Here is a 57671-nt window from a genome sequence, read left to right on the forward strand (position 1 = left end):
CCCCCCCCCCCCCCCCCCCCCCCCCCCCCCCCCCCCCCCCCCCCCCCCCCCCCCCCCCCGGCCGGAGCGTCAGTGCCGGTGGTAGTTGTCGGGCTGGTTCGGGTCGCCCGGGTGCTCCAGCCCCGGCACCAGCCGAAGCCGGTGCGCGCGAGCGTGGTCGAGCCACCGGACAAAGGCGACCCGGCGCGCGGAGTCGTTGATCCGATCAGTCGGATCAAGAGCTGGATCGACCGACTCCCGGCGCCCCCGAAGCACCACCGTCCACGAGCCGACGGTGACCGTCTCCCCCGGCGTGGCCGAGCGCAGCGCCTCCGCCAACGCCGACGGCAACGAGTCCGGGGTCGCCTCGAAGTCGCCATCCGCAGCGGACAGCTGCCACACGACTCCGGCCGACCGCGCAGCGGTCGCCGCACGATAGGCAGCGACCTGCTCCGCTGGCGCGGTGACCTCCGCGGTCAGCTCCGCATACAGGGCTCGGACCGCGGCGCAGCCCTCGAACGCCGCTGCGGTGATGGATCCGAACTCGACGGCGGCCAGCTGGTCCAACCGCACCAGTGGCGCACCCGTCACGTCGAGACCACGGGCCTCGGCCTCCGCGACGCAGAGCTGTTCGGTCAGGATCACCTGCGCCACCCAGCGGGTCAGCTGCCGGTCCTCCGCGCTCCCGGGCACCGGCAGTGCGGAGGACCGCAGCCCGCCGCGCAGGGCGGCGAGCCGGCGGTCGAGTTCCGTACGGTCCAGTGGCCGTCCGTCGAGCCAGCCCAGCACCGACTCGTCGAGCTGCGCGGTGGTCATGGCTCCAGCACCAGTTCAACCGTCGGGGCGTACTGGCAACGGCCGAACCACATCACCTTCACCAGCGCCCAGAAGCGGCCCGGATCGGCGTCCCGCGGGGGAACGACGTCGAAGGTGAACGTGTCGGACTCGCCGGCGGCCAACGCGACGCCGCGGATCGGCTCGGCGATGGCGTCCCAGGTGCCCCAGGGCGAGACGAGCTGGAGCTCAGCCCGGATCTCCCCCCGGGTGCGGTTGTGCATCGACACGCCGATAGTCGCCCGCCCACCGGGAGCGACGGTGACCGAGGTGGTGGTGACGTCCACCGTGAGCCCGGTGTCACGTCCCGTCTCGGCCGTCGTGCCCTGCATCGCGTCCGCGTCCTCCGGAATGTCTCCGGGCACCGGCAGCAGCGCGGGCAGCTCGCCGACCGCGACCGTGGCGACATCCTCGATCGTCTGCCCAAGGTGCTCGGTCCGGGCGGTGATGAAGTACAGCCCGGACTCCACCCCGGCCGGAGGCGTCACCGTGACGTCGAAGCGGAGCTGCCCATCCGGGTCGAGCCGGTACGGCCGGCTACCCAGGGAGGCCGTCCACCCCTGCGGTACGAGGACGCTGACGGTCCCCTCGACGGCCGCGTCCCGCAGGTGCGAGGCGAGCACCACGGAGACCTCGACCGGCTCGCTGACGGTCCGCAGCAGCCCCGGTGAAACGCCCACGGAGACCGGTAGGTAGCCCATCGGCGCCGGACCCCGGTTGTGCAACCAGTACCGGGAGTGCACCGGCTGGGCGATCTCGACCTCGGGTCCGAGCGGCTCCTCGCTGCGCGGGGCCGCGGCCGGCACACCGACGACCGTGGTGACCTGCGAACCCGCCAACTCGATCGAGTCCGCGAGCGGCGCACCACGACGTTCCAACAGGTCGGCCTGGTGCGTGTCGGACAGGGCCAGCGCACCGGTCAGGGTCGCGGAGCGGCCAAGTCCGGTCGACTCCAGCAGCCGCAGGCTGACCGCGTCCGCCGGGTCCGAAGCCGCGGCAGCGCCGTGCGCGATCGGGTTACCGGTGGGCTTGAGCGTGCCGATCAGCACCTCCCGGGCCGGCTCCACCCCCAGGTACGAGTGCGTCGCCGGCTTCGTTCCCGGGTGGTTCTCCACAACCCGGCCGTACAGCGGGTGGTTGAACTCCTGGCCCTGTGCGGGCAGTGTGAGCGCCCGCCAGTCGCCGTCGCCACTGGTCACCGCGTAGTTGAACTCGTGGGTCCAGTGCTGCAGCTGGAACGAGGCGCCGTCGGGAAGGGTCCGCTTCGGCGGGTCGATCCAGACCCCGGACGGCCAGCCGGTGCAGGAACGCATCAGCGACAGGTGCAGCGCTCCGGTCGGGTCGACGGCGAAGCCGGGCAGCCCGTAGGTGAGCATCGCGACGGTGTGGTTGACCAGCAGCTCCGAGGCCGGCACCGAACCCGGGCAGGGCGCCTGGATCTGGGCGTCCGCGACATCCTCGGTGAGCGCGGCGACGTCGGTGACCACGAGCGCCGGCAGCGCCCGCAGGTCCCGCAGGTCGGCGTTGGGCTGCCACACCTCGTGCAGCGGCTTCTCCGCAGGAATCCAGACCCGGCCGTGCTGCGCCAGCGCCTCGACGTACTCCGGGCCCGCCCGCTCCAACAGCTCCCGGGTGGCGTCGTTGTCCTGCGCCCCACCGATGAGAATGCGGAAGTCGGGCAGGTTCGAGTCGACGTCGAGCCAGCCGTACCGCGCCCAGTCAGCACTGGCGGTCGTCACCGTGACACCGACTGCGGCCAGCGCGACGACCAGGTCGCGGGCGTCGGCCGCCTCGTCGAGCGTGGGCGTGACCACCTCGGCGACGCCGAGGGCACGGTCCCCCAGCGGGGCACCGGCGGCGTCGGAGAGCGAGACCCGCGCGGTGGAGCCGAGCCCGAACCAGGTGTTGGCCGGGTTGTCCAGCGTCCAGGGTGCCGTTGCGGCGTCCACGTCCGGTAGCGCGAACCCGCGGCCGACCACCGCGGCGGCAACCTCGGAGACGGGCAGGGCACCGGGCAGGTCGACCGGGAACCGCACCCGAACCAGCCGGTCGGCGCCGGCGAAGTCGACGATGCGGGTACGGCAGTCCACCCGCCGCACACCGTGCCAGAGCGTGATCGTCTGCTCGTAGCCGATCTCCTCCACGACGCCGGTGACCACCAGGCGGGTGCCGATCGGGCTGGTCTCGACGCGGACCGTCGCCCCCGCCGCCGCGCTACCCACGACCGGGCCCTTCGGGAGCAGGTGCCACGGGCCCTCGCCGAAGTCGGGGTGGGTCGGGTACTCCTCATAGATCCGCAGCTCGTTACCGAGGTGGTCGGCGCGGATCAGTTCGCGGTCCGAGATCTTGTCGTAGATGCTGTCGAGCCCGCCACCGCGCTCGGCGTCGGCGGTGACCCGGTAGTAGGCGTTCTCGATCGCGGCACCCTCGGCGGGCGTCCAGGCCGGTTCGGCGCTGGAGACGCCCGGCAGCAACCGCCAGGTCCGCCAGCCCAGGGCGGGGACGTCGGCGGCGTGGAAGCGCAGCGTTCCCCGGTCAACGACGGCCGGCACCTCGACGCCGGTGTCATCGATCACCCGGCCACCGTCGTGGCCCTCGGGAAGCCGGACCGACACCAGGTCGGAGCGGACGAAGGAGAGGGTGTTCGTGACGACGATCGGTGTTCCGTCACCGGTGGTGTCGACCGTCCCGACGAGCGCCTCCAACGACCGGTCCCGGACGGCGGCCGCCAGGTCGTACGCCTCCCGCCAGCCGGAGAGCAGGTCGATGTAGACCTGGTCGGACTCCGATCCGGTGATGGCGTCGTGGTGGGCACCGTAGGCGAGCTGCCGCCAGACCTTGTCCAGCGCGGCGTCGGGGTACCGACCGAGCCCTTCCAGCGCGGCCAGCGTCGCCAGCTTCTCCGCGTCCACGGCGGCGACCTCGCCGGCCCGCTGGGCCTGCTTGGTGTCGATGTAGGAGACATCCTTGCCCGTGTAGACCGGGTTCATGTCCCGCGTCTGGGGGCTGGGGCGACGTCCGGCTTCCGCCAGCTCCGCGCGGACGGCCGCGAGGAAGTCCCGGGGGTTACCGCAGACGAACCGGGGCCAGACGTACTTCTCGGCCCACGAGCGGTGAATCTCGGTGACCCACTTGTTCGGCGGGGTGTAGTCGGTACCCACCGGCAGCAGCAGGTTCTTCGTCGCGCCGACCGGCTTGAGGCGCTGGTACAGCTCGTAGACGGCCTTCTCGGCGCTTGCCAGGTCCGGCGAGGAGTCCATCCACCAGCCGGCCGAGTAGTGGTGCGGCATGAAGTGGGTGAGAACACCGAGCCCCGACGGCGAGATCCACTCGAACTCGCTCGGGAACTGCATCACCGTCGCGTCGTTCTTGGCCTCGCGGAAGTTCTTCTGGATCGGCCCCCACTGGTGGAACGGGCCGCGGGCCCAGGCCGAACCGGTCAGCCCGGCGTCGGCGAGGTAGCCCGGGAACTGCGGGTCGTGCCCGAACACGTCCAGCTGCCAGGCCGTCTGCGGGTCCCCACCGAGGATGTCCCGCTGGTAGCCGACACCGTAGATGATGTTCCGGATGGTGGTCTCGGCGCCGGTGAGGTTGGTGTTGGGCTCGTTGTAGGTGCCACCGATCAGCTCGACCTGGCCGCGCTCGATCAGCAGGCGCAGGTCGGCCCGACGCTCGGGATGCAGATCGAAGTACGGCTTCAGGTAGTCGATCTCGGCGAGGACGAAGGTGTACACCGGGTCGCGCAGGGCGAGGTCCATGTGCGCGTCCACCAGCGCGAAGCCGTTGCGCTCCCAGAGCGGCCGGGTGGTGGCGTCGCCGGAGAGCAGCTCCCACGGCGAGGTGTACGCGGCCTGGGTGTTCCACCACACCGGGTCGTAGTGGAAGTGTGAGACGAGGAACATCGTCCAGCCCGGCTCGGCGACCACGACCGTTGCCTCCGCGGTCGCGTCGCCGGCCGTGACAGTTACCGGCACCTGCGTGCCGGGGGTTCGGTCGTCGATGTCCAGGGGGACCTCGACGACGCCCGTGCCGGTCGCGTTACCGGAGACACCGGGCCCGGTGACGGTAACCGGACCGGGCGGGCCGTCAAGTGTCACGCGGAGCACCTGACGCGGGTTGTCCTCGGTACCGACGAACAGGTCGGTGGACTCGACGGCGGTAATCATGACCGACACGGGGTCATCCTTTCTTGTTGGTACGCCCACCAGCGCAAACAGGCTCACGTTGGGGGCAGGAGGGGAAGGCTACTCGCCCCAGGCCTCGAACTCGTAGATACGGGTGGCGGGGTCGCCGCCCTGGGTCGGGGTGTCGACCACCAACCGCACGTACCGTGCGCTGACATCCACCGGATGTGTCGTCAGCTCGGCGGTGTTGTCGGTGACGGTGACGGCCGTGGTCCACGGGTCCGAGGCCGTGGACCGTACGTCGATGGTGAAGTCGCGGGTGTTCCACGAGGCCGACTCACCGCCCGCGGCGGCGTGTGCGACGACGAACCGGTCGAGGGAACGGACCGAGCCCAGGTCAACTTCGAGCCACTGGTCAGCGGTCGTCGTGCACCACTTGTCGCTGTTCCCGCCGGAGACACTGCCGTTGACGGCTTTGGCCGGTCCTTCGGCAGCGGTGCACTGCCCGGACGCTGTCGCCGGCCGGTCGAGAGCCAGGTTCGTCGTGATCGGCCTCGTTCCGGACCAGGTGACGGTCGTGGTCGCCGCGGTGGAGCGGCCGTACTCGGTCGACACCGCCTCGACCTCGATGACCGCACTGTTCTCGGCGCCAACCCGGTCGAGCTGCGGCACGAAGTACACGTCGTTCGGCGTCGCGCCCAGGTGGGTCCGGCTGCCGTCCGGGTTACGGCGGAACACATCGTAGTGGTGCACCGATCCGCTGTCCGACGGGGTCCAGCCCAGCCGCAACGACTTGCGGGTCGCCGAGACGTCGGTGCTGCCCAGCACGGTCAGATCGGTCGGCGTGGCAGCGGTGTCCACGGCCCCGTCGTACACGGCGAGCTGGCCGACCTTGATGTCGTAGGACGGCACAACGGCCGGGGCCGACGCCTGCAGCCCGATCTGGGCGATGGTCTTACCGGCGTAGGCGGACAGGTCGAGAACGCGACGCTCCCAACCGGCACCGGCGGTCGACCCGAGGTCGAGAGTGGTGAAGGTGTTCGGGGCGTCGGTGAAGGCCACCGCCACGCTCAGGTGGGTCGCACCGGCGGCCGGGGTCTTGACGACCGTCGACAGCTTGGTGTCCGCGGCGACCGGCAGGTCGGTCTGGTAGAGGCGCACGGTGTTCGTCGCGTCCAGCCGGCCGTTGAGCCGCAGCGTCGAGCCGCCCTCGTAGGCATCGGTGAAGTCGAGCGACGGCGTCAGCTTCGTGCCGGTCGAGGAGACCAGCCACTGGTAGGTCGGCGGCACGTCCTGCATCGACAGGTTGTTCCAGCCTCCGGTGCGCACCCGCTCACCCAGGACGTGGTAAGCATCACCGTTTCCGGTGTTGAAGCTGGTCACGAAGGGCTTCTGGGTCACTGGCGTGGACTCGGCAACGTAGTTGGCGAGCCCCTTCCAGGGCGAGGAGGTCGTGGTGTTCGACGGGTCGCCGTTCGCGCCGACCCAGTAGCGGGAGTCGCGCGCCCGGAAATCGGCCGGGCCACTCGACGACGTCCAGGTCCACTCCGGGCGGTAGATGCCCAGGGAGGTGACGTGCGACTCACCGGCGGGGAACAGGGCGTTCCAGTTGACGTTGGTCTGGTAGCCGTTGGCTTCGGTGTCGATGCCGGTGTACAGGTCGTACCCGCTGCGCCCGAGGGACTCGGCGCGGTCCCGGGACGAGGCCAGGCCGCCGGTGGACCACCAGAAGTTAAGGAACATCGAGTCCGACACCGGCGTCGGGCCGCCCAGGAACGAGTCGTTGGCGGTGGTGAGCGCGTTCTGCCAGGAGATGGCGCCGGATTCGGTCATCGCGTCGTACCACATGAACTCCACGCCCTTGTTCCGGCCGTAGGTCATCACATTGCGAAGTTCCGTGGCGAGGGCGGCGTCGCCACCCGTCGTCTCCTGGTTGATGAACCAGCCCTCGAAGCCGTAGTACTCGGCGACCTCCGCGAGCTTGTCGACGACCGGATACGTCGAGCCCGACTTACGCACGAAGTCGTGCACCCATTCGAGCTTGCCGCCGTAGGCGACCGGCGGGAAGAAGACCGTGCCGTACACCTTGACGCCGTTGCGGTGTGCGGCGTCGATCACCGTCGGGTTCGGCGCCAGGATCAGGCCCTCGACGGACGATCCGCCCCAGAAGACCAGGGTGTCGATGTACTGCCAGTGACCGAACGCGTAGTAGTCCTCGTCGAGCGAGCCCTGGGACGGGTTGTCCGACGTCGTGGCGAACGACACCAGTGACGCCACCCGGCCCTCGCCGGCCCGCGCATTCGGGTTGGCCTTCAGTGCGGGGTCGGAGACCCGATTCTGGAGCGGAACAGTCGCTCGGTTGAAGCGGGCGTCGGGGTCGGTCTCCGGGTCCCAGTCGAGGATCTCGTTCGGGAACCAGTACGAGGCGTACGGCTGACTGCCGTCCTGCGGGGCGGTGTTGGCTGCCGCGGTGGGGGCCGCGTTGAGGGTGCTGCCAGCCACGACTGTGGCACCAACCAGCAGGGACAGGAACAGGCGTCGCATCCAGGATCACCTCCATGGGGGTGGGGGGTGGGGGTGGGGGGTGGGGCGAGGGTTACCCCTTGATCGCCCCCTCCTCGACGCCGCGGAAGAAGAACCGCTGCAGCGTCGCGAAGACAATGACGATCGGAATGAACGCGATCATCGTGCCGGCCGCGATGACCCGCGGGTTCGCGGTGAACGCCCCGCTGAGGTATTGCAGGCCGACGGTGAGGGTGTAGTTCTGCGGGTCGGTCAACACGATCAGCGGCCACAGGAAGTCATCCCAGGCGCCAATGAAGGCGAAGATCGTGATGACGCTGAGCATGCCCCGCACGTTCGGGAGCCCGACATGGATCAGCCGTTGCCAGGCCGACGCGCCGTCGATCACCGCCGCCTCGTCCATCTCGTCGGGGATCGCCATGAACGCCGCGCGCATCAACAGCACGTTCAACATGGCGACAGCGGTGGGCAGCGCCACACCGACCAACGTGTCGGCCAGACCGAGGCTGCGAACCGTCACGTACTGCGAGATGATCGTCACCTCGCCGGGCAGCACCAGGGTGCCGAGCACCAGCGCGAGAAACAGCGTCCGGCCCCGGAAGTGCAGCTTGGCGAGGGCGAACCCGGCCAGGGTGGCGCCCACGGCGTTACCGACGACCGCCATCGCCGCCACGATCAGCGAGTTCTTCGCGTACGACAGGACGGGGATCGTCTCGGCCACCCGCAGGTAGTTGTCGAACGTCGGATTGGAGGGAATGAACTGCGGGGTCGCGGTGTAGATGTTCTCGCCGGCGCCCTTCAAGGAGGTGGACAGCTGCCACACGAACGGCCCGACGGTCACCACCAGCGCCAGCAGCAGCAACGCATACCGGAGCACCTTCTCGCGCCGCCGCATGGTGCCGAAACCCGAGCCCCGCCGCCGTCGCTTCGGCGACGAGGCCGGCGTCTTCGCCGGAGCACCGGCGGGAGGGGTGGTGAGCTGGGTCATGGCTAGGCCGCCTTCCGGTTCAGGCGCAGGAGGAGAAGCATGGGGCCGATAGTGATCACGAACAAGACCAGGCTCAGCGCCGAGGCGTAGCCCAGGTGCCCGGTGAAGCCCCGGCTGTACATCTGGATGAGCATGACCAGGGACATGGTCCGGCCGCCGGGCCCACCGGTGCCGTTGGTGAGGACGAACAGCTCGGTGAAGACCCGCAGTGCGGAGACGGTGACCAGGACGCTGACCAGCAACATCGTGGTGCGCACGCCCGGCACGGTCACCGACCAGAACCGGCGGATCGGGCCGGCGCCGTCAACCGCGGCCGCCTCGTGTAGCTGACGGGAGACGTTCCCCAACGCCGACAAGTAGATGATCATGTAGTAACCCAGCCCCTTCCACACGGTGAGGCTGATCGCACTGAACAACAGCAGCCAGCGCCCGCTGAGGAAGGGCAGCGGTTCGGTGAGGAAGCCGAGCTGTTGGGCCAGCCCGTTGACCAGGCCGCGGTCCTCCAGCAACCAGGTCCAGATCAGCGCCACGACCACCGCAGAGGCGATCACCGGGGTGTAGAAGGCCGTGCGGAAGAACGTGATGCCCGGCAGCTTCTTCTCCAGCAGCACCGCGAGCAGCAGCGGCAGGAAAAGCAACAGGGGTAAGCAGACCAGCATATAGACGATGCTGTTCACCAGCGCGTAGACGAGTTGATCGTCATTGAGCATGCGCTCGAAGTTGGCCACTCCAGTGAAGCTTCCACCGCCGAGTGGCTTGGCGTTGGTGAACGCGAGGACCACGGTGTTGATCGCTGGCCAGAGGTTGAACACCAGCAGCCAGACGAGGGCAGGCCCGAGCAACAACCAGGGGGTGAACCAACGCTGAGTTTTCATTACGTCCCGCTCTGCTTTTCCGATTGGGTGGCGCGGCGATGCGGTAAGTCGCGCAACGAGAGGTGATGGCAGTGGCGGCGCCGTGGCGCGGGCGGCGCCGGTGCTCGGCCGGCCGGGTTCCGGTCCGGCCGAGCACCGCTGGTCAACGTGGGACCGGCCCGGCTCGGCCGATCAGTTGTTGAGCAGTTCGTTGCACTTTTCGACTGCCTTGTCCAGCGCCTGCTGGGAGGTGATGTCGCCGCTGATCGCGAGGGAGAACTGCTGGTTGATGAAGTCGGCCATCGCCTCGTCGACGATGACGGGCTTCAACAGCTCCGCCTCAGCCAGCGAGGTGAAGGCGATCTTCTTCGCGTCCCCGGCGTTGGTGCCGTCGCTCTCGCTGAACTGCGGATCCTCAGCGGAGGCGACAGTGCTCGGGAAGATGCCGGGCACGACCTCAGCGAAGGCCGCCTGGTTCTCCGCGTTGGTCACCCAACGGGCGAGGGCGATGGCCGCGGGCAGGTTGTCGCTGCCCTTGGCCACCGACAGCCCCTGAGTGTACAGCGGCGGGGTGCCGATCGCCGGTGACGCGATGATCTTCTCGGCCAGCGACGGGTTGTCGACCTTGATGGTGTTGATCGAGTTACCGCCACCGGTGGTCCAGGCGACCTGCTGCTTCTTGAACAGCTCCATGTTGCCGAGGTAGGCGTCGGTCAGCACGTTGCTGGGCAGGAGCCCTTCGGCGAACGCGTCCCGGTAGGTGTCGAGGACCGCCACGGCCTCGGGGGTGTTGAAGACGAACTCCTTGCCGTCCGAGGAAAGGATGTCGACTCCGGCCTTGGTCAGATCCTCGACGCTGGGCATCCGGCTCAGCAGGTGGACCTTGCCGCCGGACTTCTCCTTGACGATCCGGGCCTGGTCGACCAGTTCCTCGGTCGTGGTCGGGAGCGTGGTGGCGTCCAAGCCGTACTGGGACAGCAGCTCCGTGTTCCAGTAGTTCACGTCGGTGTTGAGGTACCACGGGTAGCCGTAGACCCCGGTCTGACCGGCGTACTCGTAGGAGGCGACGGCGCCCGCGACGTACTCCTCGCGGAGCTTGTCGTCGGCCTGGTCGACGTCGAGCAGCAACCCCTGCTCGGCGAGCGGCAGGGCGAAGTCCGGTGGGAGATTCGTCACGTCGGGCAGCTCATTGCTGGCCGCCTGGCTGAGCACCTTCTCCGAGTAGCCGTCACCGGGCTGGTCCAGCCACTTTACGGTCGTTCCCGGGTACTCCTTCTCGAACCCGTCGATAACACCCTGCATGTAGTCGGTGAACTTGGGCTTCAGGGCCCAGGTCTGCAGGGTCACCGTGCCTTTGACTTCACCGGTGATGTCTACCTGGTCATCACTGGTGTCCGTGCCGGACAGCCCGCATCCCGCGACGGCCATCAGCACGGCCGACGACAGGGCAAGCCCGGCCAAGCGTGTTCGCATCTCTCTCCGCCCCTAACTATTAGTCAGCCGGCTACCCCCGTCGGATCGGGCGTGTCCGGTGCTCACAGGCGATCCGCCGGCAATGATAAACCGGTCTAGTGAACGGACTATCCCCCCGGTTAGAATCGCGTGTCAAGAGCGGTCTACCGACCGTTGCTTCTCGGTAGCCGCCTGGAGGGGGAGCGTGGCCAGATGCAGCGACCGACAATCGCCGACATCGCCCAACGGGCCGGGGTCTCCAAGGGTGCGGTCTCGTTCGCGCTCAACGGCCGGCCCGGCGTCAGCGAGGCCACCCGGGCGCGTATCCTGCGCGTGGCTGAAGAGATCAACTGGCGCCCACACAGTGCCGCGCGGGCTCTCGGCGGAGCCCGCGCCGACGCCGTCGGGCTGGTGATCGCGCGCCCCGCGCGCACCCTCGGGGTGGAGCCCTTCTTCGCTCGCCTCCTCTCCGGCCTGCAGGCGGAGTTCTCCAGTCAGTCGATCGCGCTGCACCTGATGATCGTCGAGGACACCCGAGCGGAGATCGAGATCTACCGGAGCTGGGTCTCCGAACGCCGGGTGGACGGCCTGGTACTGATCGACCTGAAGGTTCGCGACCCACGCATCGCCGTGGTGGAGCAGCTCGAGATCCCGGCCGTCGTGGTCGGCGGGCCGGGCCGGCACGGGCGCGTCTCCTCGGTCTGGGCCGATGACCGAGCGGCGATGCTCTCGGCGGTGGAGTACCTCGCGGTGCTCGGCCACACCCGGATCGCCCACGTGTCGGGGCTACCCGAGTTTCAGCACACCCAGCGCCGTTCCCGAGCACTGCGCGACGCCGCCACCCGGCTGGCGCTCCCCCGCGCCCGGTCACTGCACACCGACTTCAGCGACGCCCAGGGCGCGGCAGCCACACGCAAGCTGCTCGCCGGGGCCGGCCGCCCAACGGCGATCATCTACGACAGTGACCTGATGGCCGTCGCCGGGTTGGGCGTCGCGCTGGAGATGGGGGTCGCCGTCCCACACGAGTTGTCGATCGTCTCCTTCGATGACTCGGTGTTGGCCCAGCTCACCCACCCCTCCCTCACCGCGCTGTCCCGCGACACCTACCGCTTCGGCGTGCAGGCGGCCCAGACCATGATGGCGGTCCTGGCCAACCCCACGAAGACGAAGAACCACAAGACCGAGACGCCCCGGCTGATCACGCGGGAGAGCACCTCGCCACACCGCACCTAGTGCTCACCTGTCGGGTAAAACGGTTTAGCATCCGTCTACCCGGCTTTCCACACGGAGGACCCTTTGACCACGAATGACCGCATTAAGCACCCTCGACGGTTCCGCCTCGGCGCCAACTACGTACCGTCTGACGGCTGGTTCTACAGCTGGCTCGACTTCTCGGCGGACGCGGCCCGCCGCGACCTCGAGGACCTGGCGAGCATCGGCCTGGACCACGTACGCGTCTTCCCGATCTGGCCGTGGATCCAACCCAACCGCGCGCTCCTACGCCAGCAGCCGATCGACGACCTGCTCTCGTTGATCGACGTGGCGGCGGAGTTCGACCTCGGGGTCTCGGTCGACCTGCTCCAGGGGCATCTGTCCAGCTTCGACTTCCTGCCCTCCTGGGTGCTCACCTGGCACCAGAGCAGCATCTTCACCGACCGGGCGGCACGTGACGGCATCAACGAGTACGTCCGGCGGCTCAGCACCGAGGTCGCGACGCGCCCCAACGTCTTCGCCATCACCCTCGGCAACGAGGTCAACAACCTCTGGCCAGCCAACCCCACCACCCCGGACGCCTCCCACCAGTGGGCGGCGGAGCTACTCGAGGTGGTCCGCACCGCGGCGCCCGACGTGCTCCGCCTGCACTCCGTCTTCGACGACGCGTGGTACGCCCCCGATCACCCCTTCCACCCCGCCGAGGCCGTCGAGCTGGGCGACCTGACCACGGTGCACTCCTGGGTGTTCAACGGCACCTCGCGCATCGATGGACCACTCGGGCCGGCCACCACCTCACACGCCGACTACCTGCTGGAGCTCGCCGCTTCCAGCGCCCCGGAACCGACCCGCCCGGTGTGGCTGCAGGAGGTCGGGGTGCCCCGGCCGGACGTACCGGCGGAGCAGGCCGGCGAGTTCGTCGCACGCACCCTGGCGACGGTGGGTGGCAACCCGGCACTGTGGGGCGTCACCTGGTGGTCCTCGCACGACATCGATCGTCGCCTCACCGACTTCCCGGACCGGGAATACGATCTGGGCCTGTTCACTGTTGACCACCGACCGAAGCCGGCCGCGCTCGCCCTGGCCGAGTTCGCCCGCGACACCGCGGCCCACGCGGCAGCCCCGGCTCGACCAGCGCTGGTGGCGCCGATCAACCCGCTCCAGGAGCCCGCACGGCGGGCGGAGGTCGCGCCGGGAAGCACGTTCCACCAGGAATGGGTGAAGGCCCGGCAGGCCGAGCCCACCGCGATCGTCACCCCGGACCGGGTGACCGACGAGGGCTACCTCGCCGCCCGCGGCATCGGCGCGATCCGCTAACCGGGTCCGCCCTCAACCGACCACCGCAGGGTCTGGTCAGCGCCAGGGCTGTCGCAGCCCGGCGCTGACCCGGCCGGCCGCTCAGGTACGACGCCAGGCGAGCAGGCCGAAGAGCAAGCCCGCCGCCCCCGCCACCGACACCATCCGGTGCCGGGACAGCCACGCCTGCGGGCTGTGCCGCAGCGATCGATCGGTGAACGCGCCGTGCGCACCGAAGTCGTGGCCGCCGGGCCCATCGGCCGGCTGCCACAGGTTCACCGGCTGGTCCGGCCCGACCGGCTGGTTGGTCTGCTGCGAGTCGTAACCCGTCCGGCCCAGGTAGCGATCCAGTAGCCCCGGCACCAGCCGGTTAGCCAGGATGGTCAGGACGGTGGGCGTACCCACCCAGTACGCTCGCCGCTCCGGCCGGGCGGCAGCGGCGACGATCGAGCGGGCGGCGACCTCCGGCTCGTAGATCGGCGGCACCGGCTGGGCGTGCCGCGGCAGCCGGGACAGCAGCCACGAGAACTGCGGGGTGTTCATCGCCGGTAGGTGCACCATGGTGACCTTGACGTTGCTCTTGTCGTGCAGCAACTCACAACGGAGCGACTCGGTGAACCCGACAATGGCGTGCTTGGCCCCGCAGTAGGCGGCCTGCAGGGGAATTCCCCGGTACGCCAGCGCCGATCCGACCTGCACGATGGCACCCCGGTCCCGCGGGACCATGTGATCCAGGGCCACCCGGGTGCCGTAGACGTAGCCAAGGTAGGCGACCTCGGTGGTCCGGCGGAACTCCTCGGGCCGGATCTGCTGGAAGGGCGCGAAGACCGAGCTGAACGCCACGTTGATCCACACGTCGATCGGCCCCAGCTCGTCCTCGACCCGCTGGCCGGCGGCGGCGACCTGATGGTAGTCGGCCATATCGACCTCGATCGGCACGGCGTGGCCGCCAGCGGCGCGGACATCATCGGCTGCGGCGTCGAGACCGGCACGGCCGCGGGCCAACAGGGCGATCGTGACCCCCGGCCGCGCCAGCTGCCGCACGGTGGCCCGCCCGACCCCGCCACTGGCACCCGTGACCACCGCCACCTGGATATCCCGTAGCCCGCGCCCCATCCGCGCCACCTCCCGTACCGGGTTGACCTGCTCCGGTTCCACACCTCGGCACGCTGTCTACCCGGGGCGTTTCGAGTTAGTCGGGCCGGTTGGCTGGCTGCCACGGGTGTCGGGGACCGCCGATCGGGTACGGGGGGCGGGGAGGTGCTGCCGTGGCCCGGAACGAACGGACGAACAGCTCCGAAGCGCCCCACCTGGACTCACCGAACGTGCTCCGGGAGTACGCACTACTCGCCGACGGGCAGCGGGCGGCGTTGGTCGGCCCGGACGGGAACATCGTCTGGCTCTGCGCCCCCCGGTGGGCCGACCCGCCGCTGTTCAGCAGCCTCCTCGGTGGCCGGGGCAGCTACCTGGTGACCCCGACGGACCGGCGCTTCGTCTGGGGCGGCCAGTACGAGCCCGACTCGCTGATCTGGATCAACAGATGGGTGACGACCGACGGAATCATCGAAACCCGGGAGGCCCTGGCATTCCCCGGCGACGCCGGGCGGGTGGTCCTGCTCCGCCAGGTACGCGCGGTGGACCAGGACGCGAAGGTCCGGGTACGGCTCGCCCCCCGGGCGAACTTCGGTCGAGAGCCGCTCCGCCAGGTACGGCAGGACGGGGGGCTGTGGCACGCTCGCTCCGGTGACCTGCACCTCCGCCACACCTGCGGCCACCCCCTCAAACCCAGCGCCGAGGGGCCGCTCGACGGCGAGCTGCGGGTGCCCGCCGGTGGGCAGGTTGACCTGGTGCTGGAGATCGCCACCCAGCCCCTGGAGGGGAAGCCACCCGACGCCTCGGAGCTGTGGCGGATCACCGAGAAGTCCTGGCAGGACGTGCTGCGCCCGCTGTCGCGCGGCACCGCGGGACGGGACGCGATCTTCGCCTACACGGTGCTGCGCGGGCTGACCCAGCCCGGCGGCGGGATGGTCGCCGCGGTGACCACGGGGCTACCGGAGCGAGCGCTCGCCGGACGCAACTACGACTACCGGTACGCCTGGATCCGCGACCAGTCGTTCGCCGGACAGGCCGCCGCCCTGATCGGTCGGCACGACCTCCTCGACGACGCGGTGCGGTTCCTCACCGACCGGGTCCTCGCCGACGGTGATCAACTCGCTCCCGCCTACACCATCGATGGTGGCACCGTACCGTCCGAAGAGGAGCTGACCTTCCTGCCCGGCTATCCGGGGGCCAGGGCCCGGACCGGTAACTGGGTTGGCGGGCAGTTCCAACTGGACGCCTACGGTGACGTGCTGCTGGTCCTGGCAGCCGCCGCCGAACGGGGACGGCTGGAGGCCACCTCCTGGCATGCACTGACCGTCGCCGCCAAGGCCATCGAGAAGTGCTGGCGGTCGCCCGACTCGGGCATCTGGGAGCTCCCGGCCCGGCAGTGGACCCACTCGAAGCTGACCTGTGTGGCCGGGCTGCGCGCGGCGGCCCGCATCGCGCCCGGCGGCCTGGCCGGCCGATGGGCTTCCCTCGCCGACACGATTCTCGCCGACACCACGGCGCATGCCCTCCACCCCTCCGGGCGCTGGCAGCGCGCCTACGACGATCCCCGCGTCGACTCGGCGTTGCTGCTGCCGGGAATCCGCGGTGCGCTCCCCGAAGGCGACCCCCGCACCGAGGCGACCCGTCGGGCGGTGCTGAACGAACTCCAGCAGGACGGCTACCTGTACCGGTTCCGACCCGACCGCCGCCCGCTTGGCGACGCCGAAGGGGCCTTCCTGCTCTGTGGTTTCGCCGCGGCGATCGCCGAGTGGCAGGCCGGCGACGCCGTCGCCGCGAACCGGTGGTTCGAACGCAACCGGGCGGGGTGCGGCCCACCGGGGCTCTTCACCGAGGAACTCGACGTGGCGCAGCGGCAGCTACGGGGCAACCTACCGCAGGCCTTCGTGCACGCGCTGATGCTCGAGACCGCCGTACGCCTCGGCCACGCCGCTCCCTGTGCCGACTGATGCCGTGACAGCCGACGTTCGCGGTGCGCCCCCACGGAGGACCACTGCTGGTGTGATTCGCCTCCGGCCAACCATAGATCTCTGCGGGTGGACGGCACCGTCCTCGGTGGTCACGGCCGGGTCGTCCGCCCGCCTGACGGCCTTCTCCGGCGCCACCAGGCGCCCGTCACCGTCGGCCGCGGGCGCCCACCCGGCTCGCGGCGACACCGTCGTGGATGGTCCAGCCGGTGGCGACGGCGGCGTCAGTCAAGGCGACCCGACGCCGTCGCCGATCGGCGATGAGCGCCACCGCGGTCAGCGCGTGCAGCCCATCAGCGACCGCACCGAGCCGGAACGCCACGGGCGTCGGCCATCGGAGCAGCACCGCGGCCTGCACCAGGTGCCGGACTCCGAGCACCCGCAGGATCGCCGACGGAGTCGAACCCGGATCGCCGCCCAGCACCCGCAGCACCCGGTCGGGCGCGGCCAGGAGCAGCCCGCCCCAGACCAACCGGGTCAGCTCCCCCACCGCCGCGGTCGGGGTCAGCTCCCCCCGGCCCCTGATCCGGGCAGGCGCCTGTTTCGCCACCATCGTTACCGCCCCCATCCGATGCCAACCCACCTCACCACAGCCGTCGTGGCCTCGACCTCCCCCACCACCGCGCCCTCGACTCGACCAGGGCGAGCACCGGCGCGAGTGCGGCCAGGCCGACCAGCCCGACCGCGGCCAGCCGCGCCCGCCGGGACGGCGGTTGCGGGCGGCGTCCCCAGCGCCGTTCCGGGCGGGACACCACCGACTCACCGTGCAACCCCGCACGCAGTAACTCGGCCAGGTGAAGCGCCGTGCGGCCGCCGGAGGCGCTCTGTTCGACCTGGGTGCGGCAGCTGAACCCGTCGGCAAGAATCACATCGGTGTCGCCGGCGTCCCGAACGGCCGGCAGGAGCACCCGTTCGGCGCAGGCCTCGGAGACCTCGTAGTGCCCCTGCTCGAAGCCGAAGTTGCCGGCCAGCCCGCAGCAGCCCGAATCGAGAAAGTCGGCTCGCACCCCAGCGTCGGTGAGCACCGCCTGGTCAGCGCCGGTCCCCAGAACGGCGTGCTGGTGGCAGTGGGTCTGGATCAACGCGTGTGCCGGCAGCCGCGGCGGCTGCCAGCCGGGGCTGTGCTCATGCAGGAGCTCGGCCAGGGTGACCGTCTGCTGGCGGAGACGGATGACATCCTCGTCGTCCGGGAAGAGCTCGTAGGCGTCGCTACGAAAGACGGCCGTACAGCTCGGTTCCAGACCAACCACCCGGGTACCCGCCCGCAGGTGGGGCCGAAGGGCCGCGACCGTACGTCGCAGCACCCGCTTGGCGACGCCGAGTTGACCGGTGGAGAGCCAGGTCAGCCCGCAGCACACCGGCCCCTCCGGTACCCGGACCCGCCATCCGGCGGACTCCAGCACCTCCACCGCGGCCTGGGCCACCCCGGGATGGAGCCGGTTGGTGAAGGTGTCCGGCCAGAGCAGCACCTCGCCGCGGTGGCCGTCCCCCGTCGGGGTCCGGTGTGCGAACCACCGCTGGAAGCTCTCCTCGGCGAAGGTCGGGATGTCGCGCCGCTGGTCGATGCCGCCCGCCATCTTCGCCAGCCGGCCCAGACCGGGCGCGTGGGTGAGGGCGTTCACCGCACCCGGCACGGTTCCGGCCACCGCCGCCAGCACCGGCAGCCACCCCATCGAATAGTGCGCGCGAGGACGGAGGCGCCCGGCGTAGTGGTGCGACAGGAACTCCGCCTTGTAGGTCGCCATGTCCACATTCACTGGACAGTCCGCCTTGCAGCCCTTGCAGGCCAGGCAGAGATCGAGGGCGTCCCGGACGGCGGTGGAGCGCCACCCGTCGTCGATGCTGCCGCCCCGGGCGCCGCCGTCGAGCATCTCGAAGAGCAACCGGGAGCGGCCCCGCGTGGAGTGCTCCTCCTCCCGCGTGACCATGTAGGAGGGGCACATCACCGCACCGTCGTGCCGGCGGCACTGGCCCACCCCGACACAGCGCAGCACGGCGTTGGCGAAACTACCCTCGTCGTGGGGGTAGGCGAAGGTGGTCTGCACCGGGCCGTGGTCGTAGTCGACGCCCAACCGCAGGTGGCTGTCGAGCGGATAGGGCGACACGGTCTTGCCCGGATTCATCCGGTCGTCCGGGTCGAAGATCGCCTTGAGCTGGCCGAACGCCCGCACCAGCCGGCCACCGTACATCTTCGGCAGCAGCTCGCCCCGGGCCTGGCCGTCCCCGTGCTCACCGGAGCAGGATCCGCCGTAGGAGGTGACCAGGTCAGCCGCCCGTTCCAGGAACGAGCGGAACCGCCCCACCCCATCGGGGGTGTTCAGCTCGAACGGGATGCGCGTGTGCACGCACCCCTGCCCGAAGTGGCCGTACAGCGACGCCTGGTCCAGGCCGTACTCCTCGAGGAGCTGTCGCAGGTCCCGCAGGTAGTCGCCGAGCTTCTCCGGGGCGACAGCCGAGTCCTCCCAGCCCGGCCAGGTGCGCTCGGAGCCCCGTACCTGCGCGGTCGCTCCCAGGGATGACTCCCGAACCTGCCACATCTGCCGCTCGTGGGCCGGATCGTTGAATTCGTGCACGGTTCCCGCACCGCCACCACGGACGGCGGCGATCAGTCGACTGGCGGCGGCACGGGCCTGCCCTGGCGTGTCCCCGCCCATCTGGATCATCAACCAGGCGCCGCCCTCGGGGATCTCCCGAAGCCCCGCGGGCCGCTGGCGTCTGCGCCGCTCGTCCGCGACCAGGCGATGGTCGATCCCCTCCAGGGTGACCGGCTTGTGCGCCAACACCCGCATGACATCGTCACCCGCCGCGGCGATGTCCGGATAGTTGACAAAGACGAGGGCGGACGCCTTGACCACGGGCACCAGCCGCAACCGCGCCCGGAGAATGGTGACCAGCGTGCCCTCGGAGCCGACCAGGGTCTGCGCGATGTGGAAGCCCTTCTCCGGCAGGAGGCTGTCGAGGTTGTACCCGGAGACCCGACGCGGAATGTGTGGGTAGCGGGTACGGATGTCGGCGAGGTACTCCTCGCGCAGCGCCCGCAACTGCCGGTAGATCTCGGCCGGCCGGCCCCCCCGGAGCTGGATCTCGGCGTACTGCTCGTCGCTGGTCTCCCCGACCCAGAACCGGGTGCCGTCGTAGAGCAGTACCTCCAACTCGACGATGTTGTCGACCACCTTGCCGGTCCGCTGGGCGGTGGCGCCGCAGGAGTTGTTGCCGAGCATGCCACCCAGGGTGCAGCGGCTGTGGGTGGACGGGCGGGGGCCGTACTCGAGCCCGGTCGACGCGAGTTGGGCGTTGAGTGAGTCCAGGACGATGCCGGGCTCCACCAGGCAGGTCCGCGCCTGCGGATCCACCTCCAGCAGGAGGTTGCAGTACTTCGACCAGTCCAGCACGACGGCGGTGTTGGTGCACTGTCCGGCCAGGCTGGTGCCACCGCCTCGGGAGACCAGCGGCGCCCGGTGCCGACGGCACACCGCGACCGCCGCCACTCCCGCCTCGATCGTCCGGGGCAGCACCACCCCGAGCGGCACCTGCCGGTAGTTGGAGGAGTCGGTGGAGTAGGCGGCCCGGGAACCGGCATCGAACCGGACCTCGCCGTCCACCTCCGCCCGGAGGTCGGCGGCGAGGGCGGCCAGGTCGACCTCCAGCGCCGGTCCGGGGGCGCGCACGACCGGTTGGGGCAGCATGACCTCACTCACGGCCGCCGCTCCCGCCGCACGTGAACTCGCCGCTCCCCTACCCCCCACACCGCGCTCCCGCCCGTTTCATACCACTAGTCCCTGTGCTACCGACCTGACGTAAATCTCGGGCCGGGTACCCGCGCCGCGCGCCGATAAACCCCCTCCCGGCGTTCTCCGATCAGCCGGGAGCCCCGCCGGGACTCAGGTCAACCGGGAGTGGGGGTGCCGCTGCTGGTCCTGCCGGACCAGCAGCGAAAGGGCCAGGGTGTTCAGTACCGGTGACCGGTGGGCCGGCGCGGACGGGTGAGGTGGATGAGGGCGGCGCCGCTGAGGATGAGCAGGGCTGCCGCACCGAGCGCGGTGGGCAGGTTGGGACCGGTGGTGGGCAGTTCGGAGGGCTCGGCGACCGTGATGGTGGTGGCCTCGGACTGACTGTGGGGGCAGGCGCTGGTGGTGCTGGTGTAGGCGGCGGTGAGGGTGTTGGCGCCGGCCGGCAGCCGGGTGGTGTGGGTGGCGGTGTTGGCGCTGTCCAGCGACACGGTGGCGAGATCGGTGTTGTCGCTGCGGAAGGTGACGCTGCCGGCCGGGTCGCCGGCCTTGCAGATGACGGTGGCGGTGAGCGTGACGTCCTGATCCGTGGTCGGCTCCGGCGGCGAAACCCGCAAGACCGTGGTGGAAGCCGCAGGGAGCGTGGACAGGGCCAGATTGTGGTCGTTGCCGACGGCGATCATGTCCAACGTGGTACCCGTGGGCAGGCGCACCGCCACGGGCGTGGCGCTGTCGGTGGTGGTCCCGTCCCCGAGATGCCCCTGCGAGTTGACGCCCCAGGCCAGGGCGGTGCCGTCACTGGCTATCGCCACGTTGTGGTCGCTGTCGCGACTGGCGATGGAGGTGAGTCGCATGCCGATCGGAAGATTGACCGAGACCGGTTCGCTGCTGTCGGAGGTGGAGCCGTTCCCCAACTGCCCCCGCTGATTGCCACCCCAGGCGAGGGCGGTTCCCGCGGAGGTCAGCACCGCGCTGTGCGTACGACCGGCGGCGACCGCGGTGGCCTCGGTGCCGACGGGCAGGGCGACGGGGATGGGGACGAGGCTGTCCGTGGTGCTGCCGTCGCCGAGTTGACCGCGAGCATTGTCGCCCCAGGCCAGGGCGGTGTCGTCGGCGGTCAACGCCAGGCTGTGGTCGCCTCCACCAGCGACGGCGGTGATTGTGGGGCCGGGTGGCAGCGCCACGGCGACCGGGACGCTGCGACCGAAGACGGTTCCGTCGCCCAGTTGACCTTCGCTGTTCGCCCCCCAGGCGAGCAGGGCCGCCGGCCCGGTCGCGGTCAGGACCAGAGTGTGGTCGCGACCCGCGGACACCGCGGCGACCACAGTACCCGTCGGCAGGCGCACCGCGACGGGAGTGCTGCTGCTGGTAGCCGTGCCGTTGCCGAGCTGGCCGGAGTGGTTGGCGCCCCAGGCGAGCAGCGAGCCGGTGGAGGTCAACGCCACACTGTGGTTGGCACCGACGGCGACGGCGACGACCCGGATACCCGCGGGCAGGCGCACCGGGACGGGCTCGCGGCTGCTGACGGTGGTCCCGTTTCCAAGCTGGCCGTCGTCGTTGCCGCCCCAGGCGAGGATGGTGCCGGCGGAGGTCAGGGCCAGACTGTGGCGTTCACCGGCAGCGACGGCGGCGACCGTGGTATCCACGGGCAGGCGCACCGCCAGCGGTTCGCTGCTGTTGGTCGTGGTCCCGTCGCCCAGCTGCCCCTCGGCGTTCCCACCCCAGGCAAAGATCGCGTCGGAGCTGGCGGAGGTCGATATGGGTTGGTGTAGCGCCGATCCGGGTTGGTGGTGCGCCGACGCGGACGTTCCGCCGATCACCGGCGAGAACGCCACCACCAGCGCGAGGGAGAACCAACCGGCGACCGCACGTCGCACCGGCTGCACTCCGCCGCCCCGGCCACGCCGCTGGCAGAATCCCTGCATCGCACCCACCTCCGAGCGGACAGTCCTCCGCTAATAGGACAGAAATCATTATTAGCGGCCCTTACCGGATCGACGCGCAGAAACGCCCACCACATGGCCCTGGTCGATCCGCCGATCGAAATTCCAGCCCAGCAGTGTTCCATGGCCGAAACCAGCTCGCCCGCCTCCGAACAAAAGTGAAAGCACGTGCCGCTATGGAGCCTGGCTACGCCTCGCCTCTTGTTGCGTGAGTTCCGCGGCAACTGACCATGCCGCCGTGCACGACTTCGTGTGCGCGATCCCGAGGTGGTCCGCCACACCGACTGGGGAACCTGACGATCCACCGGACACCGCGGCATTTCCAGCAGGTCACGCCGCCTTCCCCAGGGATGGCACCGAGGGGCGGCGTGCAGATTGTCGGATCAAAGTACGGCTGGAGTTAACAGTGAATTGGGCAGCCGGCCGCCGGCCGCACCTAGCATCTGTGTCGTTTGAGCACTACAAACCTTCGGAGGTTGATTCATGCTTCGCCGGTTGTCGGTGGCCCTGGGCCTGGTGGCGACGATGCTGCTGGGGGCAGCACCCGCCTGGGGGGCTGGCAGTAGCTGCCCACTAGCACAGGCGCACGCACACAACGACTATGAGCACGAGCGGCCACTGCTGGACGCTCTTGATCACGGTTTCACCAGCGTCGAGGCCGACATCTATCTGGTCGGCGACGAACTGCTGGTCGGTCACGATTTCTGGGACCTGCGACCGGGCCGGACCTTGCAGCATCTTTACCTGGACCCGCTCGCGGCCCGGGTGGCCAGCAACAACGGCAAAGTATATCAGGGCAGCCCGCAGCCGCTGCAATTGCTGGTCGACATCAAGAACACCGGCACGGAGACGTACACCGAACTCGACCAGGTCCTGCAGTCCTACCGACAGATGCTCACCCGGTACGACCTCGGCCAGGTCCACACCAGCGCGGTGACGGTCGTGATCAGCGGGGACCGGCCCCGGGACCTGATGGAAGACCAGTCAGTTCGGTATGCCTTCTACGACGGTCGGATGTCCGATCTCGACACCGGTGCCACGTCGGCGTTCATGCCGCTGATCAGCGACAACTGGAACAGTCTTTTCGCCTGGCAGGGAGTCGGTCCGATGCCGACCGAGCAACAAACCCAGCTGCGCCACATCATCGCCGTGGCGCACCAGAACGGGCAGCGGGTGCGCTTTTGGGCCACGCCTGACGAGCCCGGAGCGCAACGAGAGGCCGTCTGGCACGAGCTGCGCGCGGCCGGGGTGGACCACATCAATACCGACGACCTGGCTGGCTTGGAGAACTTCCTACGTGGGCCGACACGGTGACGACCGCACCACCCCGACGCGGATATCCGACCAGTAAGGGCAGCTCCGTGACGGGCGCGCACCTACCTGCCCACGTCCCTGGCGGGTGGGGCAAGGAACGTCCGGGCACCGCGAAGCTGGGTAGTCAATTTTGACTGGGTCTCGGTGCAGTCGAGGCGGACCCGGATCGGACCAGGAACGGTGGTGTCGGCCCGGCGGCCGGCGGGCAGGACCGTCTCGTCGATACCGTCGCGGCGGGCGATGAGCCGGCCGAGTTCGTAGCGGCTGACCGCATCGGCGCCAGCGACGTGCTGGATTCCGGCGTGATCGGAATTGGCCAACTCCAGCAGCGCCACGGCCAGGTCCGTGACGTGGATCGGGCAGCGCAGCTCGTCGGTGAAGAGGACACCACGGGTGGGATCGGCGGCGAGGGTGTGCACCAGCCGCTCCTGGCGAGAGCTACCACCGGCTCCAACGATCAACGAGGTGCGAGCGATGACGGCACTCGGATCCAGGCCCCTGGTCGCCGTCTCGACGGCGGCCTTGGCCGCACCATACGGGCTGATCGGGTCGGGGCTATCCGTCTCGTCGTAGCGTTCCGCCGTGCCGGAGAAGACCGCATCACTGGAGACCTGTACCAGGCGTGCCCCGTTGGCGGCGGCTGCGGCAGCCACGTACATGCCGCCGTCGGCGGTGGTGACCCAGTCGTCCTGCTGGTACGCCGCATTGATGATCGTGCCGGGTCGAAGCTGGTGCACCAGGGCGGCGACCTCGTCGCGGCGTCGGATGTCGAGCTCGCACCAGGTCGCTCCCGCCACCGGCGCCGCCTGACGGTGGAAGGTCGCCGCCACCTGACGGCCGGTCCGCAACGCCTGGCGAACGATCTCCCGGCCCAACAGCCCGCTACCGCCCACCACGAGAAGGTCCATGGGCCGCAATGTAGCCCGATACCGCTACCCGATCACCTCAGTGGTGGGTCGACCGGTGTCGGCGGGCGAGGTAGATGAAGCCGACGCCGGTGAGGAGTAGCAGGGTGGCGACGCCGAGCAGGCTGGGCAGGCTGGCCCCGGTGATGGGCAGATCAGGGTCGGTGGGATCGGTCGGGTCCGTGGGGTTGGTCGGGTCGGCGACGGTGATGGTGGTGGCCTCGGACTGGCTGTTGGGGCAGACGGTGGTGCTGCTGGTGTAGTCGGCGGTGAGGGTGTTGGCGCCGGCGGGGAGCCGGGTGGTGTGGGTGGCGGTGTTGGTGGTGTCCAGGGGCACGGTGGCGAGCTCGGTGTTGTTGCTGCGGAAGGTGACGCTGCCAGCGGGGTCCCCGAGGTCACAGCTGACGGTGGCGGTGAGCGTGACGTCCTGATCCGCGGTCGGGTCGGGCGGCGAGACCTGCAGGGCCGTGGCGGAGCCCACCTGCTGAGCCGGCAGAGCCAGGCTGTGGTCGTCGCCGACGGCGGTGGCGGTCAGGGTGATACCGGAGGGCAGGGTGACGGTCACCGGCGTGTTGGAGTTGTTGCCGGTGCCATCACCGAGCTGGCCGAAGACATTGCTCCCCCAGGCGAGGGCGGTGCCGTCGGTGGCTATCACCAGAGTGTGGTCGCTGTCGCGGGAGGCGATGGTGGTGAACGTGGCGCCCGTGGGCAGGCTGACGTCGAGGGGTTCGTTGCTGCTGCTGTTGCTCCCGTTTCCGAGCTGCCCGGCGCTGTTCTCCCCCCAGGCGAAGACGGTGCCGGCCGAGGTCAGGGCAGCGCTGTGGACGCGGCCGGCCACCACGGCGGCAACGTCGGCGCCGAGGGGCAGTGCGACGCCGACCGGCGTGCTCCGGTTGGTGTTGGTCCCGTCCCCGAGTTGACCGAAGGCGTTGTATCCCCAGGCGAGGGCGGTGCCGGTGGAGGTGACCGCCAGACTGTGACGGCGGCCGGCGGCGATCGCGGTGACCTGGGCGCCGGGGGGCAGGGCGACACTGGCCGGCGTGCTCCGATCGTCGGTGCTCCCGTCGCCCAGCTGACCAAGGTTGTTCAGCCCCCAGCCGAACGCGGCGCCCGCGGAGGTCACCGCGAGGCTGTGGCTTTCGGCAGCGGCGACAGCGGTGACCGTGGCACCGGACGGCAGGCTCGCCTCGACGGGAGTGGTACGCCGGGTCATGCTCCCGTCTCCGAGCTGGCCGAAGCCGTTGTCGCCCCAGGCGAGGACGGTGCCGGCCGAGGTCAACGCCACGCTGTGGGTGGCGCCCGCGGCGACCGCGGCAACCGTGATGCCCGCCGGCAGGCTCACCTCCACGGGCGCCCTCCGGTCGACCAGGGTTCCGTCCCCGAGCTGACCAAAGTGGTTGGCACCCCAGGCGAGCACGGTGCCGGCCGAGGTCAACGCCAGACTGTGATGCCGACCGGCGGCGACAGCGGTGATCGTGACGCCCAGCGGCAGGCTCACCGCGATCGGCTCGTTACTTCCGGTGGTACTCCCGTTGCCAAGCTGCCCATCGTTGTTCTTCCCCCAGGCCAGCAGGAACGCCGACGCGGCGGTCGATCCGGGCTGGTGCTGCGCCAACGTCGGGGACACCCCGATCGTCTGCGTCACCGCCAGCGCGAGGGCGAACCATCCGACGACAGCGCGTCCCGCTCGGCGCCCTCCGGCACCCCGACCCAGCCGCTGACAGAACCCCTGCATCGCGTACGCCTCCGCGCAGTTAAGTACCGCAAGAAGGACAGTTGCTACTTATAGTCACCTATCCCTCAATACGGGCAGAAACACCTCTACCGTCAGGATCAACGCCCGGTGGTACGGCGAGGTTGTTGGTCACCGCGGAAAGCCTGCCCACCTCGGCCAGCGGCCGGGGGTCGGCCTCACCCAGCTCTGAGGTAGGTGCACTCCCGCTTGTGCCCCTCCGCCCGACTGCGGTGCCGCGGCGAGCGGGTCACCCGAAGGCCCGCCCCAACCCCGGACAACGCCAGCACAGCGGCCACCCCGACCGCGGCCAGCGGCGCCCAGCCCTCGATAGCGGCAGCGCCGGCCGCAGCGCCAATGGCGGCCCCAAGCTGAATGGCAGCCCCGGTCCAGGACTGCGTCTCCGCGTCGGTACCCGACGGCGCCAGGTCCCCCGCACTGCTGTACAGGGAAACGAAGGTGGGCCCAATGAAGAGACCGACCAGGAGGCACCCGGTCACCAACAGCCCCAGCGACAGCCGACCGACCAGCACCAGGGTCACACACGCGAGGGCAAGCCCCAGGAGCAGCACGGGCAGGCGCGGCACCCACCGGCTACGCAGCACCCCAACGGCCAGGCCACCGACGATGCTGCCGACCGACAGGATGCTGACCAGAACGGCGCCAGCCGACCGACCAGCCACCGCGGGGAGCGCGATCTGCACGGCGTGCAACGCTGCGGAGAAGAGACAGGCGACGAGCAGCAGCCAACGCAGGGGCCCCAGCACGAGCGGCCCAACCCAGTGCCGCGCACCGCCGGCACCCCGTCCCGACTGCTGGGTGGTGCCGCCCGACTCTCGGCGGGTGCCCGCAACCGACTCCCGACGGGCGCCCCCGGCCGACTCCCGGCGGCTTTCCGCCAACGGCTGCCGGTGGGTGTCCCCGACCTGATCCCGGTTCACTCTCCGGGCTGGTTCCCCACCGGCCTGCGCCCGCAGGAGCAGGACCGTCGCCAGCGCACTCGAGCCGCTGGAAACCACCAACCCGGCCATCGGCGACACGGTTTCGGTCAGCAGCCCGACCAGGGCAGGTCCGAGGACGAAGGCGAGGTCCGTGAGCACCGCGTCGAGCGCCAACGCGCTCCGCAGATTCCCCGGCTGCGACATCCTGCGCCACATGACCCGCGACAGCACCCCAACCGGAGGCATCGACACGTTCGCCACGAGCGCCGGCCCAAAGGTGGCCAGCACCGGCCCATGTAGCCCCTCGTTGACCGACAGTGCCGCCACAGAGACCACATGCACGGCCAGGATGGGCCACAGGACCCGCCTGTCGCCGAACCGGTCGAGCAGCCGCCCACGGAAGGGCGCCGCGATACCGCCGAACGCGGCGACCGCGACCACCAGCGCGGCGACACCATAGGAGCGACCGGCGGAAACCGCGTAGAGCAGCGCGAAGGAGAACATGCCGGCTTGCAGCTTGCTGGCGGCGGCGCCCGCCAACCGGATCCGGAAGCCGGATTCGGCCCCGAGGCTGCGGTAGCCGTACCGGGCCGGTGGTCGCGGATCAGCCATCACACCAACAATTCTGCCGGCGCTGTCCCGCCGCCCCGCCGGCTCGTACCGCCCCGTGGCCCGCCGGCTCGTACCACCCCGTGGCCCGCCGGCTCGTACCGCCCCGTGGCCCGCCAGCTACCCCGCCGCGCTCGGCTCCCGCAGCGCGGGAGCGAGTTCGGTGGCTGGGTTACCCGGGGCAGTCACGGTCCAATATCGCGCCAGCGTCGTTGCGGCGAGAAGACCCGCCAGGACGATCGACACCTCGACCCCGATCACGAGCGGGTTGAACGAATAGCCGAGCACCCAGCCGACCGCAGCCGCGGCTGCGCTGGACACCACGAGCGCCGGCGGCAGGAGTAGGGCCATCCGCGCCGCGGTGTGTTGGATCCGGGGCACGTCGCGCTGGGTTACCCGCACGGCGAGGATAGCGCCGGCCACCACGGCCGCTACGACGCCGCCATACAAAACGGCGGGGCCGAGCAGGGTTGGCATGCGTTCGCGCGCCTCGGGCGACAGATCGAATGCCGTCGTGAACACATCGTGCAGGCCGAGGACAAGGGCCCAGCCCAGGATGAAGGAAACCAGCCCGCCCACAGTCGCCGCGCCGAGGATCTGGCCGTACCGGGGCGGGGTCCGCTCCACGCCGGCTTCCTCGGCGATCCGGTGGGTGAATCCGGCCGGGTCAGAGCCGAGCAGCTCCGCCGGATCGAACCCGTCGGCGGCGGCCGCCTCGAGCTCGCCCCGCAGGTCGGCCGCGAGCGTCACCCGGTCGCGACGGTTGATCCCGAGAGTGCGCCACTCTCGGTCGGCGGTGGCGAGGAGGCCGTCAACGGCTGGGGTCAACGTGCTCATGGTCATCTCCTGGTTCCGGTAAACGGATGGCGAGGGTCGTGTTCACCACGTTGGCGAAGTGAGCCCACTGCTCGCGCCAGACCTGCAGCCGATCGCGGCCGGTGTCGGTGAGGCGATAGACCTTGCGGGGTGGGCCACTGGAACTGGGCTGCAGCGCGTTGGCGACAAGACCCAAGCGGTGCAGGCGAGTGATCAATGGGTAGACGGTGCCGTAGCTGACCGTTCCGAATCCGGCGGTGTCCAGCCGGCGGACGAGTTCGTAGCCGTGGGCCGGCTCGGCCGCAAGCAGCGCGAGCAGGCACATGTCCAGGCAACCCCGCAGTAGCTGGGCCTGCCGCTCGGCCGCATCATCCGATCGATCTGCCGCTATCATGCACCACATAATACGACCGGTACTATGCGGTGTCTACTAGTGGGAAACCTCCCGAGGCTCGCTACCGGGAGCACGAACGCCGGAAGGCCCTGACACGTGACGTGGCACGCGCAGGGCCTTCCGGGGTACGGCCAGGAGTGGATCAGTCGTACAGCTCGGCCACCTCGTCCGCGAAGTCAGTCATAATCACCTTGCGACGCATCTTCAGCGACGGCGTCAGGTGACCGGACTCCACGGTGAATTCGCTGGGGAGCACGCGGAAGCGACGTACCGCCTCGGCCGTGGACACCGCCGCGTTGCCCGCGTCCACGGCGCGTTGCAGCTCCTGCAGGAGGTCGGGGTCATTGGCCAGCTCCGCGGAGGTGGCCTCGGCCGGCTTTCCCGCGCTGGTCTTCCAGTGCTCCAGGTACTCCGAGTCGATGGTGATGAGCGCGGCGATGTACTTCTGCCCGTCCCCCACCACGAGCGCCTGGGCGACCAGAGGGGAGGAGGCGATGCGATCCTCGATCAGGGCGGGGGACACGTTCTTACCCCCGCTCGTCACCAGGATCTCCTTCTTCCGACCGGTGATCCGCAGGTGACCGTGGTCGTCGAACTCTCCGATGTCGCCGGTGCGGAACCAGCCGTCCTCGGTAAAGGCCTCGGCGTTGGCCGCTTCGTTGTTCCAGTAGCCCGTGAACACCGGCCCTCCGGTGCACTGCACCTCACCGTCCTCGCCGATTCGCATCTGCACGCTCGGCACAACCCGGCCCACCGTCCCCGGCCGGAAGGACTCCAGCGAGTTGACCGTGACCGCCGCACTGGTCTCAGTGAGCCCGTAACCCTCGAACACCGTGATGCCGCAGCCCCGGTAGAAGTGCGTGAGGCGCTCCCCCAACGCCGCGCCCCCGGAGATGACGTAGCGCAGGTTCCCGCCCAGCGCGGCACGGAACTTGCTGTACACCAGCCGATCGAAAAGAGCATGGCGGAGGCGCAGGCCCGGACCGGGCTTCTCCGCCTCTGAGTAGGCGATCGCCGTCGCTGCCGCGCGGTCGAAAATCTTGCCCTTGCCGCCCTCGTACGCCTTGCGTCGGGCGCTGTTGTACGCCTTCTCCAACACGTACGGAACCGAGAGCAGGAAGGTCGGCTGGTAGCTGGCCAGCTCCGCCGGAACCTGCTTCACATCGGAGCAGTGCGCCAGAGGGGTCCGCGCCACCGTGGCACCGACCTGCACCATCCGACCGAAGACGTGGGCAAGGGGAAGAAAGAGCAGAGTCGAGGCGGGAAGGTCGCCCACTGGCCCGAACATGGTGCGTAGCAGGGCGACCGAATTGCCGGAGCCGGCGAGCAGGTTGGCGTGGCTGAGGGTGCACCCCTTGGGCATCCCGGTGGTGCCCGAGGTGTAGATGATGGTGGCGGTGTCCTTCGGCGTGACGGCCCTCCGACGCTCGTCTACGACGGCCGGTTCGACCGCGGCACCCGCGCCCCGAAGCTCCTCCACCGCCCCGGCGTCGAGCTGCCAGACATGCTGCAGGGCGGGGAGACTGCCCCGCATTCCCTGGACCACGTCCTCGTGCGTCGCGTTCTCCACCACGACCGCCACCGAACCCGAGTCACTGAGAATCCACTCGATCTGCTCGGGCGAGGAGGTCAGATAGATCGGAACGGGCGACGCCCCGATCGTCCAGAGGGCGAAGTCCATGAGTGACCACTCGTACCGATTACTGGAGAGCAGGCCGACGCGATCCCCGTGCTCGACCCCCTTGGCGATCAACCCACGGGCCAGATCGGTGACCTCGCTGAAGAATGTCGCGGCGCTGACCGGCTCCCAACGGTCCCCGACCTTGCGGTGGAACACCGGCGCATCCGGCTCCTCGGCGGCGTTGACCGCAACGAGGTCAGCGAGCCCGCCCTTCTCCGGCACCACATAAAGCGGCGGCGATGTCGACTCCCGCACCCGATCCTCCAATATTCAGTGGCGGCGGTCGCCGTTGCTGACATCAGGGGAACCGGCCGCCCAGCCTGTTAAGAGATTTCAGAACTCCGACAGTGATGCGTTACCGGACTCGACGCAGACAGCCCGGCTTTACTGGGAAGACCACAAACAAGCCGGCGGGAACGATCTGCTGCGCCCCACCAACCGCGCATTCACGTTAACCGAATTCTCGGCTAACGGGAAGGTCTGTTCGGCGCCACTCTCCGCCCACCAGGCCGGTCCACAGACCGGCAGGCCACCTCGGCCCACCCGTCCGGTGCGGCCGCCCACCCCCATCCCACAACCCGCCGGGGCAAACAGCCTCACCAGGGACAACTCATCGAGCGCCAGCCGCCACCGAAACCAACCCCACCATCGGTGCCGCCCGACCGGCGAGGCGCCCCGGCGACGCAGGTGCGCAGGGCGAGGTGTCCCACCCGGTGCAGATTGACCGCCCGTCACAGCTTCACCCCGGCGTATCGAGCCTGTTCGGGCTTACTGTTGAACCACGCTGCCGGCGGCCACAGGTCACCACCACTACAGCCCTTCCCGCTGGCGACGGCAGCCAGCGAGCGGTCGATGAGCTGCACGATGATGGCCGCGCCACTCGGGCATGCCCATCCTGCACCTTCGGCTATTGACCGCCGGCCGCCAGGTCGATCCCGAAGCCCGAAGCGGCCCGTTGCGGAGCACGCGCGCGAGCACGGGCATGACTCTCGGAGTACCAGGTGTAGACACCATCCTCCTCCGCGTGAGTGGCCTTCGCGCCGCCGACGCCGCACGCGGCACGGTGACGGATCAGCTTCGCGCCCCTGATTGCCGATACAGGACATTGATCGCCACCAGTCCCGCAACCAACATGTCGATCTCAACTCTCCCGTGGGTGGCGGGACCGGTGTATCCGGTGGGGACCCGCAGATACCAGGAAGCCTGGAGCGAAGTATGGCGTGCGCAAGGTGGCGTACAGGTCGTAGAAAATCGCTCCCAGGCGCCAACGCCGCCAGCACAATGAGCGAATTCGGGGAAGAGCGGGGTTCAGTCCTTCAACGACCCTTTGCTCGTAGCTGGCGATCAGATCAGGGCATTACCGCAGATGCTCCTCAGTGGCGTGGGCGAGGTGGGCGAACATCTCACGACGAGAGGTTTCTCCGGTGCCATGGCGCCACGCCAGCGATCGCTCGATCAACCCCTACCCTGCCGTAGCGCCGCCGAGCCTACCGCTGATCAGCGCTTGGGTAGCCTGGCCGTACGCGTCGGCGTCAAGGCGGGGATCCCAGGAGCGCTGCAAGATGAAGCCCTGGATGATTGAGATCAGGACCTGCGCCGCGGCGTCCGCGTCGATGCGGACGCCACTGTCGACGCAGTTGACCTCGATGCTCTCCCGAAGCGCGGCGCGGGCCCGCCGTAGCCCTTCCTGCATCCGCTGGGCAAGGGCTGGATCGCGGAGCGCCTCCCCCCACGCCTGCACCGCCAGCCGCATCCGCTCGTCGATCTGTTCGAGGTCGAGCAGCGAGCCGGGCAGCGTAGCCAGCAGGTCGGCGACGGGACGACCGGCCTGGACACCGTCGCGGACCACCGTCTCGATCACGCCGATCGCCTCCAGGGAGATCGCCATGACGATGTCGTTCTTGGTACGGAAGTAGCGGTAGACGGCTCCGAACGACAGGCCGGACTCATCCACCACATCCTGCATGGAGGTGCGGTGGAAACCGTCGCGGGCGAAGCGGGTGGCGGCGGCCGACAGGATCTGCCGGCGGCGGGCAGCACGGTGACCTTCGGAGACTCGCGGCATCCGCTCATCGTAAAGCGAGCACTCGCTCTTGACGGCGCCCAGCGGGCGGGTGCACGCTAAAAAAAAGCGAGCGCTCCCTTTTATTAATCATCGGCCACCGGCCATCGGTAGAGAGGTGCACGACATGCCACACCCGCAGGTGCTGATCGTCGGGGCCGGCCCCACCGGCCTGGCCCTCGCCGCCCAACTAGACCGACTCGGTGTCAACACCCGGATCATCGACACACACGCCGCCCCGCTGGCACTGACCAAATCCGCCGCGCTGCACGCCCGCACGCTGGAGCATCTCCGCGACCTCGGGGTGACCGACCGGATCCTCGCCGAAGGACAGCGGGTTGACGTGCTCACCCTGCGAACGAGCCACCGCGACCGCCTCAGCGTCGACTTCCGCGTGCTTAACGACACGGCGTACCCGCACCTGGTCGACATTCCGCAGTACCGCACCGAGCAGATCCTCATCGACCACCTGACCCGGCACGGCGTTCCCCTGCACCGCAGCACCACCCTGGTCGGCCTCACCTCGACCGACAGTGGAGTCACCGCCACCCTCACCACGCCGGACGGCGACACCGAAACCGTCACACCACAATGGGTCGTCGGCTGCGACGGCGCGCACAGCACGGTTCGGGACCTGCTCGGGATCGACTTCGACGGCACCACGTACAGCGATCCGTGGGTGCTCTGCGACGCGGTGGTCGACTGGCCGTTGCCGCGCAACGAGATGACCTTCTCCAGCGACGGCAGCGGGATCTACGGCGTCTTCCCCCCTACCCGGGCGAGGGCGGTTCCGGCTGGCGTACACCCAGACCATCGACGCCACCGGCCGGCTGCTACCCCCCACCCACAACGACGCGCAGGCGGCCCTGTCCCGGACCGGCATCCCCGCCACCATCGAATCCACCGACCAGTTCTGGACCTTCAACCTGGCCCGTAAGCAGGCGACCAGCTACCGCCTGGGTCGAGTCTTCCTGGCCGGCGACGCAGCGCATGTCCACACTCCGTTCGGCGGCCAAGGGCTCAACCTCGGCGTCGCCGACGCGATCAACCTGGGCTGGAAGCTCGCCGCGGTGATCGCCGGCTGGGCCCCGACCGCGCTACTCGACAGCTACCAGGCCGAACGGCATCGCATCGGACGACAGGTCGTCCGCTTCACCCACCTCGGCGCGGCGGCGATGCTGTTACGGAGCGACCCGCGCCGGCACCTACGCGACCTGGTGCTGTCCGGGCTACAGGCCAGCATGCCGGCCCGCAAACTGCTCGCCTATCGACTGTCCCAACTCGCCCACAGCTACCGCGGCACCGCCGGGGTGACCGGTCGTGCGGGCAGTCTGCACGGTGGGGACCGCCTGCCCGACCCGACGCTGTTCGACGGAGTCACCCACCAGCCGCAGCGCCTGCACGACCAACTCGCCACCGACCGCCACACCCTCCTGCTGGCCGCACCGAAGCCCGACCCGACCCTGCCCACACAGATCAACAGGCTGGCCGACAGACTGTCCCGCCGCTGGCCAGGTGCGGTGGAGTTGCGGCTACTGACCCCCGCCTGGCAGGTGGCCCAGGCCGTACGTGCCCAGGTTCCGGTCCTCCTCGACCGGGGCCGCAATGCCCAGAAGTTGTACGACGCCGGCGCCGTGGCCTTCGTGATCCGGCCGGACCGGCACATCGGCTATGCCGGCCCACCGGAGCCGAACCGAATCGAGCGTTACCTGTCTGCACTGCTGAAGAAAGACGACGCCGCGCCGCATGCCCAACGAGAGGTCGACTTACGTGGAATGTGAAAACGGCTATCCGGGTTGACTCTGAACCTGATCGAATAAGGACAGCACACCCACGTCGTTCGGTGGACCACGAGCGATGTGGCGCAGGCCGAGCCTCCCTGCGCCAATCCCTGCCGGCAGCGGTTCGGGCTGAACCGCAACCACCTGCGAAAACCCGCGTGCCATTCGACCATCCCTCAGTCGCGACGGAGGCCGGGGCCAAGGCCCACGCATCGACACCGAAGATTCCACAACCACAAGGGAGGTGTTAGATCAAGTCGAAAGTAGACTTCCGACAGACCGACGATCCTGATAGCGTGACCGGGCTCGGGAAGCGCGCCCGGCCCTGCCGGCCGCTCCTATCCCGACATCATCGGCCAAAGTTACCGGAAACGGGGATTCGTCGAATCCTGTCGCGCAACGGTGGCAGACACCGGCGCCGCTGGGACCGACACATCCTTTCAACCTTCCTGGCTCACGTGGCTCGGCCGAGTCCGTGTAGTCCATGGAGCAAGGGAGAGGACAGCTTGTCATCACAACCCACCCCCCAACACCCGTGGCGGTTCCGTGCCGCGACGGCGCGCCGGATCGTGAGCATCGGCACGGGCCTGGCAGTCGGCGTCGCCACACTGCTGGTTCCCACCAATCCGGCGGTCGCCGCTGAGGGCACCATGCTGGACACCCCCCGCGACTTCAAGACCCTCGACAAGGGCGAGCTGCCGGCGGGCGCCATGCCCATGACCAAGCCCACACCGCGGGAGGGCGCGTACGGCAAGCCCTTCACCGGCCGGGCTGGTTCGGCGCAGACCCGCGTGGTTGGTGGCGAAGAAGTGCCAGCGTCCGAGTACCCGGGCGTGGTCTTCATTCTGTCCGAGTTCACCTGGTCCGACGGTTCCGGCGAGCCCCTACGCTACGGACTGTCATGCACCGGCACGGTGATCAGCCCGACCAAGGTACTGACCGCGGCACACTGCGCCACGGACCTGCCGCAGGGCACGATCTCCGTGATCGCTGGCCGCAGCAACGTCAGCGATGACAGCGGCGGCTACGTCGCACGTGTCGCAACCACGTACACGCACCAGGGCTACAACCTGGCTGCACAGTACGATGACCCAAACCAGGTGCCGGTAGACGATGTCTCGGTGCTGTTCCTGAAGTCGCCGCTGCCGGCGGTATACACACCGGTGACGCTGTCGGCTCAGGGCGACCAGACGCCATACGCCGCTGGCACCCCGGGGCTGGTCGTGGGCTACGGCACGGCGCTAGCCGTCCCGGAATTTCCGGACGATCCCACGCTCGGCATCCTGCGTAAGGTCACCGTGCCGATGAGGAGCGACGCGGAGTGCACGGCCAGGTGGGCGGACAGCTACGACGCCAACCGAATGGTCTGCGCCGGGGACACCGGCGTCGACACCTGCGATGGCGACTCGGGCGGCCCACTGTTCGTTGACGGCCAGCAGGTCGGCATCACCTCGTGGGGTAGCGACCCATGCAACGGCATCTACGGCGTCTACGAGCGGCTGAGCTACTACGCGGACTCGATTCCGGTTGCACAGGACCTACCCCGCGAGACTTTGGTCAACATGGACTGGGGCGGCGACGGTCACAGCGACCTGATCGCCCGTACGGCTACCGGTGACCTAATCTTGGTCAGTGGCTCCGGGGTCGGCAGTGACGGCTACGGCGGCATCGTGTCGTACTCGGTCATCGGCAGTGGCTTCACCGGCTACAACAAAATATTCAGGACGATGAACTGGAACGGCGACGATACGCCTTCCCTCATGGCCCGCGATTCCGCTGGCAACCTGTACCAGTGGCGGACCGACGGGCAGGGAAATTACGTCGGCAGTGCCACGCTGATCGGCACGAGCTGGAACATGTTCACGGATATCATGGTCACCAACAACTGGACGGGCAACGGATACCCGAACCTGATGGGCCGCAAGCCCAATGGTGACCTGGTGCTCTACACGAGCGACGGCGCGGGTGGCTGGAGCAACCCGCGTGGCACCCTGATCGGCACCGGTTGGAACGATTTTGACACCGTACTCACTCCCGGTTCATGGCTCGGCGATGGCAAGCAGTCGCTGATCGGCCGTCGGGACAACGGCGACCTGACGCTGTACAACAGCGACGGCGCTGGCGGCTGGAGCAACCCGCGTGGCACCCTGATCGGCACCGGCTGGCAAGGTTTCCCCGTCTTCATGTCCCCCGGCGACTGGAACGGTGACAACCTGATCGACCTGATGGGCGTCAACTCAAACGGCACGCTGCGCCTCTACACAACTGATGGCAAGGGCGCGTGGCTCGACGGCTCAGGCACGAATGTGGACACCGGCTGGAATGCATTTAACATGGTGTTCTGATTCTGGTAACGGTTTCACTACTGCATAGCGGTATAGGGGGCCCTGGGTAGATCACCTACCCAGGGCCCCCTACTGTGCTCTGCCGACACACCGCGACTTCGTCCTGAGCCACCCGGTGCGCGTTCGGAGCCGGATCATTGGCCAGCCCGGTGCCCACCGGAACAGGGTGGCACTTCCCAGCCAATCGACAGGTACGCCGGCAGCGCCCTCATCAACCGGCAGGTCCGCGCGCCTATCGGTCCGACGCGCCGCAGGATCCGGTTGATGTACGCGGTTGCCCGGTCGATCAGCAGACGCCGGACGACAAAGCTCTCCACGTGACGCATCGCCGGCGCAACCTGCTCGGAAGTGGCCGATCCCTGCTCGCGGCTGTCCAACAACGCTGCGATCGTCCCATCACCAGGGGCCAAGCCATACGGTCACGACGCACTCCCTCCGCTAAATTTGCGGGGCGGCAGCCTTTTGACTCCACTGCTGCATTCCTTCAGGCACATCCGTTGGATCGACTATCACCTCGATCAGGGTCAACCGGTTCGGGCGCTCTTCGATACCAGTTAAGATCTCGGCCAGCTCGGCCTCGTTTCGGGCGATATGCACCGCGAAGGTTCCCTCCGCAGCAAACACCGCCGGTAGATCACGGTAGCGCCAATCGGGTATCTCCTCCCCGTAGCCTCTCCCAACCTCTTTTCCAATTGCCCGCTCGGAGGTGTAGCCACGGTTATTGATCACGAAAATGATCGGGTTTTGACCGAAGGTCAGCATCCGGCTAATTTCGTGCGAGGACATCTGCAGGCCCCCGTCACCGGTAATCGACACCACTCGCCGTTCGGGCATCGCGACTCCAGCGCCGAAAGACGCAGGAATAACATAACCGACCGCCCCCCAGTTCGGCGCCATCAAAACGGTGACCCCGGCCGGCAATCGCATCGTTGCCACACCAAAGAATGATGTCCCAACCTCCCCGGCCAAGATATCCCCCGGACGGAGAACCCCTTGGAGGACCGGCCACAGCCGTTCATGACAGATTGGCCTGGCGCCCGCCCGAGCCAGTTCGGACGGCTTAATCGATGGAGCCGCGCTACTTGGCCAACCACCCGCCCGAGTGGGTGCTATCTCGTGCAGTTGACCCAGCGCCGCAACCATAGAGATCGGGCCGAACCGGGTGCCGGCAACCTCTGCAGAATCCCGCTCCAAGCTTATGATCCGATCAGGATCTCGGTCCACGGCGAAAAGACCGTTCCAGGCAAAGAAGGTGACACCCAGGCAGACCAGGACGTCGGCACCTTCAACCACCTCCCGGATTGAATCACGACTCCCACTGCCACTATAGAGTCCGACGAAACGAGAATCCGACTCGTCAAATAATCCCCGACCGGGCGCCTGCGTGGCGACGGGCCAATTGTGCTCGGCGGCAAACGCGGCGACAGCAGGCCCGAGACCCAGGCGGATCGGAATATTTCCCACCAGTAGCGCTGGCCGCTCCGCATCTGTGAGTCGCCGTTGTGCAGCGACGGCAAACGCGTCCAGTTGCGCGGAGTTCGAGATCGGATCCGGGCGGGTGAGACGTCGCGACGGCTGCGGGACGGGCGTCCGAGCCACATCCGCAGGAATCCGTATGTAGACGGGACGTTGCTGCGACCAACACTCGGCCAGAACTCGGTCGATCTCCCTCAGTGCACACTCCGGGGTCAACGAGGTTTGGGCGACGGTCACCTGTCGGGCCACCTGAACCCAATGATCCGGAAAGCTATCCACAAGTGAATGACGGATCAGGGCACGCTCCCGCAGAACATCCGTCGATGGGGCAATCACGATCGATACGATCGGTACCGACTCAACCATCGCGGCAGCCATTGCGTTCATGCTCGATAATTCACCCGCACCGAACTGTGAAACAATCACTCCCAGGCCAGCAACCCGGGCATAACCATCAGCACTGAAGCAGGCGTTCAGTTCGCTGGAACTACCAACCCAGTCGATGCCGTCGAAGGCCAGAACCTGTCCGGTGAATCCCATTGTGAATTCGCCAGGCACTCCGAAGAGATGCCGCACACCCAGATCATGGAGGCGACCAAGCAACAGGTCGCCGACTGTTACCGACTCCCCGTTCTCCCCCACCATTCCTCCAATGGAAGCATTCTTCGGACACGTGCCGCGGAACAGCCTCACCCTAGCCTCGATGTTTCGCGCTCGCGGTAGGCTTCTCTAACTCGGCGACGCCGGACCAGGTGGTGGAGCAGCGACCGGTCGTCGGCCGGCCTGTGGTGGTGACCTGTCCGGTGGCCGCGGGTATGGGCGACAGCGCCGGCCGCTGTCGAGCTGCCGCACCGCCGGCCGCAGCTCACCGAACACCGCCTCGTTGGGCTCGCGTGCGCCGCCTGCGCGCGGTCACTGGACCTGCAGTCCCGGCCGTGGCCGTCCGAGCGGGTGCCGTACGGCTCGGAGATCAAGGCCACCGCGGTGCATGCCCGGACGGCCCAGTTCCTGGGTCCCAGATCGACTCAATCGCCGATTCGGTCGCCGGTCCGCCGCCCAGGGTTGATAATTCCCCTAAACGTCATGATGGCCACCGACCCCTTTACTGCTGCGCTGACTGCTCCATGAAGCGGGCAGGGGACCGAGAGCGCCCGCCTCATGACGCGATGACCGTGGGGACAGCCGGAGGGGCGGCAGGGTTCAGGCCCGCCGCCTAGCCGGCAGGTCGCGGGCCAGGCAGACAGCCCCGAATCGTGTCCCGGTAGGTGCGGTTTCAGGATCAGGCGGTGAGGATGTCGCGGTCGAGCGTTCCCGTAGCGGCCGCGTATGCTCGGCCGTGGCGGTTCCTCAACATTGCGCTGACCGTCTCGCTCATCAGCTGGATCGACCTCGGTGCCATCACCGTGATGCTGCCCTCAATCGACCGCGCGCTGGGCACCGACAACAACATTCTCCAATGGGTCTTCTCCGGCTACTCCCTGATGTTCGCACTCGTCCTCATCCCCGCAGGTCGGCTCGGTGACGCCAAAGGACGACGGTTTACCCTGCTCCTCGGCCTCGCCTTATTCGTCGGAGCCAACACGATGGCCGGAATCGCCAACTCCGGCACCATGCTGGTAGTCGCCCGGCTCCTGCAGGGCGCAGCCGCCGGTATCCTCACACCCCAGGTCAACGCGTTGGTGGAGGAGCTGTTTCGCCCCGGGGAACGAGGCCGCCCTTTCGGAGCAGTCGGTGCCACCTCCCACGCGGGCGCCGCCCTCGGCCCACTAATCGGCGGCATAGTCATCGCTGTGGGCGGGACGAACGACGGCTGGCGGCTGGTCTTTCTCGTCAACGCCCCAATCGGCTTCGCGGCGGCGGTGCTCATCTGGAGATACTTCCCGAAAAGACCGACCCGTCACCAGACCGATCACCAACACGATCTGATCGGTACGCTACTGCTGGCATTCGGAACCATTTTGGTGATCCTGCCCGCACTGCAACAGGGACAATGGACGGGGCTGCTGCCGTGGCTTCTGGTGCCGGCCGGAATCGGTGTCCTCGTCGCCTTCCGATTCTGGGAAGACGCCACGGCGCGACGCCACCCACCGGTCTTTGACTTCCGTCTGTTCACCCATCGGACGTACCGCCGGGGGCTACTAGTCGGATTCCTTCTCGGCGCCGGGTTTGCCCCGCTACCGGCAATCTTCAGCTTCTACCTGCAGTACGGCCTCGACCGCAGCCCACTAAACACCGGTCTCACGATCGCACCATTCGCGATAGGTTCGGTCCTCGGGGCCGTGCTCGGTGGACGGAAGGTTGACCGCTATGGCCGTCCGTTGTTGGCTATCGGACTCGTCGTCGTCGTGGCGAGTCTCGCCATGACGATAGCCTTCGCCGGCCTGCACGGGACGACCTTCTCGATCGTCAACGGGTTCACGCTACTACTCGTCGGGGTCGGTGGCGGCCTCGCGATCACACCGAACAACACGCTGGCCCTCCAGGAGGTGCCCCGGGCTGATGCCGGCAGCGCCGCTGGCATGTACCGCACCATGCGGCAGGTCGGATCCGCGATCGGGCTGGCGATGATAACCGCGACCCTGTTCGCGACGCTCGGGGCCAACGACGGACGCTGGTCAACCGCGCTCCGGTACGCGCTCGCCGTGGCGATCGGCATTGTCGCCGCCGCCCTGCTCACCAGCCTGGTCGAGATCCTCGGCAGCCGCCGCTACGGACGTGATCGGGCATCCTGATCCACTCTCTGCCCCGGCGGGTGACCCGCCCGATGCGGGGCCCGGCTCGGCGCGATGGCGGTCCGGGGCCATTCACGTGTCACTCCAGCCCACGTCAGGGTCTGACGTCTGGTGCGGGGTGGCGACCGGTGGCTTCACTCAGCTCCACACATCGGGGTGCGCCAGATCCGAATCCAATGATCTCTCGGACAACCGGCACCCGAGCAGCTCCCGAGTACTGGCGACATTGACGTCTCGCCGCTCCGGCCTCAGTGGCGCTACAAGCGATCAACGGCACGGTCTCTGGAGGCTCAAACTCAGCACGGATCCTCCATCCTTCCAGGGGATTTGACACGACGTCAGACATCGCGTGACGATGGCAGTCAAAGTGATGGGAGTCAATGTTGTGGGTGTCATCACACGCCGGTCCCTGCTGGCCGCCGGCGCGACAGGACTACTGTCCACGATTGTCGGGGCGTCGCCGGCGCTGGCCGAATCGGTCGGGCCGATCCCGCCGTCACTGGTGACCACGTACGGTCTGGACACCCGGTGGTACGGCAAGTACGTCGATGCGTGGGGGCTACCGGTCTTCGGTCCGCACCACCTGCAGGACGAGACCCTGGTGCGGATGCGGAACCAGCTCGGGACCTTGCTGTGGACCTACCCGAACTGGCCCGTGCACGAGTTGAACCGGCAGAACGTCCGCCTCGTGGTCGTCGCCCGAGGTGAGCGCATGAGCGCGATTCCCGACGTGTACCAGCAGTTCGGCACGAGCCTGGACGACCGGTACTGGGCCGGATTCGGCGCCACCCCCTCCTTCCCGCTGTCGACCTGCACCGAGAGCAACGTGCTGGACAACCAGGGGCGGGCGAATCTGTTCGTGCACGAGTTCGGACACACCCTGCATCTGATGGCCCTGCAGAACATCGACCCGGCGATGTCCCCCGAGTTGTCCAGTGCCTGGAGCAACGCCCGCGCCAACGGTCTGTGGACCAACACGTACGCGGGAACGGATATCAAGGAGTACTTCGCCGAGGGCATCCAGAGCTACTTCGGAGTGAACTACCCCGGACCACCCGGCGGCGACGGCGTGCACAACGACATCAACACGCGGACGAAGTTGCAGGCTTATGACCCACCCCTGTTCAACCTCTTCGACCGCATCTACCGAGGCGCGGTGCTGCCGTGACGACGGAGCCACCGTTCACATCGCCGCGCGTGGACCGCCGCCAGCCGAGGGCTGGCCGCCGCCAACGCCAGTCACGATCACGCCATCATCGGCTCATGCAGCCGCTCCGCCCGGCACTCGCTGGCGCCCGACGTGATCCAGCCGGGGTCGCCTCTGCGCTACGGCACGTTCGTGAGTAGGCGTTGCAGAGCAGTCGTGGCCCAGTCCCGCCATCGCGTGTGCACCCAGCCCTGGTGGTGCACGAGCAGGTGGTAAGTCTCGGGGCTGAGAATGGCCAGGGCGGTGTCGGCGGCCGCGTCGACGGTCATGTCGGCGGTCAGCGGCGTCTTGCGGGCCAACGCTTCGGCGAAGACGCGTTGCACGGTGAGCCGCTGCTGAAGATTGGTCGCCCACACCTCGGCTAGTTCGGCGTCGATGGTGGCAGCGCTGCGCACGACGTCCAACAGTGGCGCGGCGCGCCGATAGACGTCCGCGGCGCCGGCGACCTGCCGGCGGATCTGCCCGTGTGGGTCCGGGTCGGCGAGTGCGTCCCGCACCCAGGGCCGCTCAAGCGTGGGAACCGGTTCGTCGTCACCGGCGATGGCCAGGTCGAGGGCCGCGGTGAGGATGGCCCGCTTGGTCCCGAAGCTGTAGTAGACGCTCTGCTCGCTCACGCCGGCCCTGGCGGCGATGGCCGCGATGCTGGTGTTGCTGTAGCCGGCAGTGGTGAACAGCTCGGTGGCCGCCGTGGTGATACGTGTCCGGGTGGACCGGGATCGCGCGGTCCGGCCGTCCTCGTGTGGTGTCTTCACGGTTGGTTGCTGGCGGTTGCGGTGTGGTGTATCGCTCACCCCATTGACTATAGCTCCACTACAAAAACATTCTTGTAGCGTGACTACAAAAACTTGGGGCCGAGGTGGGCTCGCCGCGCTGCTGCTGCTCACCTCCGTGGAGCTCGTGGTGTTTCTCGAGGTGTCGATCGTCAACGTCGCACTGCCGGCGATGGGTGCCGCGCTGACGTTGACCGAGTCCGGGGTGACCTGGGTGGTCAACGCCTACCAACTCACCTTCGGCGGCTTACAGCTGGTCGCCGGTAGGGCCGCGGACGTGTTCGGCCGACGGCGCATGTTCCAGGCCGGAATCGCGCTGTTCACCGGCGCGTCGCTACTGGCGGGCCTCGCGCCCGACGCGGGCACGCTGCTGCTGGGTCGAGCGATACAGGGCGTTGGTGCGGCGATCGTGGTCCCCGCCGAGCTCGCATTGATCGCCGCGATCTTCACCGAGCCCGCGGCCTACCGTCGGGCGTTCGCGGTATGGAGCGCCATGGCCGCCGCCGGCGCGGGCTCGGGTGTGGCGTTGGGCGGCGTCCTGACCCAGACACTTGGTTGGCCCTGGATCTTTCTTATCAACGTCCCGATCGGTGTGGTCGCCCTTGTCCTGAGCCCCCGCCTGCTGCCCGCCGACCCGCCCTGGGTCGGACGCGCCAGCGGCGCTCGGACGCGACTGGACCTGGTAGGTGGACTCACCGCCACCGGGTGCCTGCTCGCCGTGGTCCTGCTCGCCACCGAGCTGCCCACCACCGGGTGGAAGCCGCTCACCTACACGGCCGCCGTCGCCACCCTCGGGCTCGGTACGGTGTTCGCGGTCAACCAACGGCGCCATCCGGCCCCGATCCTGCCGCCGCAACTGCTGCGGATACGCCAGGTACGGACCGGCGTCGCCGCCAACGCTCTCGTGGGCGCCGCCCACGTGCCCGCGTTCGTGCTGCTGTCACTCATGCTCCAGCAGGCCATGGGATACTCCGCCCTCGCCGCCGGATTCGCCGTACTCCCCGTCGCCGCGGTCAACATGGTCACCGCGCGTACCGCGCTGCCCTGGGCGATGGGCCGCTTCGGGTCACACGTGGTTCTCGCGGCCGGGATGTTCCTGCTCGCGCTCGGCCTGGCCGGATATGCGACCCTGCTGCACCCCGGCGCCGGCTACCTGACCGCCGTGTTGCCGGCCAGCCTGATCTTCGCAGTCGGCCTGCCTGCCGTGTTCGTCGGTTCCACCGCCCCCGCCGTACGCAGTGCACCAGAAGATCAGCAAGGAGCCGCCTCTGGCCTGGTCAACACCGCCCAACGCCTCGGCGCCGCCCTGGGCCTCACCGCCTTGCTCATGGCCTCGGCGGCATGGACCGACAACCGCGGCAGCGGTGACGGGGCCGCCGCGCTCGCCGACGGTCTGCGCATCGGGTTTGCCGGCGCAGCGGGCATCGCCGTCCTGGGCATCCTCTGCGCGCTGTCGATGGGCACCCGAGAACCGAAGAAGCCGGCGAGCGGCGATACACCACCACAGGAGGCGGTCGCCCGATGAACCGGATCCTCGTCCTCGGCGGATACGGCGCCGTCGGCATGCACGCCGTGACCGCACTGGTCAGTCACCTGCCCACAACGGACGTGGTAGTGGCCGGCCGTAACCCACACCGTGCGCCGCGCGTGCCGGGGTCCACCGTGGTGCGCTTGGACGCCGCCGATCCCGGCCACCTGGCCACCGCGCTCAACGGGGTTGACGCCGTGCTCATGTGCGCCGAACTCGACAACGCCCGGATCGCCCGCGCCTGCCTGGAGCGGGGGATCCACTACGTGGACATCTCGGCTTCCCACCGACTGCACGTCGAGATCGAACAACTGGACGAGCTCGCCTCCCAGCGGCAGGCCACAGCGGCCCTCAGCGTCGGACTGGTCCCCGGGGTCAGCAACCTGCTTGCCCGACACTGCGTCGAACAGTCACCAACACGGCAGGTGCGAATCGGCGTGCTGCTCGGTTCCGGGGAACGGCACGGGCCAGCGGCGCTCGCCTGGACTCTCGATGGCTTGGGCCGCCTACACGGCTCGTGGGCAGTGCGATTTCCGGCTCCGCACGGCGAGCGAACCGTGTATCGGTTCCCGTTCTCAGACCAATACACGCTGTCCACCACGTTGGGTGTCGCCGCGAGTACCGGCCTGTGCCTGGACTCCCGGCTGACCACCGCGCTGCTGGCAGCCGCCGGGCGACCCGGCATCGCCCGCCTGTTACATCGCCCCTGGATCCGCCGCACCATGCTGGACGCGCTGTCCAAGATCAAGCTTGGCGGTGACGGATTTGCCGTCACCGTCGACTCTGGCACCAGTCGGGCAGGCTTCAGCGGTCGCCGGCAGAGCCGCGCCACCGGTCTCGCTGCGGCGCTACTCATCCGAGACCTGCCCGCTATGCCCTCAGGAGTACGGCACATCGAGCACCTCGTGGAGCCGAGAGCCTTTCTCACCGAACTCGCCGCCAGCGGATTCACCCTCAACCTCTGAAGCTGACCGCCCGGCAGCACGGCCCGGCTGGCAGTGAGGGCGGGCGACGTGACCGGCCCGGCGCCAAGGGGGCGCCGGGCCGGTCACGGGTCCGTCCTGCCGGGCGTCGGGGCCAGTCGTCTTCATGCCGCGCCTGCTGCGCGAACTGTTGGCGCAGCGCCGAACCGTGGACGTGCGTCCGTTCGGCCAGGTGAAAGACGCCGGTCCGGCCCGGGTTCGACCGGGCCACCCCTTGAGCAGATGCTCAAATCAGCCTACCCTCCGTTTGAGCGGTCGCTTAAACCTGGGAGGAAGCATGACCAGTGAGCCGGAGCCGAAGCCCAGGCGCACCTGGGCCAACTGGACACTCGCCGGCCTCATCGCAGCCTTCGGGCTCGTCGTCTACGCCGTCACCGTGGCCCAGGGGCGCGCCGACAGCGCCCTGCTCTTCGTCGGACTGCCGGTGCTGCTGGCCGCCGCACTCGCCCTGACCCCGGGCCGCACCACCCACGGCCGGGTCTTCGCCGCCACCACGATCGCGCTGCTGCTGGCCTCGGTGGCGCTGCACGAAGGCGCCATCTGCGTCATCCTGTCCGCGCCGCTGGTGTACGCCATGGCCCACGGCACCACCGCCCTGATCAGGCTGGCCCGCCGCGCCACCACCCGGGCGTACTCGCTGCTCGCCGTACCCCTACTGCTCGTACCCGGGCTCGAGGGCACCGGACTCGCCCCACGGATCACCCCGGAGCAGTCGGTCGAGGTGGTGCGGGTGGTTACCCTCCCGGCCCACACGGTCGGCGAGCGGCTGGCGACCGGACCTCGCCCGGTGCCGGTCCGGTCGGCGCCGCTGCGCCTGCTCGGCGTGCCCGTGCCGACCGGGGTCACCGGCGAGGGCCTCGCCACCGGGGACCGTTGGATGTTCGCCTACCACGACGGCTCGCACGGGCCGGGCGGGCATCTGCTCACCGAGGTCACTGGCAGCGAGCCGGGCCGGGTCGGCTTCCGGTTCGTCGAGGACACCGCCATCACCGGTCGGTGGGTCACCTTCCGGCGCGCGGAGGTGACCTGGCAGGCGGTGGACCGGGAACGCACCGAGGTGCGCGTCCGGGTGGCGTACGAGCGCGGTCTCGATCCCTCCTGGTACTTCGGGCCCCTCCAGGACGGCCTGCTCCACGAGGGCGTGGGGCACCTACTCGACATGCTCGTCCTGCCGTGACCACCGTCCGCTGGCTCACCCTGGGGGTGCCCCTGCTGGCGGTGCTGGCCGCGGCCTGGCTGGAGCGCGACCGGCGGGCACGGGCCGCCGCCCTGCTCGCCGCCGTTGCCGCTGCCCTGGGCGTCGCCGCGCTGAACGAGTCGGCCCGCCGGACGGGCTGGTACGCATTCGCGCCGGTGCACGGGGCCTACCGGGGGATGCCGGTCGACCTGTGGCTGGGGTGGGCGGCGCTCTGGGGCGCGCTGCCGGTGTTGCTACGCCGGTTCCTGCCCCTGCCCCTCGCGCTGGGCCTGCTGCTCTGGCTCGACGTGGTGGCGATGCCGGCGCTGCACCCGCTCGTCCTGCTCGGGCCGCACTGGCTGGTGGGCGAGGTGGTGGGGCTGCTCGCCGTGGCCCTCCCCGCGCAGCTGCTCGGCCGGTGGAGCGCCGACGGCCGGCACCTGCGGGCCCGGGTGCTCCTCCAGGTCGTCGTCTTCGCCACGCTGCTGCTGTGGTTGGTGCCCGGTGTCGCCTTCGCGCTGGGTGACGGCTCGTGGTCCCCGCTCACCGGGCTGTCCGGGGCCGCCCTCCTGGTCCTGGCCCAGGTCGCGCTGCTGGTGGCCACCCCGGCGCTCATCGCGGTACGCGAGTTCGCCGGACGGGGCGGCGGCACCCCGTACCCGTGGGACCCGCCGGCCCGGCTCGTCAGCACCGGGCCCTACGCGTACCTGGCGAACCCGATGCAGGTCGGCGCAACTGCGCTGCTCCTGCTGACCGCGGCCGTCACCCGCAGCCTGGCGCTGCTGGCCGCGACCGCCCTCGCCGTGGCCTTCAGCGCGGCCGTGGCCCGGCCGCACGAGGAACACGACCTGGCCCGCCGGCACGGGGACGCCTGGCGGGAGTGGCGACGGGCGGTACGCCACTGGTGTCCGCGCTGGCGGCCGTACGCCTCGGGTGCGCCCGCGGTGTTGCGGCTCGACACCGGGTGCGGGTCCTGCGTGGCGATCTGGCGGTTCCTGGCCCGGCGGGACCCGGTGAACCTGATGATCGCGCCGGCCAAGCAGGGGCAGCTGCGGGCCGCGTACACGGGCGGCGACGGCCACGCGGAACGGGGGGTGGCCGCCGTCGCCCGCGCTCTCGAGCACCTCAACCTCGGCTGGGCCGGGGTGGGCTGGACCCTGCGGCTGCCCGGCATGACCTGGCTGGCGCAGCTGGTGACGGATGCGATGATCGCACCGCCACACCCGGCGGGAGGAGAGCGATGTCCGACACCAAGCGACGCCTGCTCCACGGCGCCCTCGCCGCGATCCGCCAGCATGGCATCGCCGGCGTCTCGGCCCGCACCATCGCCACCGCCGCCGGCGTGAACCAGGCGCTGGTCTTCTACCACTTCGGGACGCTCGACGAGCTGCTGGCAGCCGCGTGCCGGACCGGCACGGCCGAGCGGGTCGCCCACTGGTCGGCCCGGCTGCGCCAGGTCGGGTCGCTGCGCGAACTGCTCGACGTCGGGCGCGTCCTGCACGAGGAGGAACGCGAGCTGGGCAACGTGTCAGTGCTGGCCCAGATGCTCGCCGGCGCACAGGCCGACGAACGCCTCGCCGCCCCCACCGCCGAGTCCCTGCAGCTGTGGGTGGACGAGATCGAGCTGGTCCTGCGCCGGCTACTGGCCGGGTCACCGTTCGCCGAGGTCGCCGACGTGCCCGGGCTCGCCCGCGCGGTGTCGGCCGCCTTCATCGGCCTGGAGCTGTACGACGGCGTCGACCGGCCCTCCGCCGAGCGCGCCATCGAGGCACTGGACCAACTCGCCGTGCTTATCGAGATCGTCGACGACCTCGGCCCGATCGCCCGGCGCGCCCTCCACAACAAGATCAGCAAAGCGACCCGACGCTAGCCACAATGCCGGCCGAGTGGTCGAGAGCGGTCAACGGTGGCAGCGTCGCCGTGTTCCAGGGTCGGGAGGCGGGAATCGAACCTTCTCCGTTGCCAGCCCCCGCCGAGTTCACAGTAGCGGGAAGTCGAGCAGGATGCGGTTGGATACCGCGATGCTGGCATTTCAAATACGGGTGGAGGCGAGGTAGTCGGCTGCGCCAGTGGGGGTCATGAACCAGTCGGTGAGAGTGGTCGGATCCGCGAATCCGGCAGCAAATCGTCGGGCGACTTCTGGGTTGGTGGCGGCGGTGGCGAGGATTTGCTGCACATGCTCTGGTAGGGGTTGCAGCATAGCGTTGGTCCAGGCGGTGACCGCGTGAGCGGTGGTGGCCCAGAACGATTCGAAGGTGTCGCGCATCCAGGTGGTGTCGAAGGGCCGGTCGGCGTGGGCGAGGATGGCGCGTAGATAGTGGTCAGCGCATTTGGCGGCGGTGTTGGAGCCCTGGCCGGTGATGGGGTCATTGGTGATGACGACGTCGGCCATACCCAGTGCGACGCCGCCGTTGGGTAGATGGGCGACCGGTTTGCGTACGGTGGGGGTGAACCGACCGTGCAAGGTGGCCTTGGCATCGGTCAGTTCGACGTTTCGGCATCGCTCATACACCCACGGCACGTACTGCTTGGCGAGGTCGAGGGTGGTCTGGAGGTGTTCGGTGGGTGGCACCCGGCTGCCGTTGGTGGGCCAGCGGTCCAGGTCCTCACCTGGGACAGCCTCCCAGAAGAGGATGTCGCAGGCGCCGGCTTGCGTGAGGGCAGGAATCACGAACAGTTCGCCGAGGCCGGGCACGGCGTGGAATCCGACGTGCGGAGCGGGCCAGTCCGGGTCGGGAGCGAGGCCGTGGACGTAGGCGATGGCCAGGCCGCGTTGTGGGGTTGTGTGGGGTGAGCGGACTGGGTCCCGGTCGAACGCGGCGGCGAGATCGCTTCTGCCGGCGGCGACGATGGTCAGGTCGTGGTGGCCGTGCGTGGTGAGGGTGTCCAGGTCGGCGGCGGAGGCCGTGCGGTAGACGACAGTGGCGCCGCGGTGTTCGGCGAGTTCGAGCCAGGCGGCCATCTTCAGCCGTTGGTCGGTGGACTGGGCCGGTCGCTCCAACTCGGCGATGACGTCCAGCGCGCGGATACCCGGCGGTGCGGACAGGTTGACACGCAGGCCCGCGATCGAGGGCGCCTGGTCGTCCCACAGGTTCAGCTCGTAGCGGCGTTCGGCGTCCAGCGCGGGAGCGAACATGGCCTGGGTGGAGGTCGGCCAACCGTTACGGATCTCATCCGGGGTCTGAGCCGACATGATCGTCACCTCGTAGCCCTCGGCGAGTAGCCCGTGGGCGAGTTGCAGGCCGGACTGCCCGGCACCGACGATCAATATCCTGCGCATGGGTGTTCCTTTGGTTCAGAGCTGTCGGCTGACCGACGAGACGAGCAGGGTGTGGGTTTGCTGGCGTCGCCGCGGGGCCAGGGTGCGAGCGGGCGAGCAGGACGTCGTACAACGCCCGCCCGTCACTGCCACCGACCAGCGCGGTCTCAATGCCGTCGTCGACGGCGTACACCGGATCGTGTGGGAAGTGCGGAGGGTTGCAAACGACTAGGTCCCAGGGTTCGGGGACTGCCAGTTCGGCGAGGTCCCCGACGATCGTGGCCACCTGGGCGGGTGAGATGCCGTTGCGGGACGCGTTGTCGCGGGTCACCTCCGCACATGCCGGATTGATGTCCAACGCGGTAACATGTGCCGCGCCCGCCGAGGCCAGGGCCACCGTGTACAGGCCGGAGCCACACCCGATGTCCAAGACCCGGGCACCCGAAAGGGGCAGGCCGGGTTCGGCGTTCAGCGCGCTCAGCAACGTGAGCCCCACGTCGGTCGGGAAGAGGACTAGGCCGTCGTCCGGCGTCTCGATCTCGATCCGCCGGCCGAGTACCTCCTTCGTGGCCGAGATGGTGCCGTTACGTGTCGGCCCCAATTGGCAGAGTGCATGCGCCGCTCCTGCCGGGACCCTCACCCGGACCGTCTGCGGCTGCGCATTGATGACGTCGGTGCTGCTCATAAAGATTTCTCCTCATCATCAGAAGAAGCCCTGCTGGAGAGCCGGTAGGAGCGGGGTGTGCCGGGCTGGCCAGCCGAGGAAGCGGTCGAAGACATGGGCGGTGCTGCCGGTGTCGCTGGGCCGGAGCTGGTGCAGATCGTCGATCGCGTCATGCAGGCAGCTGGCCAGATAGAGGAAGAGACTGACCAGGCTGTCCCTGTACTCCGTCAGAAGGGCGACCTTCGCCGCGCCGCAGGGCCACGGCTGGCCGCACCGTCGGCACAGCCACAGTGGCCGCATCGGCACGTGCGGCAGGGAGTGCTCGTTAGGGGCCGTCATACCGGCCACCACGGCAGCGCCAGCGGACGCAACCGTAGATGCGCCAGGGGCGCAGGCGTCCCGATCTCCGCGTAGAAGCCCCGGTCGCTGCTCATCGAGCCTCACGCTCCCGCGTCTGCCGCTCGAAAACGATCTGCCAGACGTACGTCAGCAGAGGCGGATCGACCGACACCGGTCGCAACGCTTGAGCCGCTGCCGGGCGGCCTCTTGGCAGGTCGCCCATCGTCGCGTTGCGCGAGAGGTAAACGGTCATGGCCGGCCCCCGCTCGGGTCCGCCGCCTGAGTGCGGTGGGCTTGCCGGCGTACCGGCAAGCCCACCGCCGTCGGCCAGCGGCGGGGAGCAAACCGCCGGTCACCCGCCCACACAGCCTCGCTGGCGGTACGCGAACGGGGAGTCACCCGTACGGTCGACGAAGTGCCCGGCGCGAGCACTTGCCGGTGCGTCGGGTCGCATTCCGACCTGTCGCCGATCGACACGTCCATCTGGTTCTCCCTGGCGTGACATTGCCGCTGACCCGCCGGCGCCATGGGATCAGGATCGTCCTAAACCGTTCCGCCGACGTGTTCCTGACGTCCACGATCGCGGGCGGCACGGGCCCGAGACAGACCCAGCGTGGTGGGCCAGGGTGGGCCTCACTGTGGTCGGCCCCGACCGACGCGAGGAGGAAAGGCGGTACTACGCCGTCCCTACGAGACTCATTTCAGAGGATGTGCCAGCGGCGAAGTTCCGGCCCGCCATGGACAAGTCCTGTAATCCGGTGGTGCACCTCGTCGGCGGCCTCGGTCTCGGGGCGGGACTTTCGGGCGTTGGTAGCGATCATCTGCAGCTCGCGAAGCTGGCACAGCTCCTCGAACCCCGGCCAGCAGGTGGCATCCCAGCCGTAGGCGGCGGTGAAGTTGGCGAAGGCATCGGAGCCGGGCGGATCGAACCGGCGGCAGTGGACAGCGACCGTGGCGATGTCCCACTCGCGGGGCCCAAGGGCGGCGCCGTCCCAGTCGGCGAGTACGGGCGTGCCCTCGAAACGCCGGAGCGCGTTGCGAATCTGCGGATCTGACTGGATCAGGCTCGTGCCACGGGGAAACCGCATCGCCTCCCAGCCGGCGGCCAGCGTCTCGAGCCGGCCTAGCAGCAGATCCTGTTCCTTGCCGTTCAGGATCTCCGAACGGGTCACGGATAGCTCGATGCCATGGATCGGCCGCAGCACGGGCAATGGCAGTTGCGGAACAGGCAGGGAATGCAGATCCCGGAGAAGGCTTCCGAGTTCGGAGACGGTGATGGGATGGTCGTGTGCAGGGTCCAGACGCTGCCAGACAGTGACGGCGTGCCCGCCCACCTCCAACGGCTGGGACAGGCCCGGGTGAAGGCCGACGGTGGGGAACTCTCGGTCCACCAGCCAGTCGACCACGGCCACCATCGCGCGCACCCGGTCCAGGTCCTGGTCACCAGGGGCGATCTTGATGACGACGTCCCCGACGGCGTAGACGGCGTTGGTGTGGTGCCGCAGCAGACCCGCGTCCGAGTCGGGGTAGCCGAGGAGACGACATACCTCGGCGAGCACCGGTCGGGTGCGCGCCTCGACGAACATGGGGCTCCTAGAGACCGAGTGCGGCTGTGGTCCCAAGCCTACGGGCGCGCTCGCGGCAGGCCCGTATGTAGTCCGTCAAGGTGGCGACCTCACCCCGCTGGCTCTCTCCGGGAATCGCCGTGGACACGTCGGTCGCCCTGGTCAAGATGATCTCCGTTCGCTGCGTCTCGGGCAGGTCCGCGACGGCATCCCGCGCGGTTACCGCCGCCTCGGTCGCCCGCCGGTCCCGCGCGAGACACATCGACCGGTCCAGGGCGATGAGCGCCACGTCGATCGGTACGGCCGGAGCCGTGCCATAGAGCCGCAATGCCTCGTCCTGAACCCGGTACGCCTTCACCGTGTCACCGAGCCAGGTGTACGCGCCGGAGAGGTAGAGCAGCAGCCGCTTCGCCGGGAACCTGAACGCCACGTCGGTGTCCTCGTCGCCAGCCTGATCGAACAGCCGGCGTGCCTGATCGACGGCCAATCGCGCCTGCTCGATGGCACCGATTCTGGCCAGGGCACGAGCCCGGCCCACAGCCGCCAGGGCAGCCGACGACGATGCGGCCGGAGTGACCGCCAGAGCCGCATCAGCCAGAGCGACGGTCTGGGCGGGATCCCCGAAGTAGTACGGCAGCATCGCCGCCTGGGCCCGCACGAGCACCCTGAATCGAGCCTCCCCGCTGTCGTCCGCCGCGTGGATCGCGGTGCCGTACCATCGCCGAGCCTCGGCGACATCCCCAAGCCTCATCAACGCGTCAGCACACATCGTGGCGAGCAGCGCCGCCACCCCGGACAGCCGGGCCTGGACCGCCGCCGGCTGGCGCCGAAGCGACAGCACCTGCACCTCTCGGCAGTCGGCGGCCAGCAGCAACAGCATCATCTGCGGCGAAGCTGAGGGATAGACCCGCAGGTGCTCGCCAGCAGCCTGCTCGACCAGCTCAAGCTGTCGAGGGGCGACACTCGACGCCGCCAGCGCCTCATCCAGTCCCAGACGGATTCTGACCAGACTTCCGACCTCGCTGGCCCCCACACCGGCAGGCGATCGATCCGTTCCACCCTCCACGGCCACGCGGCTGGCGTCATGCGGCATGACGCTGTCCTCGTCACAGCCGAGCCCCATGGCCGGACGCGGAATGTGCAGACCCACGGCGATCCGTTCCAGCACCTCGTACGCCGTGACCTGCCGGACGCCCTTGGCGATCTCAGTAGCGCGGTGAGGCGAGAGGCCAACGAGAGCCGCGATCCTGCCGTAGGACACGCCTCTGGCGTGAAGGAAGCGGAAGACCGCAGTGATGTCGCGTTGTCGCAGGAACTCACTGATCGGTCGGCCGTTCCACAGCCCCGAACTCCACCACTCGGGATCCACCTGCGCGGCCACGATCACCTCCGATCGGACGACGACCACCTGACAGCACAGCGCATCTGCGCCATCACCTCAAGTCAATGGCGTCGAGTCGACAGCCCAACCAGAGTCGACGCTCGGGGTGGCATCCGGAAGACCCACGATGAGCCCTCAGCGTGTCCCCTCCTGGGATCAGCGCAGGCTCCGGAGCGCTATTACCTGTCCAGCCGAGCCTTGGTCGCCGGTCTGGGACGGAAGCGAGTGAATGCAGATGAGGCAAGAGCCGTCTATCAATAATCCGTCGCAGCCCAGCAGAGGAAGCAGATCTATAGGCACCCACCAGGCAGAACGCCCGCAGAAGGTGGAGGCCCAGAGTCGAGCTGCCCCGGCCCCGTCACACACCCATTGGCATCCATCGTTACCTGACATAGAGTCACTGGCTAGTCACATTAAGCGCAAACGACCGGGCGGCGACTTGCGGATGATGACCAACACCCACAGAGCCAACTGCGCAAATGCCCAAAGGCCGGGCTGCACATGCTCCGGCTGCGGGGGCTCACAACACGGCTGGAAGGGATGGACAAGTCTGGCCGCCGACCGGCCAGAGAAGCGCGACGTCCGGCGGCGCGAACTCAAGGAGAAGGTAGAGGCGGACCAACAATCCGGACGCCGGAGTTTCAACGCCTACAACCGCCAGGTCTACTTCGACCTCGCACGCTTGGACATCGCCGACTACCTGTGGGCCGCCGACGACCGAACCATGACCAACGGCCGACTACCACGCGAAGGTGAACCACCATCGACGTCATCAGACCTTGGCCGGATGGACACCGTCGCCCGAGAGGTCATGGAGGACACGTGGCCCGAGATCTCAGCCGGCATAGACAGCCTCGTCCGGAACAAGGCTGACGCCAGGGAGGCCAAGAAGCGCCTGGCTGATCACACATGGTGCGGCCTGCTGGTGGCCCTGATCCAGTTGATCGAAAAGATCAACAAGACCGTCGAACTGCTGACGGATACCGCCAAGCAGTTCATCACCGACGCGTTGACGCGGCGGTTCGATTCGGGGCTGCCCCGGCTGGTGACCGACGCCGTAATCCGCCTTGTCGTGGACAAGGTGTGGTCAGCCCTGGCGAGGCTGCTGGAGGCTCACTTTCCCCTACTCGGAACAGACACCCTGCGCGTCCTGAGGATGCTGGCCATCTTCACCTGCCCCTCGGTCGAACACCACCCAGAGGTCTACAAGCACGCCGTCCGGCCGCTCATGAGCGACGCGCACGCGATCATCACGGACGAGATCAAGACGCACGTGGTCACCCTCTTCAGCGCGTGGTGGCGGCGGCGCGCCCCGGAAGCTCTGGCCTGACGCGCCCCGCCCCGGACACGCCCGGCCCCATCAACCCCGGAAAGAACCAGCGGTGCGCGCCGGACGTACACGAGACCCGCGTTCAGTCCGGGCAACACCGGCCCGGTCCAACGGCCGCCGAGCACCCGGCGAGCGACCAACCACCACCGCCGTACGCGAAAGGCCCCGACCGGCACAGAAGTACCAGGTCAGGGCCTTGCTCGTTGGTGCGCCGCCAGGGACTCGAACCCCGAACCCGCGGATTAAGAGTCCGCTGCTCTGCCAGTTGAGCTAGCGGCGCTCGTTGGCAACGGGGAGAACCCTAGCACGCCAGTTCAGCCGGCTTCTAATCCGATCCCCGCTCCCCTCTTTTGGTCGAATTTTCGGGACAGATAGCACCAAAACCACCGAGGCGACCTTGGGCGGGTGAGTGCGAGGGGCGTGGTTGCGGCACGATGTGCGCCAGTTGCGCGCCGAAGGCGTGGAACGACAGTTCCGCAGGCGGTGGCGACCGGCTCCGTCGGACCGATTACGCCGGCGTTGACACCCCGGTCTACCGCTGCGACGACCAGAAGTAAGGAAAAGCACATGCGAGCCGTTCCGCACCCGCCGCTCCGGCACGGGAGACGCCGTCCCGGTCTGCGTCGGTCCGGTCTCCGTCGGTCCGGTCTCCGTCGGCCCGCATTCGTGGCCGGGCTACTCGCCGGCGTCCTGACGCTCACCGCCGCCTGTGCCTCCGGGGACCAACCCGCCGACGGCACCACCGACGACCCGACACCGCCCCCACTGGCCTCCGTCGTGATCGTCGAGCCGGCCGCGGAGGCCCGGGACGTACCCGCGTCCACGCAGATCACCTTCACGGCGGAGGAGTCCCGGGAGACCATCGTCGCGCTGGTGGACTCGGCCGGTGGGGCGGTCGAGGGCGCGCTCACCGCCGACGGCGCGAGTTGGCTGCCCGCCGGTGCGCTCGCGTATGGCGAGACGTACACGGCGACTGTCACCGCAACCGGAGACGATGACCGTCCGGTCACCGCGACCAGCACCTTCACCACGATGGCCGAGCCGGATCAGCAGGTGCGGATCAGCAGTTTCCTCGGCGACGGGCAGGTTGTCGGGGTCGGGATGCCGCTCATCGTGAAGTTCGGGCGGGACATCCCGGAGGAGTACCGGGACGACGTGCAGCGGCGGATGACGGTCACGGCGACCCCCGCGCAGGAGGGGGTGTGGCACTGGGTCAGCCCGACCGAGGTGCGGTACCGCCCGCGGGAGTTCTGGCAGGCGAACAGCACCGTTTCGTACCGGGTGCAGGCTGGTGGCCTGCCGCTCGGCGACGGCTGGTACGGCCGGGCCGACCTCACCGTCGACGTCAAGATCGGCCCAGCGCTGATCATGACGGTGGAGAACGAGACGAAACAGATGGTGGTCACGAAGGACGGCGAGGAGGTGCGCACGATCCCGGTGAGCCTCGGCAAGGAGTCGACGCCCTCGTCGAGCGGCACCATGGTGGTGATCGAGAAGCTCCGCGAGACGGTCTTCGACACCTACGAGGAGTTGGGGCCGGACGAGGGCTACCGGACAGACATCGAGTACGCGCAGCGACTCACCTGGGGTGGGGAGTTCATCCACGCCGCGCCCTGGTCGGAGGGGCAGCAGGGCTCGGTGAATGTCTCCCACGGCTGTGTCAATGTGTCGATGGCCGACGGCGCCTGGCTCTTCGAGAACACCCGGATCGGGGACCCGGTCCAGGTGCAGGGCACCGAACGGAAGCTGCAGAACGGCAACGGCTGGACCGACTGGAACCTGAGCTGGGAGGAGTACGTCAAGGGCAGCGCCCTGCCGGCGGAGTCGGGGACATCGCCTTCCGCTGATACCTGATCCGGTCAGCCCGAGCAGCCGGGCACGTCGACGCAGTTGTTGGGTCGGTTCTTGACCACGATGGTGCCGGTGGCGGTGTTCAACTCGACCGGTGCGGACCTTGTCCGTCCGATCAGCTACGGACAGGGTCAGCCGGCGAGTAGCGCGTTGCGGTATTCCTGCGCCCATTCCGCGTCACGCTGGTCCGCGGGCAGGCCGGCTAGCCCGGCGCGGAGGTTGTCCACACCCGTGGCGCTGTCGCCGAGTGCCAAATAGGCCAGGCCAAGACTCATCCGGGAAAATGTCGGCGTCAGCCAGTACGCGAGCCCGGGCGGCGGCTGTGACTCCGCCACTGTGGTCAGGTCATTCGCCTCGCCCAGCAGCCGCGCGGCGGTAGCCCGGTCATCCAAGAGCGCGTACCCATGGGCGGCCTGCACCGCGTCACCTACCCGTTGCAACGCCGCCGCTCCCGGGGTGTGGTAGGCGGCCAGGAAGTGCCGCACGATCCCACGCGGATTACCGCGCTGACGCTCCAGGTAGCCGCGGAAATTCTCCGCCTGGGCAGCTAGTGCGCCGTTGTCGACCGCGTCCGCCTCGTCGGCAGCCTCGATCAGCACCCGTACCGCCTCGGTGTCGTGACGGGCCTCTGCATGCAACCAGCCAACGAACTGAGTCCACTCCGCGGTCACCTCATGCAACCCCGCCGCATGTGGGCCCGCAGCCTGCGCGGTGAGGCGTCGTACCGTGCGCCATTGCGGTATCACCGCCGGCAGCAGAAGCGACGCTGGGAGCGTGTCGTCCAGGCGGCGCTGGTTGGCCAACACCTCGGCGAGTAGCCGC

General features: G+C 68.9%; 39 protein-coding genes, 1 tRNA gene and 3 pseudogenes (1 of these 43 running past the window's edge). 16 read left to right on the top strand and 27 right to left on the bottom strand.

Going from position 1 to position 57671, the window contains the following annotated elements; all coding sequences use genetic code 11:
- Positions 1-69: 69 nt before the first annotated feature.
- The 6 genes from AC1UKG_RS12715 to AC1UKG_RS12740 form a co-directional block, all read right to left on the bottom strand.
- Positions 70-795, bottom strand: a complete 726-nt coding sequence (locus AC1UKG_RS12715) for a DUF7158 domain-containing protein (RefSeq protein ID WP_482641761.1) — start codon at positions 793-795, stop codon at positions 70-72.
- On the bottom strand, positions 792-4988 hold the full coding sequence (locus AC1UKG_RS12720) for a glycoside hydrolase family 38 N-terminal domain-containing protein (RefSeq protein WP_018813575.1): 4197 nt from the start codon (positions 4986-4988) through the stop codon (positions 792-794). Before AC1UKG_RS12720 ends, AC1UKG_RS12715 begins: the two co-directional genes overlap by 4 nt.
- 69 nt (positions 4989-5057) lie before the next feature.
- Positions 5058-7481, bottom strand: a complete 2424-nt coding sequence (locus AC1UKG_RS12725; protein WP_482641762.1) for an endo-beta-N-acetylglucosaminidase — start codon at positions 7479-7481, stop codon at positions 5058-5060.
- A gap of 52 nt (positions 7482-7533) precedes the next feature.
- Entirely contained in the window at positions 7534-8448 is a 915-nt protein-coding gene (locus tag AC1UKG_RS12730; RefSeq protein WP_018743002.1) for a carbohydrate ABC transporter permease, read from the bottom strand.
- A 2-nt stretch (positions 8449-8450) separates the two neighbouring features.
- On the bottom strand, positions 8451-9323 hold the full coding sequence (locus AC1UKG_RS12735; RefSeq protein ID WP_018743001.1) for a carbohydrate ABC transporter permease: 873 nt from the start codon (positions 9321-9323) through the stop codon (positions 8451-8453).
- Positions 9324-9494: 171 nt separating this feature from the next.
- The gene (locus tag AC1UKG_RS12740; RefSeq protein WP_018743000.1) at positions 9495-10775 is read right to left on the bottom strand and encodes an extracellular solute-binding protein; all 1281 of its coding nucleotides are present in this window, start codon (positions 10773-10775) and stop codon (positions 9495-9497) included.
- Positions 10776-10967: 192 nt separating this feature from the next.
- Between AC1UKG_RS12740 and AC1UKG_RS12745 the strand changes: the two genes are divergently transcribed.
- Both AC1UKG_RS12745 and AC1UKG_RS12750 read left to right on the top strand, forming a co-directional pair.
- Positions 10968-11987, top strand: a complete 1020-nt coding sequence (locus AC1UKG_RS12745; protein WP_018742999.1) for a LacI family DNA-binding transcriptional regulator — start codon at positions 10968-10970, stop codon at positions 11985-11987.
- 63 nt (positions 11988-12050) lie between these two features.
- A complete protein-coding gene (locus AC1UKG_RS12750; protein WP_018813573.1) occupies positions 12051-13283 on the top strand; it encodes a hypothetical protein in 1233 nt (410 codons plus the stop codon).
- A gap of 81 nt (positions 13284-13364) precedes the next feature.
- On the opposite strand, the gene AC1UKG_RS12755 is transcribed toward AC1UKG_RS12750, so the two are convergent.
- Positions 13365-14378: an SDR family oxidoreductase gene (locus AC1UKG_RS12755; protein WP_026325173.1), complete on the bottom strand. Its 1014-nt coding sequence runs from the start codon at positions 14376-14378 to the stop codon at positions 13365-13367.
- 152 nt (positions 14379-14530) lie between these two features.
- On the opposite strand from AC1UKG_RS12755, the gene AC1UKG_RS12760 reads away from it, so the two are divergent.
- On the top strand, positions 14531-16318 hold the full coding sequence (locus tag AC1UKG_RS12760; RefSeq protein ID WP_018742996.1) for a glycoside hydrolase family 15 protein: 1788 nt from the start codon (positions 14531-14533) through the stop codon (positions 16316-16318).
- 166 nt (positions 16319-16484) lie between these two features.
- Here AC1UKG_RS12760 and AC1UKG_RS12765 read toward each other — a convergent pair whose 3' ends face one another.
- The 3 genes from AC1UKG_RS12765 to AC1UKG_RS12775 form a co-directional block, all read right to left on the bottom strand.
- Entirely contained in the window at positions 16485-16889 is a 405-nt protein-coding gene (locus tag AC1UKG_RS12765; RefSeq protein ID WP_026271188.1) for a hypothetical protein, read from the bottom strand.
- Between the two features lie 31 nt (positions 16890-16920).
- Positions 16921-20022, bottom strand: a complete 3102-nt coding sequence (locus AC1UKG_RS12770; RefSeq protein ID WP_196230262.1) for an FAD-binding and (Fe-S)-binding domain-containing protein — start codon at positions 20020-20022, stop codon at positions 16921-16923.
- A 263-nt stretch (positions 20023-20285) separates the two neighbouring features.
- On the bottom strand, positions 20286-21989 hold the full coding sequence (locus AC1UKG_RS12775) for an RCC1 domain-containing protein (RefSeq protein WP_018813569.1): 1704 nt from the start codon (positions 21987-21989) through the stop codon (positions 20286-20288).
- A gap of 501 nt (positions 21990-22490) precedes the next feature.
- On the opposite strand from AC1UKG_RS12775, the gene AC1UKG_RS12780 reads away from it, so the two are divergent.
- On the top strand, positions 22491-23321 hold the full coding sequence (locus AC1UKG_RS12780; RefSeq protein WP_018813568.1) for a phosphatidylinositol-specific phospholipase C/glycerophosphodiester phosphodiesterase family protein: 831 nt from the start codon (positions 22491-22493) through the stop codon (positions 23319-23321).
- A gap of 62 nt (positions 23322-23383) precedes the next feature.
- Here the strand turns inward: AC1UKG_RS12780 and AC1UKG_RS12785 are convergent, their stop codons facing one another.
- The 7 genes and pseudogenes from AC1UKG_RS12785 to AC1UKG_RS12815 form a co-directional block, all read right to left on the bottom strand.
- The gene (locus AC1UKG_RS12785) at positions 23384-24229 is read right to left on the bottom strand and encodes a sugar nucleotide-binding protein (protein WP_018813567.1); all 846 of its coding nucleotides are present in this window, start codon (positions 24227-24229) and stop codon (positions 23384-23386) included.
- A 37-nt stretch (positions 24230-24266) separates the two neighbouring features.
- Complete coding sequence (locus AC1UKG_RS12790; protein ID WP_482641763.1) at positions 24267-25961, bottom strand: RCC1 domain-containing protein; 1695 nt, start codon at positions 25959-25961, stop codon at positions 24267-24269.
- A 58-nt stretch (positions 25962-26019) separates the two neighbouring features.
- A pseudogene (locus AC1UKG_RS12795) lies at positions 26020-27511 on the bottom strand (MFS transporter).
- A 117-nt stretch (positions 27512-27628) separates the two neighbouring features.
- Positions 27629-28345 (bottom strand): hypothetical protein, encoded by a 717-nt coding sequence (locus AC1UKG_RS12800; RefSeq protein WP_482641764.1) that lies wholly within the window; start codon positions 28343-28345, stop codon positions 27629-27631.
- Positions 28320-28718 (bottom strand): PadR family transcriptional regulator, encoded by a 399-nt coding sequence (locus AC1UKG_RS12805; protein WP_482641765.1) that lies wholly within the window; start codon positions 28716-28718, stop codon positions 28320-28322. The genes AC1UKG_RS12800 and AC1UKG_RS12805 overlap by 26 nt, the downstream gene beginning before the upstream one ends.
- 142 nt (positions 28719-28860) lie before the next feature.
- Positions 28861-30654 (bottom strand): AMP-dependent synthetase/ligase, encoded by a 1794-nt coding sequence (locus tag AC1UKG_RS12810; RefSeq protein ID WP_482641766.1) that lies wholly within the window; start codon positions 30652-30654, stop codon positions 28861-28863.
- Positions 30655-31861: 1207 nt separating this feature from the next.
- Complete coding sequence (locus AC1UKG_RS12815) at positions 31862-32464, bottom strand: TetR/AcrR family transcriptional regulator (RefSeq protein WP_482641767.1); 603 nt, start codon at positions 32462-32464, stop codon at positions 31862-31864.
- Between the two features lie 124 nt (positions 32465-32588).
- On the opposite strand from AC1UKG_RS12815, the pseudogene AC1UKG_RS12820 reads away from it, so the two are divergent.
- A pseudogene (locus tag AC1UKG_RS12820) lies at positions 32589-34242 on the top strand (FAD-dependent monooxygenase).
- A gap of 569 nt (positions 34243-34811) precedes the next feature.
- Positions 34812-36587: a trypsin-like serine protease gene (locus AC1UKG_RS12825; protein ID WP_018813560.1), complete on the top strand. Its 1776-nt coding sequence runs from the start codon at positions 34812-34814 to the stop codon at positions 36585-36587.
- A gap of 438 nt (positions 36588-37025) precedes the next feature.
- Here AC1UKG_RS12825 and AC1UKG_RS12830 read toward each other — a convergent pair whose 3' ends face one another.
- Complete coding sequence (locus AC1UKG_RS12830; RefSeq protein WP_482641768.1) at positions 37026-38708, bottom strand: alpha-keto acid decarboxylase family protein; 1683 nt, start codon at positions 38706-38708, stop codon at positions 37026-37028.
- A 647-nt stretch (positions 38709-39355) separates the two neighbouring features.
- On the opposite strand from AC1UKG_RS12830, the gene AC1UKG_RS12835 reads away from it, so the two are divergent.
- The 3 genes and pseudogenes from AC1UKG_RS12835 to AC1UKG_RS12845 all read left to right on the top strand — a co-directional run.
- The gene (locus tag AC1UKG_RS12835; protein ID WP_018813557.1) at positions 39356-40795 is read left to right on the top strand and encodes an MFS transporter; all 1440 of its coding nucleotides are present in this window, start codon (positions 39356-39358) and stop codon (positions 40793-40795) included.
- Positions 40796-41180: 385 nt separating this feature from the next.
- Positions 41181-41963 carry a hypothetical protein gene (locus AC1UKG_RS12840; RefSeq protein WP_475890964.1) on the top strand — a complete coding sequence of 261 codons (783 nt, stop codon included), beginning with the start codon at positions 41181-41183 and terminating at the stop codon, positions 41961-41963.
- A 27-nt stretch (positions 41964-41990) separates the two neighbouring features.
- A pseudogene (locus tag AC1UKG_RS12845) lies at positions 41991-42089 on the top strand (XRE family transcriptional regulator); the annotation flags it as partial.
- Between the two features lie 32 nt (positions 42090-42121).
- Here AC1UKG_RS12845 and AC1UKG_RS12850 read toward each other — a convergent pair.
- A complete protein-coding gene (locus AC1UKG_RS12850; protein ID WP_026271185.1) occupies positions 42122-42793 on the bottom strand; it encodes a TetR/AcrR family transcriptional regulator in 672 nt (223 codons plus the stop codon).
- A gap of 97 nt (positions 42794-42890) precedes the next feature.
- Between AC1UKG_RS12850 and AC1UKG_RS12855 the strand changes: the two genes are divergently transcribed.
- From AC1UKG_RS12855 to AC1UKG_RS12875, 5 genes are all read left to right on the top strand, one after another.
- Positions 42891-44297: an MFS transporter gene (locus tag AC1UKG_RS12855; RefSeq protein WP_482641917.1), complete on the top strand. Its 1407-nt coding sequence runs from the start codon at positions 42891-42893 to the stop codon at positions 44295-44297.
- Positions 44294-45265, top strand: coding sequence for a saccharopine dehydrogenase NADP-binding domain-containing protein (locus AC1UKG_RS12860; protein WP_018813553.1), 972 nt, complete (start codon positions 44294-44296; stop codon positions 45263-45265). Before AC1UKG_RS12855 ends, AC1UKG_RS12860 begins: the two co-directional genes overlap by 4 nt.
- 295 nt (positions 45266-45560) lie before the next feature.
- Positions 45561-46460 (top strand): hypothetical protein, encoded by a 900-nt coding sequence (locus tag AC1UKG_RS12865; RefSeq protein WP_482641769.1) that lies wholly within the window; start codon positions 45561-45563, stop codon positions 46458-46460.
- Positions 46457-47806 carry a methyltransferase gene (locus AC1UKG_RS12870; RefSeq protein ID WP_482641770.1) on the top strand — a complete coding sequence of 450 codons (1350 nt, stop codon included), beginning with the start codon at positions 46457-46459 and terminating at the stop codon, positions 47804-47806. Before AC1UKG_RS12865 ends, AC1UKG_RS12870 begins: the two co-directional genes overlap by 4 nt.
- On the top strand, positions 47701-48330 hold the full coding sequence (locus tag AC1UKG_RS12875) for a TetR family transcriptional regulator (RefSeq protein ID WP_475890969.1): 630 nt from the start codon (positions 47701-47703) through the stop codon (positions 48328-48330). Before AC1UKG_RS12870 ends, AC1UKG_RS12875 begins: the two co-directional genes overlap by 106 nt.
- A 162-nt stretch (positions 48331-48492) precedes the next feature.
- On the opposite strand, the gene AC1UKG_RS12880 is transcribed toward AC1UKG_RS12875, so the two are convergent.
- The 6 genes from AC1UKG_RS12880 to AC1UKG_RS12905 all read right to left on the bottom strand — a co-directional run bounded on the left by AC1UKG_RS12880 (position 48493) and on the right by AC1UKG_RS12905 (position 53674).
- Positions 48493-49740 carry a styrene monooxygenase/indole monooxygenase family protein gene (locus AC1UKG_RS12880; protein WP_482641771.1) on the bottom strand — a complete coding sequence of 416 codons (1248 nt, stop codon included), beginning with the start codon at positions 49738-49740 and terminating at the stop codon, positions 48493-48495.
- A complete protein-coding gene (locus tag AC1UKG_RS12885) occupies positions 49631-50404 on the bottom strand; it encodes a methyltransferase domain-containing protein (RefSeq protein WP_482641772.1) in 774 nt (257 codons plus the stop codon). Before AC1UKG_RS12885 ends, AC1UKG_RS12880 begins: the two co-directional genes overlap by 110 nt.
- Positions 50405-50422: 18 nt before the next feature.
- A complete protein-coding gene (locus AC1UKG_RS12890) occupies positions 50423-50722 on the bottom strand; it encodes a hypothetical protein (protein WP_050565294.1) in 300 nt (99 codons plus the stop codon).
- 91 nt (positions 50723-50813) lie between these two features.
- Entirely contained in the window at positions 50814-50975 is a 162-nt protein-coding gene (amcA, locus tag AC1UKG_RS12895; protein ID WP_482641773.1) for a multiple cyclophane-containing RiPP AmcA, read from the bottom strand.
- A 448-nt stretch (positions 50976-51423) separates the two neighbouring features.
- Positions 51424-52308 (bottom strand): phosphotransferase, encoded by an 885-nt coding sequence (locus AC1UKG_RS12900; RefSeq protein ID WP_482641774.1) that lies wholly within the window; start codon positions 52306-52308, stop codon positions 51424-51426.
- Between the two features lie 7 nt (positions 52309-52315).
- Positions 52316-53674, bottom strand: a complete 1359-nt coding sequence (locus tag AC1UKG_RS12905; RefSeq protein ID WP_482641918.1) for an NsdA family TPR-like regulatory protein — start codon at positions 53672-53674, stop codon at positions 52316-52318.
- 439 nt (positions 53675-54113) lie between these two features.
- On the opposite strand from AC1UKG_RS12905, the gene AC1UKG_RS12910 reads away from it, so the two are divergent.
- Positions 54114-54998 carry a hypothetical protein gene (locus AC1UKG_RS12910; RefSeq protein WP_018815601.1) on the top strand — a complete coding sequence of 295 codons (885 nt, stop codon included), beginning with the start codon at positions 54114-54116 and terminating at the stop codon, positions 54996-54998.
- 204 nt (positions 54999-55202) lie between these two features.
- Here AC1UKG_RS12910 and AC1UKG_RS12915 read toward each other — a convergent pair.
- Positions 55203-55278, bottom strand: a tRNA-Lys gene (locus AC1UKG_RS12915).
- A gap of 386 nt (positions 55279-55664) precedes the next feature.
- On the opposite strand from AC1UKG_RS12915, the gene AC1UKG_RS12920 reads away from it, so the two are divergent.
- Positions 55665-56852, top strand: coding sequence for an Ig-like domain-containing protein (locus tag AC1UKG_RS12920; RefSeq protein ID WP_018814963.1), 1188 nt, complete (start codon positions 55665-55667; stop codon positions 56850-56852).
- Positions 56853-56980: 128 nt separating this feature from the next.
- Here AC1UKG_RS12920 and AC1UKG_RS12925 read toward each other — a convergent pair whose 3' ends face one another.
- A protein-coding gene (locus tag AC1UKG_RS12925; RefSeq protein ID WP_482641775.1) for a helix-turn-helix domain-containing protein crosses the window boundary here: on the bottom strand, positions 56981-57671 show its 3' portion. 398 nt of this gene lie beyond the right edge of the window; only the last 691 of its 1089 coding nucleotides appear in the window; its start codon lies off the right edge, out of view; its stop codon occupies positions 56981-56983.

It is taken from the genome of Salinispora sp. CH2A1_6 (assembly GCF_056820975.1).

Coding starts and splice junctions, on each gene's coding strand:
- AC1UKG_RS12785 (WP_018813567.1), bottom strand. CDS start 24,229: ATGGACCTTCTCGTGGTGGGCGGTAGCGGGCTGTTGGGCCGGGAGATC.
- AC1UKG_RS12800 (WP_482641764.1), bottom strand. CDS start 28,345: ATGAGCACGTTGACCCCAGCCGTTGACGGCCTCCTCGCCACCGCCGAC.
- AC1UKG_RS12875 (WP_475890969.1), top strand. CDS start 47,701: ATGTCCGACACCAAGCGACGCCTGCTCCACGGCGCCCTCGCCGCGATC.
- AC1UKG_RS12740 (WP_018743000.1), bottom strand. CDS start 10,775: ATGCGAACACGCTTGGCCGGGCTTGCCCTGTCGTCGGCCGTGCTGATG.
- AC1UKG_RS12835 (WP_018813557.1), top strand. CDS start 39,356: ATGTCGCGGTCGAGCGTTCCCGTAGCGGCCGCGTATGCTCGGCCGTGG.
- AC1UKG_RS12725 (WP_482641762.1), bottom strand. CDS start 7,481: ATGCGACGCCTGTTCCTGTCCCTGCTGGTTGGTGCCACAGTCGTGGCT.
- AC1UKG_RS12730 (WP_018743002.1), bottom strand. CDS start 8,448: ATGACCCAGCTCACCACCCCTCCCGCCGGTGCTCCGGCGAAGACGCCG.
- AC1UKG_RS12780 (WP_018813568.1), top strand. CDS start 22,491: ATGCTTCGCCGGTTGTCGGTGGCCCTGGGCCTGGTGGCGACGATGCTG.
- AC1UKG_RS12830 (WP_482641768.1), bottom strand. CDS start 38,708: ATGGTGGGGGAGAACGGGGAGTCGGTAACAGTCGGCGACCTGTTGCTT.
- AC1UKG_RS12815 (WP_482641767.1), bottom strand. CDS start 32,464: ATGCCGCGAGTCTCCGAAGGTCACCGTGCTGCCCGCCGCCGGCAGATC.
- AC1UKG_RS12885 (WP_482641772.1), bottom strand. CDS start 50,404: ATGAGCAGCACCGACGTCATCAATGCGCAGCCGCAGACGGTCCGGGTG.
- AC1UKG_RS12775 (WP_018813569.1), bottom strand. CDS start 21,989: ATGCAGGGATTCTGCCAGCGGCGTGGCCGGGGCGGCGGAGTGCAGCCG.
- AC1UKG_RS12715 (WP_482641761.1), bottom strand. CDS start 795: ATGACCACCGCGCAGCTCGACGAGTCGGTGCTGGGCTGGCTCGACGGA.
- AC1UKG_RS12890 (WP_050565294.1), bottom strand. CDS start 50,722: ATGACGGCCCCTAACGAGCACTCCCTGCCGCACGTGCCGATGCGGCCA.
- amcA (WP_482641773.1), bottom strand. CDS start 50,975: ATGACCGTTTACCTCTCGCGCAACGCGACGATGGGCGACCTGCCAAGA.
- AC1UKG_RS12755 (WP_026325173.1), bottom strand. CDS start 14,378: ATGGGGCGCGGGCTACGGGATATCCAGGTGGCGGTGGTCACGGGTGCC.
- AC1UKG_RS12805 (WP_482641765.1), bottom strand. CDS start 28,718: ATGATAGCGGCAGATCGATCGGATGATGCGGCCGAGCGGCAGGCCCAG.
- AC1UKG_RS12865 (WP_482641769.1), top strand. CDS start 45,561: ATGACCAGTGAGCCGGAGCCGAAGCCCAGGCGCACCTGGGCCAACTGG.
- AC1UKG_RS12790 (WP_482641763.1), bottom strand. CDS start 25,961: ATGCAGGGGTTCTGTCAGCGGCTGGGTCGGGGTGCCGGAGGGCGCCGA.
- AC1UKG_RS12860 (WP_018813553.1), top strand. CDS start 44,294: ATGAACCGGATCCTCGTCCTCGGCGGATACGGCGCCGTCGGCATGCAC.
- AC1UKG_RS12735 (WP_018743001.1), bottom strand. CDS start 9,323: ATGAAAACTCAGCGTTGGTTCACCCCCTGGTTGTTGCTCGGGCCTGCC.
- AC1UKG_RS12910 (WP_018815601.1), top strand. CDS start 54,114: ATGATGACCAACACCCACAGAGCCAACTGCGCAAATGCCCAAAGGCCG.
- AC1UKG_RS12900 (WP_482641774.1), bottom strand. CDS start 52,308: ATGTTCGTCGAGGCGCGCACCCGACCGGTGCTCGCCGAGGTATGTCGT.
- AC1UKG_RS12765 (WP_026271188.1), bottom strand. CDS start 16,889: ATGGTGGCGAAACAGGCGCCTGCCCGGATCAGGGGCCGGGGGGAGCTG.
- AC1UKG_RS12745 (WP_018742999.1), top strand. CDS start 10,968: ATGCAGCGACCGACAATCGCCGACATCGCCCAACGGGCCGGGGTCTCC.
- AC1UKG_RS12770 (WP_196230262.1), bottom strand. CDS start 20,022: ATGCTGCCCCAACCGGTCGTGCGCGCCCCCGGACCGGCGCTGGAGGTC.
- AC1UKG_RS12880 (WP_482641771.1), bottom strand. CDS start 49,740: ATGCGCAGGATATTGATCGTCGGTGCCGGGCAGTCCGGCCTGCAACTC.